The 50,158-nt window shown below is 64.4% G+C and carries 43 protein-coding genes; 20 read left to right on the top strand and 23 right to left on the bottom strand.

What is annotated here, in order from left to right:
* Window positions 1–228: 228 nt before the first annotated feature.
* Window positions 229–1,218, top strand: a complete 990-nt coding sequence (locus O0J73_RS04510; RefSeq protein ID WP_308308104.1) for a fumarylacetoacetate hydrolase family protein — start codon at window positions 229–231, stop codon at window positions 1,216–1,218.
* A 14-nt stretch (window positions 1,219–1,232) separates the two neighbouring features.
* Window positions 1,233–1,901, top strand: a complete 669-nt coding sequence (gene maiA, locus O0J73_RS04515) for a maleylacetoacetate isomerase (RefSeq protein ID WP_308308105.1) — start codon at window positions 1,233–1,235, stop codon at window positions 1,899–1,901.
* Between the two features lie 46 nt (window positions 1,902–1,947).
* Here maiA and O0J73_RS04520 read toward each other — a convergent pair whose 3' ends face one another.
* The 3 genes from O0J73_RS04520 to O0J73_RS04530 form a co-directional block, all read right to left on the bottom strand.
* The gene (locus O0J73_RS04520) at window positions 1,948–3,408 is read right to left on the bottom strand and encodes a UdgX family uracil-DNA binding protein (RefSeq protein WP_308308106.1); all 1,461 of its coding nucleotides are present in this window, start codon (window positions 3,406–3,408) and stop codon (window positions 1,948–1,950) included.
* The gene (locus O0J73_RS04525) at window positions 3,389–4,672 is read right to left on the bottom strand and encodes a putative DNA modification/repair radical SAM protein (RefSeq protein ID WP_308308107.1); all 1,284 of its coding nucleotides are present in this window, start codon (window positions 4,670–4,672) and stop codon (window positions 3,389–3,391) included. The genes O0J73_RS04520 and O0J73_RS04525 overlap by 20 nt, the downstream gene beginning before the upstream one ends.
* Before the next feature lie 124 nt (window positions 4,673–4,796).
* Complete coding sequence (locus O0J73_RS04530) at window positions 4,797–5,924, bottom strand: PilT/PilU family type 4a pilus ATPase (RefSeq protein WP_004154068.1); 1,128 nt, start codon at window positions 5,922–5,924, stop codon at window positions 4,797–4,799.
* Window positions 5,925–6,045: 121 nt separating this feature from the next.
* On the opposite strand from O0J73_RS04530, the gene O0J73_RS04535 reads away from it, so the two are divergent.
* From O0J73_RS04535 to O0J73_RS04580, 10 genes are all read left to right on the top strand, one after another.
* The gene (locus O0J73_RS04535; RefSeq protein ID WP_005415160.1) at window positions 6,046–6,411 is read left to right on the top strand and encodes a DUF4398 domain-containing protein; all 366 of its coding nucleotides are present in this window, start codon (window positions 6,046–6,048) and stop codon (window positions 6,409–6,411) included.
* On the top strand, window positions 6,408–7,292 hold the full coding sequence (locus tag O0J73_RS04540) for an OmpA family protein (protein ID WP_133933728.1): 885 nt from the start codon (window positions 6,408–6,410) through the stop codon (window positions 7,290–7,292). The genes O0J73_RS04535 and O0J73_RS04540 overlap by 4 nt, the downstream gene beginning before the upstream one ends.
* A gap of 323 nt (window positions 7,293–7,615) precedes the next feature.
* The gene (locus O0J73_RS04545; RefSeq protein ID WP_004154075.1) at window positions 7,616–7,852 is read left to right on the top strand and encodes a YdcH family protein; all 237 of its coding nucleotides are present in this window, start codon (window positions 7,616–7,618) and stop codon (window positions 7,850–7,852) included.
* A 301-nt stretch (window positions 7,853–8,153) separates the two neighbouring features.
* Window positions 8,154–9,524 carry a pyridoxal-phosphate dependent enzyme gene (locus O0J73_RS04550; protein WP_004154078.1) on the top strand — a complete coding sequence of 457 codons (1,371 nt, stop codon included), beginning with the start codon at window positions 8,154–8,156 and terminating at the stop codon, window positions 9,522–9,524.
* A gap of 133 nt (window positions 9,525–9,657) precedes the next feature.
* A complete protein-coding gene (locus O0J73_RS04555) occupies window positions 9,658–10,839 on the top strand; it encodes a cystathionine gamma-synthase (RefSeq protein WP_308308108.1) in 1,182 nt (393 codons plus the stop codon).
* 116 nt (window positions 10,840–10,955) lie between these two features.
* Entirely contained in the window at window positions 10,956–11,780 is an 825-nt protein-coding gene (locus tag O0J73_RS04560) for an ABC transporter permease (RefSeq protein WP_004154081.1), read from the top strand.
* Window positions 11,770–13,203 carry an ABC transporter ATP-binding protein gene (locus tag O0J73_RS04565; RefSeq protein ID WP_004154082.1) on the top strand — a complete coding sequence of 478 codons (1,434 nt, stop codon included), beginning with the start codon at window positions 11,770–11,772 and terminating at the stop codon, window positions 13,201–13,203. The genes O0J73_RS04560 and O0J73_RS04565 overlap by 11 nt, the downstream gene beginning before the upstream one ends.
* On the top strand, window positions 13,197–15,461 hold the full coding sequence (locus O0J73_RS04570; RefSeq protein ID WP_197563774.1) for a class I SAM-dependent methyltransferase: 2,265 nt from the start codon (window positions 13,197–13,199) through the stop codon (window positions 15,459–15,461). The genes O0J73_RS04565 and O0J73_RS04570 overlap by 7 nt, the downstream gene beginning before the upstream one ends.
* A 121-nt stretch (window positions 15,462–15,582) precedes the next feature.
* Window positions 15,583–19,149: a glycosyltransferase gene (locus O0J73_RS04575; protein ID WP_308308109.1), complete on the top strand. Its 3,567-nt coding sequence runs from the start codon at window positions 15,583–15,585 to the stop codon at window positions 19,147–19,149.
* A 22-nt stretch (window positions 19,150–19,171) separates the two neighbouring features.
* Window positions 19,172–19,798, top strand: a complete 627-nt coding sequence (locus O0J73_RS04580; protein WP_004154087.1) for a tetratricopeptide repeat protein — start codon at window positions 19,172–19,174, stop codon at window positions 19,796–19,798.
* Between the two features lie 85 nt (window positions 19,799–19,883).
* Here O0J73_RS04580 and wecB read toward each other — a convergent pair whose 3' ends face one another.
* The 11 genes from wecB to O0J73_RS04635 form a co-directional block, all read right to left on the bottom strand.
* Window positions 19,884–21,011 (bottom strand): UDP-N-acetylglucosamine 2-epimerase (non-hydrolyzing), encoded by a 1,128-nt coding sequence (gene wecB, locus O0J73_RS04585; protein ID WP_308308110.1) that lies wholly within the window; start codon window positions 21,009–21,011, stop codon window positions 19,884–19,886.
* Between the two features lie 203 nt (window positions 21,012–21,214).
* Window positions 21,215–22,864, bottom strand: coding sequence for a hypothetical protein (locus O0J73_RS04590; RefSeq protein WP_308308111.1), 1,650 nt, complete (start codon window positions 22,862–22,864; stop codon window positions 21,215–21,217).
* A gap of 49 nt (window positions 22,865–22,913) precedes the next feature.
* Window positions 22,914–23,321, bottom strand: a complete 408-nt coding sequence (locus O0J73_RS04595) for a GtrA family protein (RefSeq protein ID WP_004154092.1) — start codon at window positions 23,319–23,321, stop codon at window positions 22,914–22,916.
* Window positions 23,318–24,625 (bottom strand): NAD(P)/FAD-dependent oxidoreductase, encoded by a 1,308-nt coding sequence (locus tag O0J73_RS04600; protein ID WP_308308117.1) that lies wholly within the window; start codon window positions 24,623–24,625, stop codon window positions 23,318–23,320. The genes O0J73_RS04595 and O0J73_RS04600 overlap by 4 nt, the downstream gene beginning before the upstream one ends.
* A 28-nt stretch (window positions 24,626–24,653) precedes the next feature.
* Complete coding sequence (locus O0J73_RS04605; protein ID WP_004154094.1) at window positions 24,654–25,598, bottom strand: NAD-dependent epimerase/dehydratase family protein; 945 nt, start codon at window positions 25,596–25,598, stop codon at window positions 24,654–24,656.
* Window position 25,599: 1 nt separating this feature from the next.
* Window positions 25,600–26,331, bottom strand: a complete 732-nt coding sequence (locus O0J73_RS04610) for an SDR family oxidoreductase (RefSeq protein ID WP_004154095.1) — start codon at window positions 26,329–26,331, stop codon at window positions 25,600–25,602.
* Between the two features lie 2 nt (window positions 26,332–26,333).
* Window positions 26,334–27,647, bottom strand: coding sequence for an FAD-binding oxidoreductase (locus O0J73_RS04615; protein WP_308308112.1), 1,314 nt, complete (start codon window positions 27,645–27,647; stop codon window positions 26,334–26,336).
* Window positions 27,644–29,065 carry a UbiA family prenyltransferase gene (locus tag O0J73_RS04620; protein ID WP_004154098.1) on the bottom strand — a complete coding sequence of 474 codons (1,422 nt, stop codon included), beginning with the start codon at window positions 29,063–29,065 and terminating at the stop codon, window positions 27,644–27,646. The genes O0J73_RS04615 and O0J73_RS04620 overlap by 4 nt, the downstream gene beginning before the upstream one ends.
* A gap of 123 nt (window positions 29,066–29,188) precedes the next feature.
* Window positions 29,189–30,157, bottom strand: coding sequence for a lysylphosphatidylglycerol synthase transmembrane domain-containing protein (locus O0J73_RS04625; protein ID WP_308308118.1), 969 nt, complete (start codon window positions 30,155–30,157; stop codon window positions 29,189–29,191).
* A 1-nt stretch (window position 30,158) separates the two neighbouring features.
* On the bottom strand, window positions 30,159–31,097 hold the full coding sequence (locus tag O0J73_RS04630) for an electron transfer flavoprotein subunit alpha/FixB family protein (protein ID WP_004154100.1): 939 nt from the start codon (window positions 31,095–31,097) through the stop codon (window positions 30,159–30,161).
* Window positions 31,097–31,843 carry an electron transfer flavoprotein subunit beta/FixA family protein gene (locus O0J73_RS04635; RefSeq protein ID WP_049458171.1) on the bottom strand — a complete coding sequence of 249 codons (747 nt, stop codon included), beginning with the start codon at window positions 31,841–31,843 and terminating at the stop codon, window positions 31,097–31,099. Before O0J73_RS04635 ends, O0J73_RS04630 begins: the two co-directional genes overlap by 1 nt.
* A 297-nt stretch (window positions 31,844–32,140) precedes the next feature.
* On the opposite strand from O0J73_RS04635, the gene rfbB reads away from it, so the two are divergent.
* Genes rfbB through rfbD form a run of 4 tightly spaced genes read left to right on the top strand, consistent with a single transcriptional unit; the run spans window position 32,141 to window position 35,542 of the window.
* Entirely contained in the window at window positions 32,141–33,196 is a 1,056-nt protein-coding gene (gene rfbB, locus O0J73_RS04640) for a dTDP-glucose 4,6-dehydratase (RefSeq protein WP_133933742.1), read from the top strand.
* Between the two features lie 14 nt (window positions 33,197–33,210).
* On the top strand, window positions 33,211–34,098 hold the full coding sequence (gene rfbA / locus O0J73_RS04645; RefSeq protein WP_197563769.1) for a glucose-1-phosphate thymidylyltransferase RfbA: 888 nt from the start codon (window positions 33,211–33,213) through the stop codon (window positions 34,096–34,098).
* The gene (gene rfbC, locus O0J73_RS04650; RefSeq protein ID WP_004154103.1) at window positions 34,095–34,652 is read left to right on the top strand and encodes a dTDP-4-dehydrorhamnose 3,5-epimerase; all 558 of its coding nucleotides are present in this window, start codon (window positions 34,095–34,097) and stop codon (window positions 34,650–34,652) included. The genes rfbA and rfbC overlap by 4 nt, the downstream gene beginning before the upstream one ends.
* A complete protein-coding gene (gene rfbD, locus O0J73_RS04655) occupies window positions 34,649–35,542 on the top strand; it encodes a dTDP-4-dehydrorhamnose reductase (RefSeq protein WP_004154104.1) in 894 nt (297 codons plus the stop codon). Before rfbC ends, rfbD begins: the two co-directional genes overlap by 4 nt.
* A gap of 52 nt (window positions 35,543–35,594) precedes the next feature.
* Here the strand turns inward: rfbD and O0J73_RS04660 are convergent, their stop codons facing one another.
* A complete protein-coding gene (locus O0J73_RS04660; RefSeq protein ID WP_004154105.1) occupies window positions 35,595–36,998 on the bottom strand; it encodes a mannose-1-phosphate guanylyltransferase/mannose-6-phosphate isomerase in 1,404 nt (467 codons plus the stop codon).
* Window positions 36,999–37,009: 11 nt separating this feature from the next.
* The gene (locus O0J73_RS04665) at window positions 37,010–38,356 is read right to left on the bottom strand and encodes a phosphomannomutase (protein ID WP_308308113.1); all 1,347 of its coding nucleotides are present in this window, start codon (window positions 38,354–38,356) and stop codon (window positions 37,010–37,012) included.
* A 139-nt stretch (window positions 38,357–38,495) separates the two neighbouring features.
* Here O0J73_RS04665 and O0J73_RS04670 point away from each other — a divergent pair, with 139 nt between their 5' ends.
* The gene (locus O0J73_RS04670; RefSeq protein WP_004154108.1) at window positions 38,496–39,230 is read left to right on the top strand and encodes a CoA transferase subunit A; all 735 of its coding nucleotides are present in this window, start codon (window positions 38,496–38,498) and stop codon (window positions 39,228–39,230) included.
* A 1-nt stretch (window position 39,231) separates the two neighbouring features.
* Window positions 39,232–39,864, top strand: a complete 633-nt coding sequence (locus O0J73_RS04675) for a CoA transferase subunit B (RefSeq protein WP_004154109.1) — start codon at window positions 39,232–39,234, stop codon at window positions 39,862–39,864.
* Window positions 39,865–39,905: 41 nt separating this feature from the next.
* Here the strand turns inward: O0J73_RS04675 and O0J73_RS04680 are convergent, their stop codons facing one another.
* Window positions 39,906–41,954, bottom strand: coding sequence for a glycoside hydrolase family 99-like domain-containing protein (locus O0J73_RS04680; protein ID WP_308308114.1), 2,049 nt, complete (start codon window positions 41,952–41,954; stop codon window positions 39,906–39,908).
* Window positions 41,955–42,072: 118 nt separating this feature from the next.
* Between O0J73_RS04680 and O0J73_RS04685 the strand changes: the two genes are divergently transcribed.
* Window positions 42,073–42,660 (top strand): alpha-ketoglutarate-dependent dioxygenase AlkB, encoded by a 588-nt coding sequence (locus O0J73_RS04685; protein ID WP_197563766.1) that lies wholly within the window; start codon window positions 42,073–42,075, stop codon window positions 42,658–42,660.
* A gap of 37 nt (window positions 42,661–42,697) precedes the next feature.
* On the opposite strand, the gene O0J73_RS04690 is transcribed toward O0J73_RS04685, so the two are convergent.
* Genes O0J73_RS04690 through O0J73_RS04705 form a run of 4 tightly spaced genes read right to left on the bottom strand, consistent with a single transcriptional unit; the run spans window position 42,698 to window position 46,216 of the window.
* Entirely contained in the window at window positions 42,698–43,339 is a 642-nt protein-coding gene (locus O0J73_RS04690) for an ABC-type transport auxiliary lipoprotein family protein (protein ID WP_197563765.1), read from the bottom strand.
* On the bottom strand, window positions 43,336–44,262 hold the full coding sequence (locus O0J73_RS04695) for an MlaD family protein (protein WP_004154114.1): 927 nt from the start codon (window positions 44,260–44,262) through the stop codon (window positions 43,336–43,338). Before O0J73_RS04695 ends, O0J73_RS04690 begins: the two co-directional genes overlap by 4 nt.
* Before the next feature lie 3 nt (window positions 44,263–44,265).
* The gene (locus tag O0J73_RS04700) at window positions 44,266–45,093 is read right to left on the bottom strand and encodes an ABC transporter ATP-binding protein (RefSeq protein ID WP_004154115.1); all 828 of its coding nucleotides are present in this window, start codon (window positions 45,091–45,093) and stop codon (window positions 44,266–44,268) included.
* A gap of 1 nt (window position 45,094) precedes the next feature.
* Complete coding sequence (locus tag O0J73_RS04705; protein WP_004154116.1) at window positions 45,095–46,216, bottom strand: ABC transporter permease; 1,122 nt, start codon at window positions 46,214–46,216, stop codon at window positions 45,095–45,097.
* Window positions 46,217–46,308: 92 nt separating this feature from the next.
* On the opposite strand from O0J73_RS04705, the gene O0J73_RS04710 reads away from it, so the two are divergent.
* A complete protein-coding gene (locus O0J73_RS04710; protein WP_308308115.1) occupies window positions 46,309–47,568 on the top strand; it encodes a threonine/serine exporter family protein in 1,260 nt (419 codons plus the stop codon).
* A 110-nt stretch (window positions 47,569–47,678) separates the two neighbouring features.
* On the opposite strand, the gene O0J73_RS04715 is transcribed toward O0J73_RS04710, so the two are convergent.
* Together O0J73_RS04715 and O0J73_RS04720 are read right to left on the bottom strand one after the other, a co-directional pair.
* Complete coding sequence (locus O0J73_RS04715; RefSeq protein WP_004154120.1) at window positions 47,679–48,062, bottom strand: H-NS histone family protein; 384 nt, start codon at window positions 48,060–48,062, stop codon at window positions 47,679–47,681.
* Between the two features lie 225 nt (window positions 48,063–48,287).
* Window positions 48,288–49,991, bottom strand: coding sequence for a proline--tRNA ligase (locus O0J73_RS04720; RefSeq protein ID WP_308308116.1), 1,704 nt, complete (start codon window positions 49,989–49,991; stop codon window positions 48,288–48,290).
* Window positions 49,992–50,158: the final 167 nt, after the last annotated feature.

The following is a 50,158-nucleotide window of genomic DNA, read 5'->3' on the forward strand; positions in this document are numbered from 1 at the left end:
GCCCCCATGGACGGGTTTACGGCGTCCCCGCAATCCGACACCGCCCCGCCCAGCCCACAGACAACCCAGAGCCGCTCTGGCATTTGACGTTGCTTCGGCGGGTGCAGGGCGCAGCCCTGCCGAACCCCCTCCTGCGGTAGGGTGGGCCGATGCCGCGCTGCAGCTTGGCGCCGCTGCATATTTGATTACACTTGAAACTTGTTTGCCCACGACTCCGGACACCCACCCATGAAGCTTGGTTCTTTGAAGGAAGGCGGCCGCGACGGCACCCTGATCGTCGTCTCGCGTGACCTGCGCCACGGCGTGCGCGCCACCGGCATTGCCGCCACCCTGCAGCAGGCCCTGGAGGACTGGAGCCGCATCGCGCCGCGCCTGAACGCCCTGTACGAATCGCTCAACGCCGGCGATGCCGACGGTGTGTTCGACCTTGACCCGCAGGCGCTGGCCGCGCCGATGCCGCGCGCCTATGAATTCGTCGACGGCAGCGCCTACCTGCCGCATGTCGAGCGCGTGCGCCGTGCCCGTGGCGCCGAGGTGCCGGAGAGCTTCTACACCGATCCGCTGATGTACCAGGCCACCAGCGCAGGCTTCTACGGCCCGCGTGATGCGGTCAAGGTGGTCAGCGAGGACTACGGCATCGACCTGGAAGCGGAGATCGTGGTCATCACCGACGACGTGCCGATGGCTGCAACGCCGGAACAGGCGGCGGGCCACATCCAGCTGGTCGGACTGGTCAACGACGTCTCGCTGCGCAACCTGATTCCGGGCGAACTGGCCAAGGGCTTCGGCTTCCTGCAATCCAAGCCGCGCTCGGCGCTGTCGCCGGTGTTTGTCACCCCCGACGAGCTGGGCGCTGCCTGGCAGGACAGCAAGGTGCACCTGCCATTGCTGACCCATATCAACGGGACGTGGTTCGGCGCGCCGGAAGCGGGCGTGGACATGCAGTTCAACTTCGCCCAGCTGGTCGCGCATGCGGCCAAGACCCGTCCGCTCGGCGCCGGCACCATCGTCGGCTCCGGCACCATCGCCAACGAGGACACCAGCAAGGGCGCCTCGTGCTTTGCCGAGCAGCGCGTGGTCGAGACCCTGCGCGATGGCAAGCCGAGCACGCCGTTCATGTCCTTCGGTGACGTGGTCCGTATCGAGATGCTCGATGCCGCTGGCAACAGCATCTTCGGTGCGATCGAGCAGCGCATCGAGCCGGCGGCCAAGCCCTGAGCATGGAGGCGGCAATGGAGATCCCGGTCGACGACGGCATCGCGCTGTACACCTACTGGCGATCCAGCGCCGCCTACCGCGTGCGCATCGCGCTCGAGCTGAAGGGCCTGGCCTGGGACGCACGGCCGGTGCACCTGGTGCGCGAGGGCGGCGAGCAGCACCTCGACGCCTATCGCGCGCTGAATCCGCAGCAGCTGGTGCCCACCCTGCTGCATGACGGGCACACGCTGACCCAGTCGTTGGCGATCGTCGAGTATCTGGACGAGCGCTTCCCGCAGGTGCCGCTGCTGCCGGCCGACGCCGCCGGCCGCGCGCGGGTGCGTGCGCTGGCCCAGCTGGTGGCCTGCGATATCCATCCGATCAACAACCTGCGGGTGATGCAGTACCTGGAGCGCAGCCTGCAGCTGCCAGCCGATGCCCGCACGCAGTGGACCCTGCACTGGATCGCCGAAGGCTTCGATGCCATGGAAGCGATGCTGGCCAGCAGTCGCGACACCGGCACCTTCTGCCACGGCGACCGCCCCGGCCTGGCCGACCTCTGCCTGCTGCCGCAGCTGTACAACGCCCACCGCTTCGGCCTGGACCTGACGCCGTACCCGACCCTGCGCCGCATCGAAGCCGCCTGCCAGGCGCTGGACGCCTTCGACCGCGCCCGCCCGGAAAACCAGCCCGACGCCGCCTGAAAGTAGAGGGGACCGGGGCGACTAAGTCGTCTGTGGCACAAACGACTTAATCCCCTCCGTCCCCTTTCTGCAGCAGCCGGGCCAGGTCATCGCGGAACAGGCGATAGGCCTTCTCGCGGCGTACGTCATCGCCTTGCCGCAGCACCCACGCCGGGTGCACGGTGGCGTAGCCGCGGGTGCCATCCTCCAGTGTGTGCCAGCGTCCACGGTCGCGCGACAGGTTGAAATCGCGGCCGAACACGGAGGCTGCCGCGGTTGCGCCCAGGCAGACGATGACCCGTGGCCGCACCCGCGCGATCTCGCCCATCAGCCACGGCCGGCAGGCCTGGATGTGGCGGCTTTCCGGACGCTTGTGCAGCCGGATCTTGCCGCGGCGCTCATGGTGGAAGTGCTTCACCGCGTTGGTCAGGTACAGCGTGGCGCGATCGATGCCCAGCTCGGCCAGGGCGCGGTCCAGCAGCTGCCCGGCCGGACCGGCGAACGGCAGGCCACGCAGATCCTCGGTATCACCAGGCTGTTCCCCCACCAGCATCACGCCGGCATCGGCCGGCCCCTGGCCGAACACGGTCTGCGTGGCGTTCTCCCACAGTGGGCATTGGCGGCAGGCGCTGGCCTGTTGCCGCAGATTCTGCAGGCTGCGGGTATCGGTGGCCGATATCGCCGCGTCTTCACGCAGGGGAATCCTGCGCTGCGGAGGCTGCGCGGGGCGATCATGCATTTCCTGCACGCGATCGCCTGCGTCGCGCACCAGGCGCGGCAGCAACTGCGCCTCCGGCAGGTGCCGCCAGTACTTGGCCGGCATCTCCTGCATCATCATCCGCGTATTGAGCCGGGCCGGATTGAAGATGCTGGCGTAGTAGGTCTGCCACAGGGCCTCGCGGGCGTCCTCGGCCGGGGCGTCCTCACGCCGTGCCCCTCGGCCAAAGGCAAGCGCCTGCCCATCCCACGCGACGCTGCGCGAGGGCGTCAGGATGGCCCAGCGCATGCCGGTGAAACGGCGCGCGAAGAACGGTGCCACCCGATCGACAATGTGGTGCTGGGGTTCGAACCACGCGATGAACGCCTCGGGCTGGCCGGGTACCTCGCGGAAACGAACGAACGCCTTCATCTTGTGCGTGTCGCGGCGGACGGCCTGGGCCAGTGCCATCGCACGCAGCACATCGGCATCGGCGGGGTTGGTCAGTACCGCACGTTCGCCATGGGTGATCCGCCACAGCAGCCGATACAGCAGTGACAGGCGCTGCGGCTCGCTATGGCACAGGCAGGTTGCGGCCAGGTCGAGGAATTCGCGCGGGACGTTGGGAGCGGTTGCACCTGCCGGCACCACTGCCTGCTGCACCGGCGGCGCATCCAGCAGCGACGCTTCGCTGCCTTCGAGCCAGTCCAGCTGCTCGGGTGGCACGCCGCGCAGCAATGCATCACGCGCGCCGTCGCGCCAGGCCTGCAGTGACCAGGCCGGGTCCACCCGCTGCGACCAGCGCTGCGCGTCAGGCTGCCGGCGGTGCATCGAACAGCGATCCCTGGCGCGGAGGCGGGGCCAGCTGCGCGCGCAGCGCGGCCGGGTCATCCAGCGCCTTGCGCGGATGGTGGTCGGCCAGCAGCACGAACGGCAGCAACTTGCTCATCGGAGCCTTCAGGCGGGCGATGTCGGCTACGCGCAGGCGCCCATGACGGCGCGCCATCAGCACGCGCTTTGCATTGCGCACGCCCAGGCCGGGCACCCGCAGCAGCATTTCCTTCGGCGCACGGTTCAGATCGACCGGAAAGCGTTCGGGATGGCGGATCGCCCAGGCCATCTTCGGATCGATATCCAGATCGAGCATTCCGCCCTGCGTGGTGTCGGTGATCTCGTCCACACCGTAGCCATAGAAGCGCAACAGCCAGTCGGCCTGGTACAGCCGGTGCTCGCGCTGCAGCGGCGGAGGCTGCAATGGCAGCTGGCGGCTGGCATCGGGAATCGGGCTGAACGCGGAGTAGTAGACCCGGCGCATGCGGTAGTTGCCGTACAGGCTGTCGGCGCTGGTCAGGATCTGCTGGTCACTGGCGCCATCGGCACCCACGATCATCTGTGTGCTCTGGCCTGCCGGCGCGAAACGGGGCGGCTTCGGCCGCGTGCTGCGGGTGACTGCCGGTGCCAGCCCGGCCGGTGCCTTGCGTGCCTCCTGCGCTTCCTCGATGCGCCAGCGCAGTTCGCCCATCGCGCCGCGGATCGAATGAACGGTCTTTTCCGGCGCCAGTGTGGTCAGGCCGGCCTCGGTAGGCAGCTCCACGTTGATGGACAGGCGATCGGCGTGGCGCCCGGCACTGGCCAGCAGCTCGGGCGAGGCTTCGGGAATCGTCTTGAGGTGGATGTAGCCAGCAAAGCGGTGCTCCTCGCGCAGCCGCCGGGCGACCTCCACCATCTGCTCCATCGTGTAGTCCGCATTGCGGATGATGCCGCTGGAGAGGAACAGCCCTTCGATGTAGTTGCGCTTGTAGAAATCCAGGGTGAGCGTGACCACCTCGTCCACGCTGAAACGCGCGCGGGCCACGTTGCTGGAAACGCGGTTCACGCAATAGGCGCAGTCGTAGACGCAGAAGTTGGTCAGCAGGATCTTCAGCAGCGATACGCAGCGGCCATCAGGTGTATAGCTGTGGCAGATGCCCATGCCTTCGGTGCTGCCGATGCCGCCGCTGGCACGCGAGTCGCGCTTCCCCGAGCCGCTGGAGGCGCAGGACGCATCGTATTTGGCGGCATCGGCCAGGATGGCCAGCTTGCGGATGGTTTCCATTGAGGAAACCTACGGACAGGGGGTCTCATCGGATGAGACACCTCCTGAACTCTTCAGAAAAAGGGGACGGAGGGAATCAAGTCGTAAGTGCATTTGCGACTTGATTCCCTCCGTCCCCTTTTTTCTAGAAGCCGTGGGTGATGCTGGGTGCGCCGGCCGAGAAATCCGCGTACGGGTCGTGCTCGCCGCTGCTGCCCTCGGACAGGCGGAACTTCAGGGCAAGGCCATCGCGCGAGTCGGCCGCGCGCAGCGCTTCCTCCTGATCGATGACCCCCGCCTTGGCCAGCCGGAACAGGCACTGGTCGAAGCTCTCCATGCCTTCTTCCAGCGAGCCTTCCATCGCCGCCTTGATCTCGTGCACCTGGCCGCGACGCAGCAGGTCGCGGATCATCGGCGTGTTGATCAGCACCTCGGTGGCCGGCAGGCGACGGCCCTCCTTGTTCTTCACCAGGCGCTGGCTGATCACCGCACGCAGGTTCAGCGCCAGGTTCATCAGCACGTTCTTGTGCGCGCTTTCCGGGAAGAAGTTGAGGATGCGCTCGATGGTCTGGTCGGCGTTGTTGGAGTGCAGGGTGGCCAGGCACAGGTGGCCGGTCTCGGCGAAGGCGATCGCCGCCTCCATGGTTTCCGCGTCCAGGATCTCGCCGATCAGGATCACGTCCGGCGCTTCACGCATGGCGTTCTTCAACGCGTTGTGGAAGGCATGGGTGTCCAGCCCGACCTCGCGCTGGTTGACGATCGACATCTTGTGCTTGTGCAGGTACTCGATCGGGTCCTCGATGGTGAGGATATGCCCGGTGGTGGTGCTGTTGCGGTGGTCGATCATCGATGCCAGCGAGGTGGACTTGCCCGAGCCGGTGGACCCCACCACCAGCACCAGCCCGCGCGGGGTCATGATGACGTCCTTCAGCACCTGAGGCAGGTTCAGCTCCTCGATGCTCGGGATGCGGCTGCGGATGGCGCGGATGACCATGCCGACCTCGCCCCGCTGCTTGAACACGTTGACGCGGAAGCGCCCGGCATCGGGCAGGGCGATGGCCATGTTGAGCTCCAGCTCGCGCTCGAACTGCGGCACCTGGCCTTCGTCCATCAGCGAGTAGGCGATCTTCTTGACCATGCCCGGCGGCAGGCCGGTATTGCCCAGCGGATAGAGCTTCCCCTCGATCTTGATGTAGACCGGTGCCCCGGTGGTCAGGAACATGTCCGAAGCGTTCTTTTCGGTCATCAGCTTCAGGAAGTAGCCGATATCCATTGCGAATTTTCCCCAACGAAACGGCCGACGCCCGTTGCCAGCACGGTGTCGGCTTGACGACAATGGCCGTGAACCGACAACCGGTACGGCCTCCCCAATGAAACGACTTAGCTTCGCACGAATGCGCCATGGCCTGTATGTGATGGCGTTTGCATTCGCACTGTCTGCCCCCGCCTGGGCGCAGGACGCCGCGCTGGAACTGGCGCAGGCCCGGCAGGCGGTGGACAAGGCCACCCAGGCCGATGCGGACCAATACGCCCCGGACCTGATCGGGCTGGCCCGCCAGGGACTGGAGCAGGCCCAGCGTGCCGCCGGCGACCGCCGCGAACGCAAGAACGCCCCGGCGATGGCCCTGCGTGCCGCCGCCGACGCCGACCTGGCGCGCGTCCGCAGCGAGGAAGCTACCGTCACCGCGCAGCTGCAGCTGCGCCGCAACGAGGTCAACCAGCTGCAACGCCAGCTGTCGACCGGGGAGGACCGCCGGTGAAGCCGATGACCGCCGCAACCCTGGCCGCGCTGCTGGCGCTGCCGACCCTGGCCGTGGCCGCCGACAACCCGATGGTGGCGCAGCTGAGCCAGCGCCTGATGGCCATCCAGGCCAATCCCGACACCGCTGAGCTGGGCGCCTTCGAGCGCATGCAGGCCCAGCAGGCGATCGCCACCCTGGACAAGGCCAAGCGCCGCGACCAGGAACTGGCCACCTATCTGGCCGAGCGCCGGGTGGAGATCGCCGAGACCGCCGTGCGTACTGCGATGGCCGCGCGTGAGGTCGACCGCCTGGAACGTACCCGCAGCGATCTGCTGATCGAGGCCAGCCGCCGCGATGCGGCCCGCGCCCGCCAGGAAGCGGAGCAGCTGCGCATGCAGGCGCAGATGCAGGCCGAGGAGGCCGAGCGCCTGCGCCAGGCGGCCGAGGCCGAGACCCTGGCCCGTCAGGACGCCGAGAACGCTCTGACCAGCGTGGCCGGCAAGCAGCAGCAGCGCCTCAGCGCCGCCCAGCAGAACGCCGCCAAGCTGGCCCGCGAGGAAGCCGAGCTGGTGTCCGGACAGAAACTGCCGGGCTCGAAGTTCGATGGCCGCGGCGAGGTCTTCACCTTCAATGGTGATGCGTTCGCGGCAGGTGCCTCCAGCCTGTCCGGCGGCGCCCGCAACCAGGCCAAGGCACTGGCCGAGTACCTGAACATCGGCAAGAAGGGCCGCCTGCGCATCGAGGCCTACGACAGCGCCAATGGCGTGGGCCAGAAGCGGGCCGAAGCACTGCGTGATGCCCTGGTCGCGGCCGGTGTTGCCAGCAACCGGATCCAGGTCAGCGGCAAGAAGGCGGCCTCCACCCGGGCGCGCTCGGCCGAGGTCATCATCGCCCCGTAATTGATTGATATTGTTTGTTTTTCGTTGCGATGAGCATTCAGCCTGAACCCCGCCCCGGCGGGGTTCGGTCTTTTTGACGCAGGGGCTTGAACCCCGCCCGGAGCAGGCGTAGGGTCAATCGTCCGGGACGCAATGCCGCGGACCGGACGATGGGAGGGCCGGGCCGATGCAAGCAGGGCGCGAACCGCAGCAGATCGACGTGCGCAGGCCAGTGCCGCAGGTCGTTGCAGGCGTCCAGGTGGCCATCGACCGGCACTCCTCCATGAACAACGCCCCGTGCCTTGCGGCCGGGGCGTTCGTGTATCTGTCGAAGGAGGTCCATCATGTTTGAAGATCAGCCCCAGAGCGAGATCGACGCACGTCGCGCGCGTGATCCGGAGTTCAGGGCACTCCATGACCAGCACCGCAAGTTGAACAAGAAGTGCATGGACGCGGAGTTGGGCGTACTCCCGATCGATGATGTCACCCTGGGTCGCATGAAGCGCGAGAAGCTGCTGGCCAAGCAACGACTTCTGCGAATGTACGAAACACCGCTCCCGATGACGTCCCCCACGCTTTGACGCACTCCGTCGCGCCTGGAACGGCGTGACCCGGCCAGTGATGGCCCCGCCGGGCGCTCCTGCCCCGGCATCGCGGCACCGCCGATGAGGCGGCCGCGCCAAGGCACCACAGGCGGTGGTGCCTTGGCCTGCAGGCACAACTCACCGATGCGGGCGGTACCGGTCTCCTCGTCGATCCGGGGCCGCCCGCATCTCTTTCGGGGTGGGCGGCCGGGTAGGCCGATTCCGACCTGACATTTCAACGTCATCCAGCGGATAATCATCGGTCCTGCCCCGTGCGGCGCGAACCGACAGCCCCCGAATGCCCATCCATTCTTCCGTCCTCGAACTCATCGGCCAGACCCCGATCGTCAAGGCCCAGCGCCTGGACACCGGCGTCTGCGAGCTCTATCTGAAGCTCGAGAGCGCCAACCCGGGCGGATCGATCAAGGATCGCATCGGCCTGTCGATGATCGAGGCAGCGGAACAGCGGGGAGATCTGAAGCCGGGCGCGACCCTGGTCGAGGGCACCGCCGGCAACACTGGCCTGGGCCTGGCGCTGGTCGCCCAGCAGAAGGGCTACAAGCTGATCCTGGTCGTTCCCGACAAGATGAGCCGCGAGAAGATCTTCAACCTGAAGGCGATGGGCGCCGAAGTGCGCCTGACCCGCTCGGACGTGGCCAAGGGCCACCCCGAGTACTACCAGGACCTGGCCAAGACCATCGCCGAGCAGACCCCAGGCGCCTACTTCATCAACCAGTTCGGCAACCCGGACAACCCGGCCGCGCACGAGTTCGGCACCGGCCCGGAGATCCTCGAGCAGATGGGCGGCGATCTGGACGCCATCGTGTTCGGCTGCGGCAGCTCCGGCACCATGACCGGCCTGTCGCGCGCGTTCGCCAAGCTGTCGCCGAAGACCGAACTGGTGCTGGCCGATCCGGTCGGCTCGATCCTGGCCGAGTACATCAATGAGGGCAACCTCAACGACAAGTCGGGCAGCTGGCTGGTCGAAGGCATCGGCGAGGACTTCCTGCCGTCGATCTCCGATTTCAGCCGTGTCACCAAGGCCTATGCCATCAGCGACGCCGAGAGCTTCCACACCGCGCGCGAGCTGCTGGGCAAGGAAGGCATCCTGGGTGGCTCGTCCACCGGCACCCTGCTGGCCGCCGGCCTGAAGTACTGCCGCGAGCAGACCACGCCGAAGAAGGTGCTGGTGCTGGTGCCGGACACCGGCAACAAGTACCTGTCGAAGATGTACAACGACTACTGGATGCTGGACAACGGCTTCCTGCAGCGCCCGCAGCACGGCGACCTGCGTGACCTGATCCTGCGCCCCTACGGCCAGCGCGACACCGTGGTGATCGGCCCGAACGACCTGCTGACCACCGCCTACCAGCGCATGAAGCTGTACGACGTCTCCCAGCTGCCGGTGATGGACGGCGATCAGCTGGTCGGCATCGTCGACGAAAGCGACGTGCTGCTGCACGTCTATGGCGATGAAGCGCGCTTCCGCGACACCGTCGCCACCGCGATGGTCAGCAAGCTGGACCGGTTGGACGTGAAGTCGCCGATCGAGGCCCTGCTGCCGGTGTTCGACCGTGGCCAGGTGGCGATCGTGATGGACGGAAACAGCTTCCTGGGCCTGATCACCCGCATCGACCTGCTGAACTATCTGCGCCGTCGCGTGCAGTAAGCCGAAGATCCCTGTAGATCGTCACAGATCGCCACTGAATTCCGGTTTATCTGCGTCAAAGGTCGTTAAGGCCTCGCTGGTAGACTCCCGATCCTTTGACGGCGCCGCAGGTCGGCGCCATTCAGGAAACGACATGTCCCACCCTTCTTCGCCCGACCGGGCACTGGCCTTGGCCACCCTGGCCATCCACGGCGGCCAGTCGCCGGACCCGAGCACCGGCGCGGTAATGCCGCCGATCTACGCCACCTCGACCTATGCCCAGTCCAGCCCGGGCGAGCACCAGGGCTTCGAGTACTCGCGTACCCACAACCCGACCCGATTCGCCTACGAGCGTTGCGTGGCGTCGCTGGAAGGCGGCACCCGCGGCTTCGCCTTCGCCTCGGGCATGGCGGCCAGCTCCACCGTGATCGAGCTGCTGGATGCCGGCAGCCACGTGGTGGCGATGGATGACATCTACGGGGGCAGCTTCCGCCTGTTCGAGCGCGTGCGTCGGCGCACCGCCGGGCTGGATTTCAGCTTTGTCGACCTGACCGATCTGGCTGCGTTCGAGGCATCGATCACGTCGAAGACGAAGATGGTCTGGATCGAGACCCCGACCAACCCGATGCTGAAGATCGTCGACATCGCCGCGGTCGCCGCCATCGCCAAGCGCCATGGCCTGATCGTGGTGGTGGACAATACCTTTGCTTCGCCGATGCTGCAGCGTCCGCTGGAACTGGGTGCCGATCTGGTCCTGCATTCGGCCACCAAGTACCTCAATGGCCATTCGGACATAGTCGGTGGCATGGTCGTGGTGGGCGACAACGCCGAACTGGCCGAGCAGATGGCCTTCCTGCAGAACTCGGTGGGGGGCGTGCAGGGTCCGTTCGACAGCTTCCTGGCCCTGCGTGGCCTGAAAACCCTGCCGCTGCGCATGAAGGCGCACTGTGCCAACGCGCTGGCGCTGGCGCAGTGGCTGGAGAAGCACCCGGCGGTGGAGAAGGTGATCTACCCGGGCCTGCCGTCGCATCCGCAGCACGGACTCGCCGGCAAGCAGATGGCCGGCTACGGCGGTATCGTCTCGATCGTGCTCAAGGGCGGTTTCGAGGCGGCCAAGCGTTTCTGCGAGAAGACCGAGCTGTTCACCCTGGCCGAGTCGCTGGGCGGCGTGGAGAGCCTGGTCAACCACCCGGCGGTGATGACGCATGCCTCGATCCCGGTGGCGCGCCGCGAACAGCTGGGCATCAGTGATGCGCTGGTGCGGTTGAGCGTGGGTGTTGAAGAGCTGGGGGATCTGCAGCTGGATCTGGAAAGGGCACTGGTTGCAGCGCACTAGTACTGCCGGCGCAGAGAGGGCGCATGCGCTTTGCTTCATGCGCCCCGCCTGGACAGGGCGCTGCATCCAGGCACCGATGCCTGTCTGCAATTGATTGGAACTTTGGAGTTGGCTTGATGGCACAACAATTTAGTGGGTCTCTGCTGAAGCTCGGCCGGACCCTGGTTGACAATCGCGATCTGATTGTCGGCCTGTCACGGCGCGAGATCGAAATCCGCTATAGAGGCGCGACCATGGGCGTCCTTTGGGCGCTGTTCAATCCCATGATCATGCTGGGCGTGTACACCTTCTTCTTCACTGAAGTACTTCGTTCGAAGTGGCAGGGTATCGCGCAGCAGTCGAGCATCGATTTCTCCCTGGTGCTGTTCCCGGGCCTGCTGGTGTTCACGTTCTTTTCCGAATGCGTGGCCAAGGCGCCAACGCTGATCCTCACCAATCAGAGCTACGTCAAGAAGATCGTGTTCCCTCTGGAGCTGCTGCCGATCATCAATCTGATCAGTGCCCTGTTCCATGCATTGATCGGATTTGTGATCTGGGTTGTGTTCTATCTCGTCATCAAGGGCGGATTGCACGCGACTGTACCTCTGGTGGTTCTGCCGCTGATTCCGCTTGGCATTCTCACCCTCGGGATCTGCTGGAGCCTTGCAGCCCTCGGCACCTACGTTCGCGATATCACCCACATCGTAACGGGGCTTCTGGCTGCATTGATGTTCCTTGCCCCCATTTTCTATCCCATCACCGCCCTGCCCGAAAAGTACCGCGGGGCCATCATGCTCAACCCCATCAGTGTTGCCGTTGAGCAGGTGCGTGCACTGCTTTACCACGGCGTGATGATCGACTGGAAACAGTGGTTCATCTACCTGGGTGTGTCCGTTGTGGTGGCATCTTTCGGACTTTGGGTCTTCCAGCGTTCACGAGCCGGGTTTGCCGATGTCCTCTGATACCAATATTTCCATTCGAGTCGAGGATCTGGGCAAGTGCTACCAGATCTATCCCAATCCCGCCACGCGAATGAAGCAGGCGCTCGCCAACCGCGTCCATGGCGCACTGGGAAGGACGCCGCCCAAGTATTTCTCCGAGTTCTGGGCTCTCAGGGACATCGGTTTTGAAGTGCCCCGCGGTGAGGCCTTTGGCGTCATTGGCCGTAACGGTAGCGGCAAGAGCACACTTCTGCAGCTGATCACCGGCGTTCTGACGCCTACGCAGGGCTCGGTGCAGACGCGTGGACGCATTGCGGCGCTGCTCGAGCTGGGGTCGGGGTTCAATCCCGAATTCTCCGGTCGCGAGAATGTCTATCTCAACGGCATGCTGTTGGGTCTGTCGCGCGCGGAGATCGATGCGCGCTTCGACGGAATTGCTGCTTTCGCCGATATCGGTGAGCATCTCGAGCGGCCGATCAAAACCTACTCCAGTGGCATGCTGGTACGCCTGGCCTTCGCAGTGCAGGTGCAGATCGATCCGGATATTCTCATCATCGATGAGGCTCTGGCGGTAGGTGATGCGCTGTTCCAGAAGCGCTGCTTTGCCCGTATCAACCGGCTGGCCGATGATGGGGTGACCATCCTGTTCGTGTCCCATGATCAGGAAACAGTGCGGACGGTTACCCGGCGCTCGCTGCTTCTGCACCAGGGGCGCGCCATTGCGATGGGCACGTCTTCGGAGACGCTGCGTGCGTACCGGCGCCTGATCAACAACGAAGAGTCCAAGTACTTCGCCTCGTTGGCGGAGCGGCATATCGTGGTTGAAGGTATCGACCCCTCGGCTGACGGCAACGAGGTGGCGCTGCCGGCAAGCGTCATGCCGTCCGAGGATGTGCCCGTGGCACCTGACTCGGTGACCGAAGATGTCACCGCATTGGAGGTTCCGGAGATCGATGAAACGTCGACCGGAACCGGGCACGCACTGGTGCAGCGGGTGGTCACCCTTGATGAAACGGGTGAGCCGTGTGCCGTGTTCTATCCGGGCGAGAAGGTCAGGATCCAGATTCAGTTCAAGGCGCAGGTCGATCTCAAGAACCTGAACGTATCGCTACGGATCCGCAATCGCGAAGGCCTGAAGATCTACTCGTGGGGAACACTCAACCAGGACATGCAGGTCGCGGCCGGGGTGAGTCAGGCGCCTGTGTTCTGGGAGCGGAAATTCGACAAGGGTGAAGAAGCCTCGGCCTTGTTCGACTTCGTGTGCCCGCTGGGTCCAGGGTTCTATGAGATCCAGGCCATCATTTCGCATGAAGGACAGCCGGATTACTCTGATCAGACCATCCTTCACTGGAAGGATGAAGCGGCATTTTTCCAGGTGTTCCTGGACCAGAAGGCCTACCATTTTGGCGGAAGTTTCGACCTGAGGATGAGTGCTACATGGTGACCGAGCGTACCTTTGACATCGGCAGGTTCTCCAATGACGTGCGCGATGCGTTTGGATTTGGCTATTACCTCTGCATCGGTAGGGATGCAAAGGAAATCGCCGCAGCCCTGCGCGGGAACCTGCTGGATGCGATCGATGAGCCTGTCGAAGGGAAGGTGCCACATGCTGTAGTTCTCGATCTTCGGGGGGCAATGGATGAGGTACTTGCGAACCTTCCAGAGCTTTATGCCGATCGCGTCCGCTACATTCTGGTCATCCACGATATCCAGGAGCAGGCTGAGGCCGCACTGAGAGAGCGGGAGGCGCTGGAACGACGGGTGATCACTGTCGGTTACCGTAAAGCGGCGGCCTACTACGATGTCAATCCATATGCATCGCTCAATGTCGCCCAGGGGTGCTTCGTGGCGCCCTTCGAGCGTGTACCCGATGATGCGCTGAAGAGCTTCAATCTCGAGGTTCTGGACGAAGAGCGCCTGCTGCACACCGATATGCTCCGCGAGACGGGCCGGCGCAGTGATGCGCACTGTGTCCGGTATCGATACGCCGCCGAGTACATCCGGCCCGGTGATCGCGTGCTCGACGTCGCCTGTGGCCTGGGTTATGGCTCCCGCATGCTGTTCGAAACCACGCTGGCCGGTTCGGTTCTTGGTGTGGATCTGAGCGATTTCGGTATCGAGTATGCTCGTGCCCATTATGCGCTTCCAGGCAAGGTCCAGTATGCGGTTGGAGATGCGGAATCGCTGACCGGCATCGCTGATGCGAGCATTGATTTCATTGCAGCGTTCGAAACCATCGAACACGTCCCCCATCCTGATCGCTATCTCCGCGAGCTGAAGCGTGTGTTGGCACCCGGCGGCAGGGTCATGCTCTGCGCTCCCAACGATTGGACCGATGAGACGGGGCGTGACCCGAATCCCTTCCATCTGCATGTCTATACCTGGGACAAGCTGAGGGCTGAAGTTTCTTCGACGTTCCTTCTGGAGAAGGCTTTCATCCAGGTAGCTGGCGGTGCGATGAAATGCCATTTCTCGCCCCGGTCGTGGCGCGAGGTGGATGTCAATAAGCCGGAATATGAAGAGGCCGAATGGGTGGTGTTTCTCGGGATGAAGGATCCTACCGAGCCGGGTGGGGCGGTTTTCAAGGAAACCGCATGGGAGATACCGAGTTCGTCGCGCTTCAATGTGTCTGCGTTCGCGCGTGACTATCTCAACCCGTGGCTGGTCAAGGCGATGGTGGCTATTGGCCAGCGTTCGACCAATCCGAACCTGCTTGCCCGTTTCCGTCGCAAGGTGTTCGCCAGCGCTCCGCCCCAGTCCGTTGATTCTGGTGCCGCGCTGTGCGGGTTGGTCTATGAGCAGATTGAAAGTGGCAAGCGTGATGAGCGCGAGGCGCTGAAGCGGGCGGTTGACCGCTATCTTGAAGGCAAGTTGACCAATCCTCACCAGCGTCGCTGGAGAGTATCGATCGCCTATGCATGGGGCTTCTCGGAATTTCTCCAGAGCAATATGGCCGAGGCTGAGCACTATCTCACCGTCTGCTCGGAAATTGACCCCGTTCCCTATAGCCCCATCCTCGGCAACAAAACGCTGGATGCGCTGTTCCTGCGCGCGGTGATCCATGCCGGGCGCAATGAATTCGATCAGGTCCGTGGTCTGCTGTACCGATCCATCAGTCTGGTCCGGCGCCTTTCAACAGGTGGCCCGAAGAACAGTTGGCTGGCTGCATGGCTGAACGTCATAGGTGCCGAGCACGCGCCGCTGCCTTTCGGGCTCGCCGAAATGGCCTTGCTGTTCGACAAGAGTGCGCGTGCCGCCTACATGCTGGCTGTGGTGGGAACGGCTGCCGAACGTCCTGGCGCGTTCGCGCGGGAGTCCCGCGGATTCCTCGAGCGCCAGATTGATCACCTCAAGGCTGAATTGAGAGCGGTCCATTCCGGTAACAGTGCCAAGACGCTCGAGGCCATGGATCTGAACGCGGGCATGCAGAGGCTCCAGGCCCACGCCGATGCCCTCGCTTCGCAGGTGATCGAGCGCAACCAGCGTAATGACGAGCTGGCTGCCGAGATAATGCGCCAGAATGCCCGCGCCGAGGAACTGGCTGGTGAAGTAATCAGGGAGCACAGCCGGGTCGAGGAGCTTGCTGGAAAGATCGTTGAGCTCGATTCGCACTCGCAGAATCTGGCCCGGGAGATGCAGTCGGAAATTGCATCCCGCGACAGGATTATCGCGATGCTTGAGACGCAGTTGCGGAAGCGATGATGCTTCTCTCGGTGGCGGGTAGCCAGTGGGGCGGTATGTGTGATAAAATTCACAGAAATGGATGTGGTGCCGTAATGAGCGCAATGGAATCAGGGGCAGTGAAGTGATAGGGATCGTGATGGTGACGTACAACGCTGCGGACGCTGCGATTGTTACGTTGCGGAGTGTTTCAAGGGCGAAGAATGATGCAACCTACAAGTTGATCATTGTCGACAATGCCTCTTCCGCCGAAGAGCGCCAGAGGATCCAGGCGTACGTCACGTCAGCTCCGGAGTTCGCCAGCGGACAGTGGACCTACATTCAGAACGAGAAGAATCTGGGGTTCAGTGGCGGTAACAACGTCGGGATCAAAGCGCTGCTCGAGGACTCGACGATCAGCCAGATCTGTCTGCTGAACAGCGATGTCATCGTCACCAATGGCTGGATGGACCGCCAGCTGGCGCATGGGTATCCGGTGGTAAGCGCGGTTACCAATCGGGCCGACAGCGAACAATGCGTTCCAGATCTCAATGCGTTGGACCTGCAGCAGGTTGCCGCATCTGCAAAGGCCTTCGACAAGGCGTACCAGCAGGTAGCCGACCAGGCGGAGCAGCGTTACAGGGAGTTCCGTGGTTGCGTACAGGAATGTGACGTCACGTTCTTCTGCGTTTTCATTGAACGTGGAGCGCTTGAGGATGTTGGCCTGCTCGATGAGACATTCTTCCCCGGTGGATTCGAGGACGACGACTACTGCCTGCGCCTGAGCGAGAAGGGCTACGCCATTGCACTTGCCCGCGACGTGTACATCCATCATTTTGGATCTGCATCATTCGGGAAGCTTGACTACAGCTATTTCGCAGGCCGCGCGAAGGAGAATCTGCGTTATCTGGAATCGAAGCATGGGGTTTCATGGCGACGCCGACCTGAGAAGCCGCTGGCCTCTTTCCTGGCGGACTTCAGGCATGTGGTTCGCGAAGCCAATGACGCCAGCGCGGATCAGGTTCATCTGCTGCAGCTGCACCTTGGCACGGTCGATAGGCTGGTTGCCCACCATGCCGTCGAATTCGTCAATCTGAAGGGTGAATTCCTCCATTCCGCCAAGCGTTCCACGCGCGTGCGTACGGCGATTGAACGTGCGGATGCGTTCGCTCCTCTTGCCGTTGAGTGGAATGGCTTCAATGCTGACGTGAAGCAATGGCTGTCGTCACCTGGCCATGCGGCCGTTGACCCCGCCGAACTTGTCACCCGTGGCGAACGTTTGCTGGAACATATCTGGTCTGTGGTGGATGCAAACTTCAGCATCAATGCCTCGCTGCGTGGGGGCGCGGCTGGTGGCGCACAGGCCGCCGCGGCCAGTACCGAATGGGTGAAGCAGGAGTGGGCCCAGCGCTCCGGAGTTGGCAAGCTGCTCTGGGGAGTCAGGAAAGGGCTGCAGACGCTGCTGAACTTCCGGGGCACCGTGTTCTTCGGGGGCTACTTCTATCCCGAGCGGGAGAAGGACGGCTACTTCCAGCGGATTCAGATGGTGGACCGGCTGGTGTCGGACCAGTGGCGCTTGTATGTCGAGACCGCAGACCTGGTGGGCCGTACGTCGGTAATCGATCGTCCGCAACCCAGGGTCATCGTTATTCGTCCGATCGGCAGCCGCCTGAAGAAGGCGGTGCTCTGGGCAACCGTGCTGGCATTCGTGCTCCGCTCCCGCAAGATCTATTTCCATAGCGTGCTGCGGATGAGTGGCCTGGGCGTTTCCAGGCTGCTGCGGCTGCCGTTCGTTAAATCGGTGGTCGATATCCATGGCGTGGTTCCGGAAGAATTCCGGATGCATCACGACTATTTCAATGCGGTCAAGTACGAGCGTCTGGAAGAGTACGCGTTTGCCCACGCGGGTCGGGTGGTGGTCGTTTCCGGTGTGATGCAGAAGTACCTGCAGGGAAAGTACCGGAATCACCCGTCTCCGGAATTCGTGCATTTCCCGATGTTCCCCAGCTTCGTGCCCTTCCTCGGCGAGAAGAACAACGCGAAGCCGATTGCGGTCTATGCCGGCGGTCTGCACAAGTGGCAGCAGCCGGAGAAGACCCTGCGCAGCATGATTGCTGTACAGGAGCACTGCACGAGCTACTTCCTTTCCCCTGATCCGGAAACCGCAAGTGAGATCGCTGCGGATATCGACCCGGACAACAAGGTCGTGTTCGACTCGATGAGTCACGACGCACTGATGCGTTTCTATCGCAAGTGCGACTTTGGCTTCATCCTTCGTGAGGATTCAGTCGTCAACAACGTCGCGTGCCCGACCAAGATTGTTGAATATCTTGCCAACGGCATCGTGCCCATCATCGACTCGGACCAGATCGGTGACTTCTCCGATCTGGGCATGCTCTCGATTCCGGTTGACGAGTTCAACGCCGGCCGCGTTCCCGACCGCGCCAGGATCTCCGAGATGGCTCAGTTCAATTTCGGCGTCTACCAGCGGATCAAGTCGGCGCGGGATCGTGGAGCACTGGCGCTGGCGGATTATCTGCTGGGCGATTCCGGTAGGCCGATCGGCCAGGATGTGCCGGAGCACTCGGAGGTGGACGTGCTGGTGCAGGTGGGCAACTTTGAAGCCGGCGGCCTGGAAAACGTTGTGGTTGAACTCAACGAGTTCCTCCGTGGCTGCGGAATGCGCTTGACCCTGCTGGTGCTGGGAACGCAGGGGCCCGCTGCTGAGCGCGCCCGCCGGCTCGGCCAGCAACTGGTTGCCATTGAGTACTCGGCGTCGGCCTATCGCGAGGTGCTGCAGAGGCTCAAGCCCAAAGTGCTGCTCTCGCACTACTCGATCGAGGGGATCGACGTTTGCCGTGAGCTGGATGTGCCTGTCGTCCAGGTCATCCACAACATCTACATGTGGCTGGCGGGCGAAGAGCTGCGGCGCTTCCAGGATGCGGCTGCGCTCACTACCCGGTTCGTTGCAGTGTCGGAGACGGTCAAGGAATACTCGGTGCGCCGTATTGGTGTCGAGGCAGATCGCTGCAGCGTGATCAACAACGGCATCGATGTTGACCGCTTCACCTCCATCGACCGCATGGCGGTCCGCAACCGGCTGCGTCGCCAGCACAACATCGGAGTCAATGACTTCATCTTCCTTGATATGGCGGCAGTCAATCATCAGAAGAACCACATTGATGTTGTCCGGGCTTTCAGTCACGCCGTGCACGGCTGTGACAATGCGAAGCTGGTTGTAGTGGGCCCGGTCTACGAAAAGGGCCTGCATGCTGAGCTGCAGGCGCTGGTGAAGCAGGCCGGGCTCGGATCAAGGGTGTTGCTCATTGAGCCGACCAGTGCGCCATGGGAGCTGTATGCGATGGCAGATGCATTTGTTGGTGCCAGCTTCTTCGAAGGTGGGCCGTTGACGTTCCTCGAAGCCTTGGCCAGTGATCTGCCTGTGATCTTCCCGAGGGTGGGAGTTGCCGGTGAGTACGACGGCCTGCCCGGTGTGCATCTGGTCGAGCCAGCGGTTGATATCCTGGATTATCAGGGCTCAATAGATGGACTGGTTTCCCGTGCCGGCTTCGTGTCCGATCTGACGGAAAAAATGATCGAGGTATGGTGTAATCCTGTCCGTCCAGGCTTTGATCGCAAGCAGCTTGCATCGCTGCAGAAGGATTCTGCCTACATGAAGTATGCGCGCCTGCTGTCGGCGCTGAAAGAACATCCCGTCGCTCTCCAATAATCCAACGAGTCGGTACTCCGTCATGAAGAAAGTAACTATTGCCGCTGCTTCGCTGTTGCTGGTTTCCGTGGTCGCTGGCTGCTCCAAGCCGTCCCCGGAGGGCGCTGCGGCGGCTCCGGAATCGCAGGGCGCTGACGCTGCAGGTGCAGCCGCTACTGCACCTGCCCCGGTCAGCGAAGCGGACAAGAACTACCAGGAAGCCCTTGCCCTGATCGCATCCAATGCCCCGGGCAGCGCTGAGAATGCCGCCAACCTGCTGCTGAAGGCATCAGCAGAGGGCAACGCCGCGGCAAAGTTCGAACTCGCCAAGCTGTACCAGGCGGGCAAGGGCGTTGCGCAGAACTCGGGTGAGGCCGTCAACCTGCTGCTGGCATCGGCCGGCGCCGGAAACGCTGACGCCGCGTACAAGCTGGCGACGATGTACGGTGAGGGCGAAGGCATCGAGAAGAACGAAGGTGAGGCGCTGAACCTGTATCTCAAGGCGGGTCAGGCCGGCAATGGCGATGCAGCCCTGAAGCTGGGCGAGATCTACCAGGAAGGCAAGGGCGTGCCTGCCAACGCCGGTGAGGCGCGTTCGTGGTACCAGAAGGCGGCAGATGCGGGTAACGCGCAGGCCGCCGAGAAGCTGAAGGCCCTGGAGGCCAAGTAAGCCAACGGAGCATCGGCAGAACGATCCCGTTGCTGATCAGGAAAAGGCCAGCCCTTTACCGGGCTGGCCTTTTCATTGCGCGGATTCAGCTGTTGGCGACGATTGCCGCGATTCGTTCCGAAGCCTTGCCGTCACCATAGGGGTTATGGGCCTTGCTCATCGTTTCGTAAGCGTCCGGGTCATCGAGCAGTCGCGAGACCTCGGCCGTAATACGGGTGCTGTCGGTGCCAACCAGGCGCACGGTGCCGGCGGCCACGGCTTCTGGACGCTCCGTGGTGTCGCGCATGACCAGGACGGGTTTACCAAGCGAAGGGGCTTCTTCCTGGATGCCGCCCGAGTCCGTGACGATGATATGTGCGCGACTCATCAGGTAGACGAACGGCAGGTACTCCTGCGGTTCAATCAGGTGTACCGAAGGCGCATCCCGAAGAATGCGGTTGACGGGCTCCTGGACGTTGGGATTGAGGTGTACCGGATACACCACCTGGGTATCGCCCCGCGAGGCAACGTTCTTCAGGGCGTGGCAGATCTGCTCAAAGCCATCGCCGAAGTTCTCGCGCCGATGGCCTGTGACCAGAATCAGGCGCTTGGACGAATCAAGGTACGGGAAGCGGGCGGCCAGCTCAGACTCCAGGCTGGCCGTGCCTCTGATCTTGTCCACAACCGTCAACAGCGCGTCGATCACGGTATTGCCGGTGATGTGGATGCTCGCGGCGGGCACCTGTTCTGCCAGCAGGTTGTCGGCAGATGTCCGAGTGGGCGAGAAATGCAGATTGGCCAGCACGCCGGTCAGCTTGCGATTGGCCTCCTCGGGCCAAGGCGAATAGAGGTTGCCGGTGCGCAGCCCGGCCTCGACGTGGCCAATGGCAGTCCGCTGGTAGAAGGCGGCCAAGGACGTAGCGAAGGTCGTCGTCGTATCGCCGTGCACCATCACGATGTCTGGGGCGTGCTTTTCGATCACCCTCCCCATGTCCTGCAGGATACGCGAGGTCAGATCGGGCAGGGTCTGGCCAGGCCGCATGACGTTGAGATCCTCATCCGGGGTGATCTCAAACAGTTCCAGGACCTGGTCAAGCATCTGGCGGTGCTGCGCAGTCACGGCAACAATGGTGTCCAGGTCCGGACGCTTCTTCAGGGCGGCGACCAGCGGAGCCATTTTGATGGCCTCCGGGCGGGTGCCGAAAACCATCATTACCTTCTTGCGACGCGTCATTTTGCCTTCGATCCCATGTCTGCGCTCGGCCAGCGGTCAGACGGACGACTGCTGGCGAGCTGGTAGATTCAGTTGGTATATCCCTAACATTCTACGTCAACTGGCCCAGGCCCAGGCCCAGGCCCAGGCCCAGGCCCGGCGATTCCGGCCGAAGGCGCGCTGCGGCCCGGGCGGTTCAGCTCCTGCCAGCAGCCATGTGGAGATCAGAGACAAATCATTCTGACCTGATGGATCTCGGCCTTTCCAGGGGCGAATACCGGGCGAATCCTGACCTTGTCCTGGTCCAGCGTGCGGTCGAAGGCGAACATGCCCGTGAAGTCTCCTGCAGGGTAGAACCGCAGTACGCCATCCCGATCACTGAACCCCTCACCTGCGGCCCAAAGGACCTGGATCCATCCGCCAGCCTCGCGTCGACCCTTGACTTCCAGTGCAATGCTGGTGCTGCTGGGGCAGGGGCGGGCAGACAGTGTGAGCAGAAGACTGTCGGACGTTGATCTGATGACCAGCTTTCCGTCGGTACTGGCGACCTCGCCATTGCTGACCTCCATGGCCGTCAGCGGGATGAGGGCCTCGCCCTTTGGCTTGGCGCCCTGCTGATAGGCCTGGCTTGCGTCTACCGACCAGCCGGGAATGCTCTCGGTACGGGGAGCGATGGGAATGATCGAACCGGGCATCACCCGTGCGAGTTGGGCGTAAGCGTGCCATTGGTGGTCGATGCGATCAGGCCTTACAAGGTTGGCGGCACAGATGATCGAGAAGGCCGCCAGGGCGACGATCGCGCGCGGGTAATCCCGATGGTTCGATACTGCCGCAGCCAGGATCAACAGGCTGTAGGGAATGAGATAGTAGCGACTGCCTCCTGCAGCACCCGTCGGCAGGATCACCGGTCCCATCGTGGCGGGATCATCGCGCAGGAAACCGACCAGTATCAGCCCGAACGCAGTCAGGATCAGGATCAAGGCGGTCAACTGCGCCACCGCATGGGTATCCAGTGCAGACCGGTTCCTGACATGGGACACCGTTGCATTGAAGATGCGTCGCCAGGGCAGGCTCGCCCAGAACACGAACGCAAACAGGGTCGCCAGTGGATATACGCCGCCGAAGCTGACGAACTTGACCATGGCGGCGAGGAGGTGAGCCGGATCGAAGCTGGAAGGGTTGGACGCAATCGGTCGCGGAGAAAACACGATGAAGCCGATTTGAATGGCGGCACAGATCGCGACCGTAACGTAGACCCGGCGATTGGTGAGCAGGTCCCGGAACAGAACGGCCCGCAGCGCGAGCACCGGCAGTGCGAGCACGCTGAACGGCCCGGTGAGGCCTGCAATGGTCAGCAATGCCAGCTGTCCGATGCTCACGCGCGATGTGATCGGGAAAGCCAGATACGTGATCAACGCCAGCCCCGTGAACCACTGGATGTTGGTCAGGGTGAAGAACACCTCGCCGGCCTGCGGTTGCAGCGTTACCAGCACCAATGCCCAGACACAGAGCGCGGCGGGTACACCAATGGAGGACAGTCGCGATTGCAGGATGTAGATTGTCGTGAGGAACGCAGCAATCCATGCAAGGTGGAAAGCGAGCGGCACATACTCCAGCGGCAGGAATGAGGCGGGGTACGAGATGGCTCGCGGTATCAGGTGCATGTACCCGGCATAAGGCTTGAACAGGAAGCCCAATCCGGCATCACGGGCTTCATTGACGAAGATGCTGCCATCCTCGCCCCAAAGGCCGGGATGGAACAGATCGATGCCGACCGCTTGGGTCGACCTGAAGCTGAGTGCGACGAATACCGCCGCCAGGGTGAGCGCGCACAGGACGAGCGTCGCATTTCTGGAGCTGGATGGACTGTTCAAGCATTTCCCCATGAGTTCTTCACCGACGCTGCATGAATTGCATGCTCCGTTAGCGCTTGCCGGAGGAGGATGAAAAAGAAAGGTATTTGTGGCCGAAGTAGCTGGTCACCACCGGAATCGCAACGCCGATGCCGTGAGCAATGGTCTCGTTGTGGAAATCCACGCCGATGCCAGGTAGAAGCCATCTGGCCAGGAGCAGGCTGATCGCAATGGTCTGGAGCACCGCGGCCAGGTTGACTATCACGAACCAGGTGATCTGGTGCTTCAGTGCATTGGCGGCTTGCTGGAACACCAGCACCCTGTTGAGCACAAACGCTGTGACCATGCCCAGGCAGTAGGCGATCACGATGGCAGGCACGTAGTGCAGCCATTCGCTGAGCATGATGCGCGAGCCAAAGTTGACGGCGGCGGCAACACCACCGGCAACAAGAAACATCAGGAACTGACGTGTGATCACGCCGACGCCTTCACGCCTGACGCAAGGTGGGCAAGCTTGGCGCCAACATCGATGCTCTCGTTGATCGATCGATCTTCCGGGTAGTAGTACGCCGTATCGGCCATGTAGAAGCCCTCGACCGGCGACTTCATCGGCGGCAGCATGTCCTGGAAGCCTGGCGGGCAGATGGTCTGGGCAAATTCATAGCGATGGCAATGTGTAGCCCGGATCCACTCAGGCTTGAATGCAGGGTTGATCATTGGCAGGTAGCTGACGACTTCGTCGATCAACTGTTGATTGCTCCATTGCCACTTGGGGTGCGTCTTGGGCATGTAGTACGGCGCATACACGATATGTTCGCCGGGGCCCTTGCCCGGATTGAGATTGCTGTACTCGATAAGACCGGGAATGGAGATACGTTCATCGCTGATGTTCATCCAGAAGTTCTCGCTGACCGGCTTCGACAGCTTCAGGATCACGCAGGCGACGGGTATGTTCTCGATCGCGCCCACCTGATCAGCAAAGGCCTTCGGAAGCCCCGGGACCATCTTCGGCACATACTGGATCGGAGCGGTGGATACCACTGCGTCATACGCCTGATGGCCATCGGCGGTGCGGATGCCGGTCACCTTGCCGTTCACCGACACCACCTCCTCGATCGGCTGGGACAGCAGGATGCGCCCGCCCAGGCGCTCGACCTCGGTGGCCATCTTCTGCAGCAGTGCAGCCGAGCCGCCTTCCAGGTAGCCCATGCTTTCATTGAACAGGTTGCGGCGGGACAGCGCCACGCGCTTGATGCGGGTGCCGATCCAGGAAGCCGACAGCTTGTCCTGGTACTCGAAGAACTTCAGCGCGAATGCCTTCTCCCACATCACCTTGTACGCCTTGGGGCCGATCCAGCGGGTGATCCAATCGCGCGCATTCTCCCTGTCCAGGTCAGTCCAGTCCTGGATGCCCTTGGTGTGCATGACATGCAGGGCGTAGCGGATCTTGTCGATGATCCCCAGGTGCGGGAACCCCAGCAGCGCAAACGGCGTGCCCCACTTGTGCAGTTTGCCCTGGTAGTAGTAACCCATCTTGGTATCCGTCCAGTGCAGGCGATCGGACATCTTCAACTGTTCGAGCAGCCTGAAGAGGGGATAGTCGGTCTTGCAGATGAAGTGGTAGTAGCGCTCGATGCGCAGGCCGTCGAAATCGAAATCCGCCGACATCCCGCCAATGCGATCATCGCGCTCGTAGATGTCGACCTTATGCCCCTGCTTGAGCAGTTCCATGGCTGCCATAAGGCCCATGGGGCCGCTGCCGATGATCGCAAAGTTTCGCATGTGAGAAGTCTTCTTCAGTTCCAGGGAATCAGCGCTGCAGAACGATCTTGCAATAGCGCGGGTCGGTATAGCTTTCGCGGATGGCTTCTTCAAACGGTGTCTGCTTGACGCCGAACACGGCCTCCGTGTCGATGCCCTTGAAGTCATCGCCCGCACTCAGCGCCTTGAGCTGGTCTGCAGTGAAGGGCGGCTTGCTGCTGAACAGGCTGTAGACTTTCAGCAGGAAGGCGAAAAATCCGATCGGGATGTGCACGATGACGGTGTTCAGCTGTTTCACCCGCTTGATGGTGCGGATGATATCCACGTAGTCCACCCGGGTGTCTCCGACGATGTCGAACACCTCTCCGTTGGGCTCGGTGCCGATGCATTTTGCGATGCAGCGGCAGAAATCACGTTCATACAGTGGCTGTCGCATGAATTTCCCATCGCCGGGGATCGGGAATACCGGCGTACGTGCCATGAAGCGGGACAGCCAACCGAGGTGCTTGGGGTCGAACCAGCCGAACATCAGCGTCGGGCGCAGCACGCAGTGGCGTTGGCCGCTTGCGACCACCATCTCCTCCTGCTCGCGCTTGGTGTTGGTGTAGTCATCCTTGGCCACCGAATTCACGACCGACGAACTGATGTGGACCATGTAGGGCACGGCAGCATCCCGGGTTGCCTTCAGTACATGGCTGGTGGCTGTGATGTTGTTGCGCACGAACAGGTCGGTGGTCTTGCCGGTGATCTGTGCATGCAGCTGCACCACGCAGGCAGCGCCGTTGAACTCATTGGCCCAGGCACCCGGCTCGGCCAGGTCGGCCAGCACCACGCGGACATCCGGGTGCAGTTTCTGCAGGATGTCCAGGTTGTGCGCGTGCTTGTCAATGGCCACCAGCTGGGTATAGCCCTGCTGCTTGAGTTCGACGATCAGGTTCTGCCCGACCAGCCCGGCAGCTCCGGTGATGACGATCTTGGCGTGCTTGTCGGCCATGTCAGAGCTTGATCCTGCGGAAGACGAATTCGGGGATGTTCTTGATGATCATCATGATCGCCCACCAGAAGGCAGGCAGGTAGGCGACAGCCTGGCGCTTGCCGATGGCCTTGAGAATACCGGCGGCCACCTTGTCCGGGGTCGCCCACAGCGCGCCCTTCTTGAACGCTGCAGTCATCGGGGTATCGACGAAACCTGGCTTGATCACCAGGACGTTGACACCGGCCGGACGCAATCGCTGGCCCAGGCCGCTGAGGAAGGCAGTGACTGCCGCCTTGGCACTGCCGTACAGGTAGTTGCTGGCGCGGCCGCGGTCACCGGCTACCGAGGAAATGACGGCCAGGGTGGCGCCGGACCGCAGGCGCTGGGCCAAGGCTGCTGCCAGAGCGATGGTGGAGGTGCCGTTGGTGGCGAACTCGCGCAGCGACAGCTCTACCGAAGCATCACAGGCTGCCTGGTCAGGCAGCGTGCCGTGGGCGATGAGCACCGTATCCACGCCGCCCAGCGCCGACCAGGCCTCGTCCAGCAGCGTGCCGTGTGCGGACAGGTCGTTCACGTCCAGCACGCCGGTATGCACGTGCTGGGCGCCACGCACGCGCAGGTCGGCGGCGATGGCGTCCAGCTTCCCGGCACTGCGACCCACCAGGTAGAGCGCTGCGGCACGCGTGGCGTACAGGCGCGCGACGGATTCGGCGATGGCCGAGGTGGCGCCGATGATCAGGATCTTCTGCATGCTTACTCCATCACCCGGCGCCAGAAGCCGGATGAGAATCGGGGGTCGATGAAGCGGGAGAATGCTTCCCAGGCCGGGTAGGCCTGGCGGAACAGTGCGCCGGACATGCGTGCGTCCTTGGCCGGATAGACCGCGCCGCCGGCCTCGCTGACGATGCGGTCCAAGCGGTCGAGCATCTTCAGCAGATCCGGTCCGTCATTGGGGAAATCCAGGGCCAGTGTGGTACCGGGTCGCGGGAACGACAGCAGCCCCGGCGAAGGGCGTTCGCCGAATTCCTTCAGCACCGCCAGGAACGAGCCGCGTCCGCTGCGCGCGATCTCCGCCAGCAGGGCGGCGGTGGCGTCGCGGGCGACATCGGGCGGCAGGACGCACTGGTGCTGCAGGAAGCCGTGTGGGCCATACATGCGGTTCCAGTGATTGATGCCGTCCAGAGGATAGAAATAGCTCTGGTAGTGCGACAGGTGGCGGGCGCGACGTGCTGGCTGGCGCCAGTAGTACAGGGTATTGAATGGACGCAGGGTGAGCTGATTGACCAGTGACACCGGCGGCACGATGGGCATGCTGCGGCGAGGGGACGAGCCGGGCGCGGCCGCCTGTGCGTCGCCTGGTGCGTGGTCGCCACGCAGGAAGTGACCGCGGCCGAGTCTTGCTCCACTGGCCAGGCAGTCGATCCAGGCAACGGTGTATTCAAAGTCGCTGGCAGATTCGCGTGAGAGCTCGAAAAAGGCATCCAGGTTGTCGAAGCGGATCGATTCGGTTTCGATCCAGGGCCCTGGCACACGCCGCAGCTGCAGCTCAACCCAGGTAATGAACCCGGTCAGGCCGAGCCCCCCCAACGTTGCGGCGAACAGTCCGCTGTCATCGGCAGGCGTGAGCTGCTGGCGTGAACCGTCGCTGCGCAGCAGCTCCAGGCAGCGCACGTGATGACCAAAGGTGCCTGCGCGATGGTGGTTCTTGCCGTGTACGTCGTTGCCGATGGCCCCGCCAACGGTGGCATATCGGGTACCGGGCGTGACCGGCAGGAACCAGCCGCGGGGCAGGGCGATGCCGAGGATGTCGGCCAGGGTCACACCGGCCTCGCAGCGCACGATGCCGGTGGCCGGATCGAAGCCGATGAACCGGTCCAGTGCGCGGCTGATCAGCAGCGAGGCATCCGGATTGAGGCAGCTGTCGCCATAGCTGCGGCCATTGCCATGCGGAAGCACCGTGCCGCCGCCCGGCGGCAACGGCAGCACCGACGCGCGGTCGAGCACCGGAATGATCTGCTGCTCGACGCGCGGGTAGCGGCCCCAGGATTGGCCGGACGCTGCACTCATATTGCAATCAGCACGATCAGTACGCACAGCCCGATTACGATCTGGCTGACACGGTCCGTGGCAGCGAACACGATTGGATCGTCATGCATGTCGCCACGGTGGGAGACAATCCACATGCGGCTGATCCAATACAGCAGAATCGGGCACAGCAGCCACAGCAGCTTGGGGTTGCCGTATAGCGCCAGGCTTTCCGGGCTGTTGATATACAGAGCAAACACCAGCACGCCGATGTAACCGGCGGCCGCCCCCAGCGACTGTACCAGCGGCAGGTCGGCGACCGAGTAGCCACGGCCGATCGCCATTTCCTTGCCGCTGGCCAGCGCCGACGCCAGTTCGGTATAGCGCTTGAGCATGGCCAGGCTGAGGAACACGAACATCGAGAACGCCAGCAGCCAGAACGACAGTTCGGAGTTGATGGCCACCGCGCCACCGATGATGCGTACGGTGTAGAGCGCAGCCAGCAGCACGACGTCGATCATCACAATGCGCTTGAGTTTGAGCGAATAACTCAGCGTCATCACGTAGTAGCACAGCAGCACGCCCGCGAAGGCCGGGCTGCAGGCCAGGGCGAGGGCGAAGCCCGCCAGGGTGATCAGCGGAGCCACCAGCAGGCCATGCAGCAGTGGCAACCTGCCGGCCGCGAAGGGCCGCTTGCGCTTGCGTGGATGCATGCGATCCGGGGTCAGGTCGAGCAGATCGTTGAGCAGGTACACGCCGGACGCACACAGGCTGAAGGCGAGGAACGCCGCGCCTGCATCGATGATTGAATCGAGATCGAAGAAGCGGTGCGCCGTCAGCAACGGGACCAGCACCAACAGGTTCTTCAGCCACTGGTAAATGCGAAGCGCCTTGATCCACGTGATCAGGCCACCGTTCTGCGAGGGCAGGTGAGCCAGTACTTCGGTGTGCCTGGCTGCGGCGTTGGCCAGCCCTGCACCGTTGTTGACCACGATGGCGCCGCCGGCATGCGCCCACACCTGCAGGTCGACGCGGCCATTGCCCATGTAATCGAACCCGCGCTCGCCGAACCTTGCCGCCAGAGTCCTGCCCTTGTTGTGGCCGGAGAGGTTGGTATGGCCATCGCTGGCGATGACCTCATCGAACAGACCCAGGTAGTCGGCGATGGGTTGGACCAGAAGCTGGTCCGAGGCTGTGCAAAGCACGCGTGGCCGCTGCGTGGTATTGCGCAGCATGTCCAGCACCCTTTCGTCATAGGGCAGTGTCTCGGCGGGCAGTTGAACGCGCAGGGCCAGCTGGCGCTTGACCGAGGCCTTTCCGCCCAGCAGCCAGAACGGCAGCAGGAACACATAGAGCGGATTGCGCGCCAGTAGTGCAAGCAGTGATTCATACAGAATGTCGGAACGGAGCAGGGTGCCGTCCAGATCAACACAGAGCGCGCGGCGATTCTGAGCGTTCAAGACGAAGCAACTCCTGCAAACGTGCCGGGGCAATACATGGCGATGGGCGCCTCGCGCGTGGGATTCGACCAATCAGTATACGGATACATGTTGCAAGATCATGCGAAGGAAGGGGGGCCTGCTTCAATCCGGTCGCCGCGCTTCCAGGCCAGCCATGGCGGTCATTCCCAGCAGGATCGCCAGCCAGAGGCTGGCGAGCCGGATACCGATCGCCGCCGTCAGTGCCACGTCCAGATCGGCACCGGTATGGGTGAGCATCACGACGATCGCCGCTTCGGTAGTGCCCACGCCACCGGGGATGAAGGACAGGGCGCCTACCAGCATCGCCAGGGGGTAGATGGCTACAGCGTGCTGCCAGGCGAGCGTGATGCCCAGGGCGTGGCACAGCCAGGCGAAAGCAGCGGCAGTCAGCAGCCATGCTGCGGTGCCATGGGCCGCAGCTTTCAGGGTCAGGCCGGGGCGAAGCAGGGGACGCAGTGCGTGGATTCCGCCGAGCAGGAACATGCATAGCTGGCGTAGCCTCCGGCTGGGCAGTCGCACGACCACACCCTGTGCAAGCTGCTGGAGTGCGGAGCACCCCGCAGCCAGCCACAACCCCAGAGTGACGGTCAGCACCACTGCGGTCAGGACGCCGAACAGGGGCACCAGGCCGGCAGCGCCGGTCGCCAGCAGGGTGATGACCAGAAGATCCAATGCGCGCTCATGGATGAACGTCGCAAGCGTGGTCTGCGGCGGTACGCCCCATCGAGAAAAATAGCGTATCCGGAGCAGCTCACCGGCCTTGCCGGGTGAAGCGGTGAAGGCGAATCCAGCCAGATAGGCCGCCAGGCCTGGCCACCATGCGAACGTGCAGTGGCCCTGCGCGTGCAGCAGCATGCGCCAGCGCTGGTAACGGACCCCGTAGCTGGCCAGCTGCGCAGTTGCGCACAACATGAGAGGCGCGGCCAGGTCGCTCAGTCGTGAAAGCACATTCTTGTCGCGATCCAGGTACCACAAGGCCACCAGGTACACGACGGCAACGCCTGCCAACCATCCCAGTGCCCGGCCCCGTCGTGACGGGGCGGGCGCAGTGGTGGAGCCGCCTTCGCCCAACTTAAAGGGCTGCTTCCAGTTCCGGCAGGATCGCAAACAGATCCCCGACCAGGCCGATATCCGCGATCTCGAAGATCGGCGCATCGCCGTCCTTGTTGATGGCGACGATGGTACCGGCGTCCTTGATGCCGGTCAGGTGCTGGATCGCACCGCTGATGCCGACGGCCACGTACAGCTCCGGCGCGATGATCTTGCCGGTCTGGCCGACCTGCAGGTCGCTGGGAACATAGCCGGCATCGACGGCGGCGCGCGAGGCACCGACGGCGGCGCCGAGCTTGTCGGCCAGCTGGAAGATGACCTTGAAGTTCTCTTCCGAGCCGACGCCGCGTCCACCGGAAACCACGCGCTTGGCGCTCTGCAGGTCCGGGCGGTCGCTGGCACCGGCGGCTAGGCCGATGAAGCGGGTATGGGTCGGCAGCGCGGCATCGACGCTGGCCGCTTCAACGGCGGCACTGCCGCCCTGGGCGGCTTCCGGCCACGAAGCGGCGCGCACGGTGGCGACCACGATCTGGTCGGCCGGGGCCTCGACGGTGATGATCGCGTTGCCGGCGTAGATCGGGCGCTTGAAGGTGTGGCTGCCTTCGACGCTCATCAGGTCGGAGACCTGGTTGACGCCGAGCAGGGCGGCCACGCACGGCATCAGGTCCTTGCCGAAGGTGGTCGACGGGCCGAACACGTGGCTGTAGCCCGTGGCCAGCTGCGCGATCTGCGGTGCCAGCACCTGGGCGATGGCCTGTGCATTGGCGGCGTTGGCCACGGTCAGGACCTTGGCGACGCCGGCGATCTTGGCCGCTTCCGCAGCGACGGCGGCCGGATCGGCGGCCAGCACCAGCACGTCGATGCTGGCACCGCTGATGGCGGCGGCGGCGCTGACGGTCTTGGCGGTGGCGGCATTGAGCTTGCCGTCGTGGTGCTCGGCGATGACGAGAATCTTGCTCATTACAGCAGCCCCTTCTGCTTGAGTGCGGCAACCAGTTCGGCTGCGTCCTTGACCATCACACCCTTGCTGCGCTTGGACGGCGCGGCGTAGTGGGTGGTCTTGAAGGTATCGGCGGCTTCAACGCCGAGGTCGGCCAGCTGCAGGGTCTCCAGCGGCTTGGCCTTGGCCTTCATGATGTCCGGCAGCTTGATGAAGCGCGGTTCGTTCAGGCGCAGGTCGGTGGTGACCACCGCCGGCAGGTCCACTTCGAGCGTTTCCAGGCCGGCATCGACCTCGCGGGTGACCGTGGCCTTGCCGTCGGCGATGTCCAGCTTGCTGGCGAAGGTCGCCTGCGGACGGCCCCACAGCGTGGCCAGCATCTGCCCGGTCTGGTTGGCGTCGTCGTCGATCGCCTGCTTGCCCAGGATCACCAGGTCCGGCTGTTCCTTCTCGATCAGCTTGAGCAGGGTGCGGGCGGCGGTCAGCGGCTGGATGGCCTGGTCGGTGACCACATGGATGGCACGGTTGGCGCCCATGGCCAGGCCGTTGCGCAGGTGCGCCTGGGCGTCGCCCGGTGCGATGGTCGCAACCACGACTTCGCTGGCGATGCCCTTGTCGCGCAGGCGCAGGGCTTCTTCCAGGGCGATTTCATCGAAGGGATTGGGGGACAGCTTGACGCCGTCGGTGACCACGCCGGAACCGTCCGGCTTGACCTGAATGCGGACGTTGTAGTCCACCACGCGCTTGTACGCGACGAGGATTTTCATCTGGTACGGGGTCCTTGTAGTGCCGGCCGCCGGCCGGCTCACATTTGCTGGGGGAACATCCGGTCCTGCAACAGCAACCGGTTCGGGGGTGGGATCCCGATTCTAGCTGGCCCGGCGCGACCATGCGAATGCGTATGGTGTGCTGCGGCGCAGCATGCTGGCCGACAGGAGGCGTTCCTGAACCTGTCACGTTCACGTCATCCGGGCAGTCTGGAGCAGGCCTGCGATGTATCCTGTGTCGCTCTATCGGGCGCAGTGTGCGCTCCGGTAATGGAATATCGAACAGGAGAATGGGTAGTGCCCACATGGCTTGTCACCGGCGGCGCCGGGTTCATTGGCGGAAATTTCGTTCTCGAGGCGGTTGCTCGCGGCATCAAGGTCATCAATCTCGACGTATTGACCTACGCGGGCAACCTGAAGACCTTGGCCAGCCTGGACGGCAATCCCAACCATGTGTTCGTGCAGGGCGATATCGGTGACACCGCGCTGGTGACCCGGCTGCTGGCCGATCACACGCCGGACGCGGTGCTGAACTTCGCCGCCGAAAGCCATGTCGACCGTTCCATCGACGGCCCGGGCGCCTTCATCCAGACCAACGTGGTGGGCACGCTTGGCCTGCTGGAAGCGGTCCGTGACTACTGGAAGGCGCTGCCGGCAGAACAGGCCTCGGCGTTCCGCTTCCTGCACGTGTCCACCGACGAGGTGTATGGCACGCTGGGTGAAACCGGCAAGTTCAGCGAAACCACGCCATATGCCCCGAACTCTCCGTACTCGGCGTCCAAGGCGGCCTCGGACCACCTGGTGCGTGCGTTCCACCATACCTACGGGCTGCCGGTGCTGACCACCAACTGCTCGAACAACTATGGCCCGTACCACTTCCCGGAGAAGCTCATCCCGCTGGTGATCGCCAAGGCGCTGGCCGGCGAGCCGCTGCCGGTGTACGGCGATGGCAAGCAGGTACGCGACTGGTTGTTCGTGTCCGACCACTGCGAAGCGATCCGCACCGTGCTGGCCAAGGGCCAGGTCGGCGAAACCTACAATGTGGGCGGGAACTCGGAGAAGCAGAACATCGAGGTGGTGCAGGCCATCTGTGCATTGCTGGACCAGCGCCGCCCGCGCGAGGACGGCCAGCCGCGCAGCAGCCAGATCACCTACGTGGCCGATCGCCCGGGCCACGACCGCCGCTACGCGATCGACGCGTCCAAGCTGAAGAACGACCTGGGCTGGGAGCCGGCCTATACCTTCGAGCAGGGCATTGCCTTCACCGTCGACTGGTACCTTGACAACCAGGAATGGGTCAACGGCGTGCTCGACGGCAGCTACCGCCTGCAGCGCATCGGCACTGCGGCCTGAATCCGGAAGAGAAAATGACGCAGCGTAAAGGCATCATCCTGGCCGGCGGCTCCGGCACCCGGCTGTATCCGATCACCAAGGGCGTCAGCAAGCAGCTGCTGCCGGTGTACGACAAGCCGATGATCTACTACCCGCTGAGCGTATTGATGCTGGCGGGCATCCGCGAGGTGTTGATCATCAACACCCCGCACGAGCAGGCGCTGTTCCAGCAGCTGCTGGGCGACGGCTCACAGTGGGGCATGGACATCCAGTACGCGGTACAGCCGAGCCCCGATGGACTGGCCCAGGCCTATCTGATCGGCCGCGACTTCGTGGCCGGCAAGCCGAGCTGCCTGGTGCTGGGCGACAACATCTTCCACGGCCACGGTCTGCGCGAAGTGCTGGATAGTGCCGATCAGCGTAGCCATGGGGCCACCGTGTTCGGCTATTGGGTCAACGACCCGGAACGCTATGGCGTGGCCGAGTTCGATAAGAACGGCAAGGTCATCGATCTGGTCGAGAAGCCGGAGAATCCGCGGTCGAACTATGCGGTCACCGGCCTGTACTTCTATGACGGCAATGCCAGCGACTACGCCGCCGAGCTCAAGCCGTCGCCGCGCGGCGAGCTGGAGATCACCGACCTTAACCAGCGCTACCTGCACGAGGGAAGTCTGCACCTGGAAGCGCTCGGTCGAGGGTACGCCTGGCTCGATACCGGCACCCACCAGTCGCTGCTGGAGGCATCCAACTTCATCGAGACCATCCAGACCCGCCAGGGCCTGCAGGTGTGTTGCCCTGAAGAAATTGCTTTCGGCAAGGGTTGGATCAGCGCAGAACAGCTGGAAGCATTGGCCGCGCCGTTGATCAAGAACAGCTACGGCCAGTACCTGCACAAACTCGCATTGCGTGGAGTCGTTCCGTGAAAGTGATTGAAACCAAGTTGCCGGGCTGCGTGGTGATCGAACCGGCCGTGTTCGGCGATGCACGCGGCTATTTCTTCGAAACCTGGAATGCCGAGCGCTTTGCTGCTCTGGGCCTGCCGGACCGCTTCGTGCAGAGCAACGTGTCGACCTCGGCGCAGGGGGTTTTGCGTGGCCTGCATTACCAGTGGCCGCGCCCGCAGGGCAAGCTGGTCAGCGTCCTGGAAGGTGAGGTCTACGACGTGGCCGTGGACATCCGTCGCGGCTCGCCAACCTTCGGGCAGTGGGAAGCGGTGGTGTTGAGCGCGGAGAACAAGAAGCAGTTCTGGATCCCGGAGGGCTTTGCCCATGGCTTTGCCGTGTTGTCCGAGCGTGCGGTGTTCAGTTACCTGTGCACCGAGATTTATCTGAAGGATTTCGATGCTGGTGTCCGCTGGAACGACGCTGACATCGCGGTGGACTGGCCGGTGAGCGCACCAACGCTTTCGGCCAAGGACGAGAACGCGCCGTTCCTGAAGGACATCGCCGAAGACCGACTGCCGGTATACATCGCATGACGGTGATGGTGTTCGGTGGTAACGGCCAGGTTGGCCAGGAACTGCTGCGCGCGCTGGCGCCGCTGGGTGCGGTGGTGGCGACCACCCGCAGCGGCCAGTTGCCCGACGGCAGCCCCTGCGAAGTGGCGGATTTTGCGCAGCCTGACAGCCTGACGGCACTGCTGGACCGCCTGCAGCCGACAGTGGTGGTCAATGCCGCCGCCTATACCGCCGTTGATCGTGCCGAGCAGGAGGTCGAAGCTGCCTTCGCTGCCAATGCGCAGGCGCCGGGCGTGATCGCGCGCTGGTGCGCGGCACATGATGTGCCGTTCGTGCATTACTCCACCGACTATGTGTTCGATGGCCAGGGCAGCGCGGCCTACCGCGAGGACGAGCCGACCGCGCCCTTGGGCGTGTACGGCACCAGCAAGCGCGATGGCGAGGATGCGGTGCGCGCGGCCGGCGGCCGTCATCTGATCTTCCGCACGGCGTGGGTGTATGCCTCGCATGGCGCGAATTTCCTGCGCACCATGCTGCGGGTGGGCGCCGAGCGCGACGCGTTGCGGGTGGTGGCCGACCAGATCGGTACGCCGACGCCTGCCGCGCTGATCGCTGATGTCACCGTGCAGGCGCTGCAGCATCCGGGGCAGCTGTCCGGGACCTGGCACCTGACCGCCAGCGGCCAGACCAGCTGGCACGGGTTCGCCGAGGCGATCTTCGCCGAAGCGTTGGCGGCTGGCGTGTTGGCCAAGGTGCCGACGGTCGAGGCGATTGCCAGTTCCGAGTACCCGACCCCGGCCAAGCGCCCGGCCTGGTCGGTGCTGGACAACCGCAAGCTGCAGCAGGACTTCGGCATCGCGTTGCCTGCATGGCAGGACGGCCTGAAGCGGGTGATGGCGGAGATTGCCTGACCCGGTAGGCGACGTGCCGACCAACGGTCGGCAGCCACCAGCGGGCGCCGGGTCAACTGCGCCCGTAGGTATCCTCGAAACGCACGATGTCGTCTTCGCCGAGGTAGCTGCCGGATTGCACTTCGATCAGTTCCAGCGGCAGCTTGCCGGGGTTGCGCAGGCGGTGGGTCACGCCCAGCGGAATGTAGGTGCTCTGGTTCTCGCTGAGCAGGATGACCTCATTGCCCCGAGTTACTTCGGCGGTGCCGCTGACCACGATCCAGTGTTCGGCACGATGGTGGTGCATCTGCAGGCTGAGCGTGCCGCCGGGCTTGACCGTGATCCGCTTCACCTGGAACCGCTCGCCGTTGTCGATCGAGTCGTAGGCGCCCCACGGGCGATAGACCTTGCGATGCCAGGTGGCTTCGCTGCGACCCTCGGCCTTCAGCTGTGCCACTACGGTCTTGACCTCCTGCATGCGGTCAGCCTTGCCGACCAGCACCGCGTCATCGGTCTCGACCACGATCACATCGTCCAGACCGACCAGGGCCACCAACCGCTGGGCGTAGGCGTAGGTGTTGCGGCAGTCGATGGCGATAACGTCGCCCTGGTGGGCGTTGCCATCGCCGTCCTGCTGCGAGACATCGCGCAGCGCGGTCCATGAGCCGACATCGTTCCAGCCGGCATCCAGTGGAATCACCACCGCATCGGCGGTCTTCTCCATCACTGCATAGTCGATCGAATCGGACGCAACCGCAGTGAAGGCGTCCTTGTCCAGGCGGGTGAAGTCGGCATCGCGGCGCGCCTGCTGCCAGGCCTGGCGGCTGCCGGCCAGCATGGCGGGATGGAAGCGCTCAAGCTCCTGCAGGTAGCGCGAGGCCTTGAACAGGAACATGCCACTGTTCCAGTAGTACTGGCCGCTGCTGACGTAACCGGAGGCGGTCTGCAGGTCAGGCTTTTCGACGAAGCGCTCGACCGCGCGCAGGCCCCGGCCTTCGGCGGCCTTGATATAGCCGTAGCCGGTTTCCGGTCCGGTCGGCACGATGCCGAAGGTCACCAGCTTGCCCGCCTCGGCGGCACCGGCTGCGGCCTGCACCGCGCTGCGGAAGGCGGCCTCGTTGGTGATCACATGGTCGGACGGCAGTACCAGCAGCAGTGCGTCGCCACCGTCGCGGGTGGCTTCCAGCGCGGCAACGGCGATGGCCGGGGCCGTGTTGCGGCCGACCGGTTCAAGGATGATCGCGGCCGGCTCGGCGCCGACCTGCTGCAGTTGCTCGGCGGCGACGAAACGGTGTTCTTCGTTGGCGATGACCAGTGGCCCACGCGCGGCGATCGGCGCCACGCGCTTCCAGGTGGCCTGCAGCATCGTCAGCTCGCCCGCCAAAGGCAGGAACTGCTTCGGGTACGCCTCGCGCGAAAGCGGCCACAGGCGGGTACCGGATCCACCGGACAGGATGACGGGCTGGATGCTGCTCATGTGTTCCTCGGCTACTGCTGGATGAGGCGGGAAATATCGTCGGTGCGCGCCTGCATCAGCGCAGCATCGCCCCGGGCTTCAACGTTCAGGCGCAGCAATGGCTCGGTGTTGGAGCTGCGCAGGTTGAAGCGCCAGTCACCGAAATCTGCGCTGATGCCATCGGTGTGGTCCAGCACGGGCGACTGCGCCGCGAAGTGTTCCATCACGCGGGCGACGGCGGCCTTGGCATCGGCGACCTTGAAATTGATTTCGCCGCTGCACGGGTAGGCAGCCATGCGGTCTTCGACCCAGTCGGCCAGCGAGCGGCCGCTTTCGGAGACCAGCTGGGCGATCAGCAGCCACGGAATCATTCCGGAGTCGGCATAGGCAAACTCGCGGAAATAGTGGTGGGCACTCATCTCGCCGCCGTACACCGCGTCTTCGGCGCGCATCTTCTCCTTGATGAAGGCGTGGCCGCTCTTGCACTGCACTGGCACGCCGCCGGCCTGCTCGACCATGTCCACGGTGTTCCAGACCAGGCGCGGGTCATGCACGATCTTGCCGCCCGGGTTGCGCGCCAGGATTGCCTTGGCCAGCAGGCCGACCAGGTAGTAGCCCTCGATGAAGCGGCCGGTGTGGTCGAAGAAGAAGCAGCGATCGAAGTCCCCGTCCCAGGCAATGCCGAAATCAGCACCGTGTTCGCGCACCGCATCGGCGGTGGCGGCGCGGTTTTCCGGCAGCAGCGGGTTGGGAATGCCATTGGGGAAGCTGCCGTCCGGCTCGTGGCAGATGCGGATGAATTCGAACGGCAGGTGCGGTGCCAGCAGATCGACGATGGCACCGGCGCCGCCGTTGCCGGCGTTGACCACCAGCTTCAGCGGGCGCAGCTTGCTGGCATCGACGTAGCTCAGCAGGTGCTGGATGTACGCACGCTTGTCGTGCTGGGCGCTCTGCCCGGCGCGCGGCGCCTGCGCCTCGGAGGTATCGGCGGCAACCGCATCGGAAATCGCGAACAGGCCGGTATCGGAGCTGATCGGACGCGCGTTTTCCTTGACCAGTTTCATCCCGTTGTAGTCCATCGGGTTGTGGCTGGCGGTGACCATCACGCCGCCGGCCGCACCCAGGTGGTCGGTCTGGAAATAGACTTCCTCGGTGCCGCACAGGCCGATATCGATCACTTCGCGCCCGGTACCCCGCAGGCCTGCAGCCAGCGCGTCCTGCAGCACGGGGCTGGTCAGGCGCACGTCGTGGCCCAGTACCACCGGGCCTGGCGCAAGCTGCGCCGCCAGCGCCACGCCGATGCGGCGAGCCAGCGCTTCGTTCAGTTCTTCCGGCACGCGGCCACGGATGTCATAGGCCTTGAAGGCGGGCAGGGGCATTGATCGGATCCTTGGTGAGCTCAGCCTGCGATTGTAGTCCCAGTCCTGTATGGGAATCGTTTCCATGCCGCAACGCCACGTGACCGGTGGCAGTGCTGGCCTAGAATGGGCGGATTACATCAACGAGGTGAGGGCGTAGATGAGCAACCCGGCAACGACCGGCGGAAAGCGCAGCAAGCGCTTCGCCAGTGCGGCGGAGGCCCTGCAGGGGGTGGTCGCCGATGGCCAGACCCTGGCCGTGGGCGGCTTCGGCCTGTGTGGCATTCCCGAGGCGCTGATCGCCGCCCTGCGCGACAGCGGCGCCAAGGGCCTGACCGTGATCTCCAACAATGCCGGCGTCGATGGCTTCGGCCTGGGCCAGCTGCTGGAAACCCGCCAGATCAAGAAGATGATTTCGTCCTACGTGGGCGAGAACAAGGAGTTCGAGCGGCAGTTCCTGGCCGGTGAGCTGGAGCTGGAGTTCAACCCGCAGGGCACCCTGGCCGAGCGCCTGCGTGCCGGTGGCGCGGGTATTCCGGCGTTCTTCACCGCCACCGGTTTTGGCACGGTGGTGGCCGAAGGCAAGGAAACCCGCGAGTTCGACGGCAAGCACTACGTGATGGAGACCGCGCTGCGCGCTGACGTGGCGCTGGTCAAGGCCTGGAAGGCCGATGAGGCCGGCAACCTGGTGTTCCGCAAGACCGCGCGCAACTTCAACCCGGCCTGTGCGATGGCCGGCAAGGTCTGCATCGTGGAAGTGGAAGAAGTGGTGCCGGTCGGTGCCATTGATCCGGACCAGGTGCACCTGCCGGGCATCTACGTGCACCGCATCGTGCACAACGCACACCCTGAAAAACGCATCGAACAGCGCACCATCCGCGCGGAGGGCAACTGACATGGCGTGGACCCGTGATGAGATGGCGGCCCGCGCTGCCCAGGAATTGACCGATGGCGCCTACGTGAACCTGGGCATCGGCCTGCCGACGCTGGTGGCCAACCACATTCCCGAAGGCGTGGATGTGTGGCTGCAGTCGGAAAACGGCCTGCTCGGCATTGGCCCGTTCCCCACCGACGCTGAAGTCGACGCCGATCTGATCAATGCCGGCAAGCAGACCGTCACCGCGCGTGCCGGTGCCAGCTACTTCGGCAGCCACGACAGCTTCGCGATGATCCGCGGTGGTCACGTCAACCTGGCCATCCTCGGCGCCATGCAGGTGACGGCCAAGGGCGACCTGGCCAACTGGATGGTGCCCGGCAAGATGGTCAAGGGCATGGGCGGTGCGATGGACCTGGTGGCCGGCGTGCAGCGCGTGGTGGTGCTGATGGAGCACACCGCCAAGAACGGCGAGCACAAGATCCTGTCCGAATGCACGCTGCCGTTGACCGGCGTCGGTGTGGTCGATCGCATCATCACCGACCTGGCCGTGTTCGACGTGACCGACAACGGCCTGCTGCTGGTGGAAGCGGCACCGGGCGTCAGCGATGGCGAGTTGGCGGAAAAGACCGGCGTACCGTTCCAGCGCGCCTGATTGATGTGAACAGGGGGCGCTTGCGCCCCCTTCGTTTGCCCTCAACTGCGCCGCGCGTAGGCATATTCGCCGTCGTTGTTGTCGGCCTCACCAAGGCACGCTGCCGCCGTTGCGATGCGCAGTCCGGCGTGTTCGCAGCAGGCGCCGAACGCGCGTTCAATAGCATGCGCCAGCGTCCCGTCGACCTGGCCCTGTTCGGAATCGAAGTCGCTGCGATACAGGTGCGCGTCCAGCAGCGGGCGAAGTGCCTGCAGCCGCCACCAGCCCATGCTGCCCGCACCAAATTGGCTGGCGTCTATGGGTTTGCTCAGCCCGAGCCGCGCCTGCAGTCTTGTCAGCGCAGGACCGTTACCACCTACGAAATCGGCAACGGGCAGCAGATGTCCTTCCGCCACCACCATGCCCAGGCCGGGGTCGGCCTGGAACACGGCGTGGATGCGCGCGGCACGTCCATCCTGTATCAGGCGCTGCAGCAGTTCCTGCCGCCACTGGTCCCCATTGCTGCGATGGGTCGAGCGCTTGGTGTGCAGCTTCAGCACAACATCATGATCCGCCTGCATCAGCCGCTCGGCGACCTGCAGGAAGGGAAGAATGTCGCGGCCATGGTTGTCCACGGCAATGACGTCGCCCTGCAACCCGTGATCCAGCAGGGCGCGCCGGACCTGGTCCAGCTGGTGCTCCGGGGTGGTCACCACGATGGTCCAGTCCAGGGCTGCCTCGCGCAGCGCGGACAGTACCTCCGGCAGGGTCTCCAGATACCAGGCGTGGACGTGCACTGCCGGTTGCTGACGCAGTGCCGGGGCCGATATCAACGCATTGCGCGTAGCGTGCAGCCAGGCATGCCCGAGGCGTGCATCCGGTTCCAGTACGGCGCCTTCGGCCCACTCGTTCCAGGCATTGATGAAGACCATTCGCTGCGTCTGCGGCACTGCGGACAGGCGTTCATGGATCGTGGTGCGCAGCCAATCGCGATAGCCACGCGGTGAGGCGTGCAGATACACGCGGCCGCGGCCGGAGCGCCGTGCCTCGTTGTCCCAGCCCGGATTCACGCCGGGATAGAGCGGATAGTCCGGTAGCGGCCGGGCTGCGATCTCTGCGGCCAGTTCGCGCCAGTCGCGGACATCGCCGTTGAACGCCGGATTGAGCAGCCACTGCTGTGCCGACAGGGAACGCGGGTTGCTCATGTTCGGCGGGAATTCCACGGCGGCATCGAAGCCGATGTCGCGGGGATCCGGCCGTTCAAAGCCCTGAACGTAGGCCAGGTGGATCTCACCGACACCGTTGTCGCGGCACCAGCTACGCCAGCGCTCGGCAGTCGCATGGGCGTCGGGCAGCAGGTGCGGGCGATAGACGAGCAGCATCGGCCGCCCCTCCACCTTCAACGCGCGCCGGTCGCGCAGGTAAGGCGCGACATGGGCGATGAAGGCCAGATCGTCCTCTGCGCTGTGCTGCTGGCCGATCAGGATGTCCTCATCGCGGCCATCCCAGCGCCGTGCCCAGTTTTCGTTGGCCCAGCACAGGCAGAACGGCAGATCGATGCGGTCGTCGGCCAGCCACTGACGCAGCGGGTCCTCCATCAGGGTGCGGCCGCTGAACCAGTAGTAGTAGAAGCAGAACGCGCCGATACCGTACTCAGCGGCGAGGCGCGCCTGATCACGCATCACCTGCGGGTTGCGCAGGTCGTAGAACCCGAGGTCGGCAGGCAGACGCGGCTGGATGTGCCCCTCGAACTGCGGCAGGGCGCGGGTCACATTGCGCCACTCGGTAAAGCCCTTGCCCCACCAGGCATCGTTCTCCGGGAACGTGTGGAACTGCGGCAGGTAGAACGCGACCAGGGTTGCCGGCATCGAGGTGGGTAACGCCTGCTGCTGCCATGTGCGATGGCCAATCGCGGGCTCGTCGGCGCGCCAGCGCAGCTGCGCGCTTGCACGCGGGCCAGCGGAATCCTGTTGACCCTTCGGTGGGGGCGGAACCCAGTCGCCATGCCGCGCCAGCAGGCGGGTACGTATCCGGTCACGCTGCGCCTGGGACAGTGGCATGGCCCGGAACATGGCGCGCAGCAACGGGAACAGCGACTGGCGCAAGCTCATCGGGCGAGGCCCCGCGGAGGAGGGCAAGCGGAGTGAATCAGCATAAGGGCGACGGTCATGGGTTCATTTTCGATGCTGGCGGCCGTGACGGCAAACGCCAGCATGCTAGCGTGTAGCCATGCTCTTCCCCCACGACCTGCCCGATGCCGATGTCCATCACCTGCCGGGCTGGCTGGCTTCGGCTGACGCCGACCGGCTGATGGCCGCGCTGCAGGCCGAAGTGCCATGGGAAGTCCATCGCATCCGCATGTTCGGCAACTGGGTGGATTCGCCGCGGCTGAGCTGCTGGATCGGCGACCCACAGGCCCGCTACCGTTACTCCGGTGCCGAGTTCGTGCCACACCCCTGGCCACCTGTGTTGCAGGCCCTGCGTGAGCGCCTGCGGGCCGCGGGCATCGGTTGCTTCAACAGCGTGTTGCTGAACCGCTATCGCGGCGGCACTGACCATATGGGCTGGCACAGCGATGACGAGCCCGAACTGGGCCCGGCGCCGGTGATCGCGTCGCTGAGCCTGGGGACGGCCCGGCGTTTCCTGCTGCGGCGGCGAGACGACACGACGCGCAAGGCAGAGTTCCTGCTTGGCCATGGCGATCTGTTGTTGATGGCCGGACAGACCCAGCGGTTCTACCAGCACGCACTACCGAAGATGGCACGGGTGCAGGGAGAGCGCATCAACCTGACGTTCCGCTGGATTGCGCCGCGCTGATGGGCGGCCGCCGGGCATCGCCCGGCGCTACCTGGGGTCAGCGCGTGATGCCCGGCTGGTCGGCCTGCCCGCTCACCAGCGTCCAGCCGACCACGTCCTGCGCCAGCTGCTGCAGGCCGCGTTCGAACGCGGCAGTGACCGCCGGGACGTCGGTGCTGCCGACCGGCTGCGCCTGGCGGAAGGTGCGGTCGGCGACCACGCGCTGGTCGGCGACGTGGATCAGCTTGGCGTTGACCTCGATGACCACGGTCGGCGTGGCCTGGCCCTGGTAATCCGATTCGAAGCGGCGCACGTCGGTGGACAGCTTGTAGTCGGCACGGATGCCCGCGCTGCTGCGCGCCACGCCGCGGATCCGGCCGGAGTCCTCGAAACCGCGCAGCAGGGTGTCCTCGATCATGTCAGTGGCCGGCTGTGCCCAGCTGGCGCCCTTGTAGATCTCCATCTGCGACGGCGTCGGGCGCACGTTGATGCGCGGGCTGTCGACCATGCGCGCGGCGCTGGGCTTGGCCAGTACCAGCTGCCAGCTGGCCTGTGGCCACGCGGGATCGGCCTTCACCTGCACGGCAGGCGAGTACAGGGTCACTGCGGTTTTCTCGCTGCTGCCAAGGATGGAGCAGCCGCCCAGCAGGGTGACCATCGAGGCGGCCAGCAGCAGGCGCGGAAGGGTGGTCGTGCTCATTTGGGTTCGAACTCCTTCGGTGCGTCGCGGCCCAGCAGGTAGCGCGCGGGGTTGTTCTCGAGGCGGTCGCTGACCCGGCGCAGGTCGCGGATCAGGCCACGCAGCTCGGTCAGCGTCGGGCCAAGCTGGCCGAGGCCGTCGTTGGCGAAGCTGTTGATCGCCGCGCGGTTCTCGCCCAGGATCGAATCGGCATTGCCGGCGGCCGAATCGAGCTTGCCCAGCGTGGCGTCGAGCTTGTCGATGATGCCCGGCAGCTGCTGCACCAGGTTCTTGTCCAGGCGCTCGATGGTGCCGTTGGTGGTCTTCAGCGTGGTGTCCAGGCTGCGTGCGGCATCGCGCGCGCTGAGCAGCAGTGCCTGGGTGCCCTGGTCGCGATCGGCCAGGCCACCACTGATCGTTTCAAGATTGGCCAGCGTTGCATTGATCGAAGCGACGTTGCGGTCGCTGAGGATCTGGTCCATGCGCTCGACGATGCGGTTGGCCACGTCGGTGATGTTCTGCAGCGCCGAGGGCGTGGTCGGGATGATCGGTGCCGGGTCCTTGTTGACCGTGGTCAGCGCTGGCGACTGCGGCGTACCGCCGCTGAGCTGGATGATCGACGGGCCGGTGAGGCTGGTGATCGCCAGCTTGGCGCGGGTATCGGTCTTGACCGGCGTGGTCGAGTTCAGGCGGATGCGTGCGACCACCTGGCGCGGATCGTCCGGCACCAGGTTCAGTTCGGTGATCGAACCGACCGCGATGCCGTTGTACTGCACAGGGCTGCCCACCGACAGGCCGGTCACCGCTTCGCGGAACACCACGCGGTATTCCTGCCAGGTACGGTCGGAGGAGTACTTGGCGGCCCACAGGCCGAAGGCCAGCAGGGCCAGGCCGGTGATCAGGGTGAACGCGCCGATCAGCACGTAGTTGGCTTTGGTTTCCATGGCTCAGGCACTCTCGATCTGTTCGCCGCGCGCGGCACGCGCACGCGGTCCGTGGAAGTATTCCTGGATCCACGGATGATCCAGTTTCTCGATTTCCGGCAACGGTGCATTGGCCACCACCTTGCGGTCGGCCAGCACGGCAACGCGGTCGCAGATGGCGTACAGCGTGTCCAGGTCGTGGGTGATCAGGAACACGGTCAGTCCCAGCGCTTCCTGCAGGGTCTTGATCAGGCGGTCGAACGCGGCCGCGCCGATCGGGTCGAGGCCGGCGGTGGGTTCGTCCAGGAACAGCAGCGGCGGATCCAGCGCCAAGGCGCGCGCCAGGCCGGCGCGCTTGCGCATGCCGCCGGACAGCTGCGACGGCAGCTTGTTGATCGCGTCGGCGGGCAGGCCGGCCAGCTTCACCTTCAGCAGTGCCAGTTCGTAGTGCCAGCGCTCGGGCAGCTCGCGGTGGTGTTCCTTCAGCGGCACCTGCACGTTCTCGCCCACGGTCAGCGAGGAGAACAGGGCGCCGTCCTGGAACAGCACGCCGGTGTTGCGCTCGATGTGCAGGCGGCTTTCGGGATCGTCGGCACGTGCGTCGCGGCCCAGCACTTCGATCTGCCCTTCGTCGGGCGTGCGCAGGCCGAGAATCGAGCGCATCAGCACCGACTTGCCGGTACCGGAGCCGCCGACCACGCCCAGGATCTCGCCGCGGCGCACGTCCAGGTCCAGGTCCTCATGCACGGTCTGGCTGCCGAAGCGATTGACCAGGCCGCGCACGCGGATCGCCAGTTCATGGCCCTGGTCGTCACGCATGTCGAGGATTTCGGGGCGGGCGGATGTGCTCATGTCACCAGTCCATGTGCATGAACCACAACGCCGCGAAGGCGTCGATGATGATCACCAGCGAGATCGTCTGCACCACGCTGGAGGTGGTGCGTTCGCCGACCGACTGCGCGGTGCCTTCCACCTTCAGTCCTTCCAGGCAGCCGATCAGGCCGATGACCAGCGCGAACACCGGTGCCTTCGACAGGCCGACCAGCATGTGCCGCACTTCCATCGTCTCGTGCATGCGCGCGATGTACATCTGTGGCGGGATGTCCAGGTCGAATGCGCCGACGGTGATGCCGCCGGCGAGGCCGGCAACCATTGCGATGAAGGTCAGCAGCGGCAGGGTCACCAGCAGCGCCAGCAAGCGGGGCAGCACCAGCAGGTCGACCGGGTCCAGGCCGAGGGTGCGCATCGCATCGATCTCCTCGCGCGCCTTCATCGCGCCGATCTGCGCGGTGAAGGCGCTGGCGGTGCGGCCGGCCAGCACGATGGCGGTCAGCAGCACGGCGAACTCGCGCAGGAAGGCGATGTTGACCAGCTCGACGACGTAGATCTCGGCGCCGAAATCACGAAGGATGGTCGAGCCGAGGAAGGCGATCACCGCGCCGACCAGATAGGACAGCAGCGCCACCAGTGGTACCGCATCCAGCCCGACCTGCTCCATCTGGTGCACGGTGGCGGTCAGGCGGAAGCGGCGGGGTTCCTTGACCAGGCGCGCCGCCTTGACCAGGTTCTCGCCGAGAAAACTGCACAGCGCCTTGATGTTGTGGCCGGTGGCATGGACGCTGACACCCAGTCGCTCCAGTGCCGCCAGCACGCCGAAGTCGCGCTTGGGCTTGGGCCGGTCGTCGGCGACCTCTTCGATGGTGCAGACCAGCGCCTGATGGTCCTGGCGGAACTGCAGCGCGTCTTCGCCGAGGTCGGCGCGGTGGGCCACGCGAAGTACCTGCAGCACGCCGGCCGAATCCATCTGCTCGATGCCGGTCGCATCGATGCCGGTCAGCTTTTCGGGAACGCCACGCAGGACTTCGGCCGCGGCCAGCGCGGTTTTCAGGGTCCAGGTGCCGGACAGGCGGATCAGGCCCGGGTCATGGGCGTCCTGTTCGAGCTGGGGGGCGAGGTTCGGGGTCACTTGGGCCATTCGGGTCGCAGCATAACCGGTCTGTCTTGGGCATCGCGTCGAACTCGGATGAATTTCTCCGGTAAGGCCCGGCCTAGGTAATACTACGGCGCATGTCCACAGATGCTCACACGATCCCCACGCCCCAGGCCACCTATGCGCAGCGCGTGGCCTTCGTTTCCGAGATCGCCGGACGGCTGCACAGCTACGGCACCACGGCCCAGCGCCTGGAAACGGCAGTCGTGGCACTGGCCCGCCAGCTCGATCTGGATTGTGAACCGTGGTCGAATCCCACCGGTATCATCCTCAGCTTCAGCGACCCGGCGCAGGCGATCGGCTCCAGTGACATCACCCGTGTGATCCGGCTGGCGCCCGGCGAGAACGACCTGCACAAGCTCAGCGTCGCCGACCATATCGCCGAGGAAGTGTCCAACGGGCGGATGAGCATCGCCCAGGGCCACACCGCGCTGCGCCAGCTGGACAAGGATCCGGGCCGGCGCGGCAAGCTGCGCACCATCCTGTCGTTCAGCCTCGGCGCGGCTGGTGTGGCCGGCATGTGGAAGCTGCCGTGGCTGGACATCGCCACCGCCGGTGTCATCGGCCTGATGATTGGCCTGCTCGGCATGGTCACCGACCGCCGCCCGGCCACCCGCGAGGCGGCCGAGGCATTGGCCGCGCTGCTGGCGGGCCTGGTTGCCACTTTGGTCGCGTCGTTCATCGGCGCGCTCAACCTCAACACGGTGATCATCGCCTCGCTGGTGGTGCTGCTGCCGGGCATGTCGCTGACCAATGCGGTCAATGAACTGGCCAGCCAGCACTGGGTGTCGGGTACCGCGCGTTTCGCCGGTGCACTCACCACCATCATGAAGCTCAGCGTCGGCGCGATGATCGCGGTGACCCTGGCAGACGTGCTCGGGCTGGACCCGGTGATCCGTGCGGCGCGGCCCCAGGGGCCGTGGGTGGAGTGGGGCTCGCTGCTGACCGCCGCGTTCGCGTTCGCGATGCTGTTCAAGGCCAACCGCCGCGATTACCCGTGGGTGATCGCCGCCTCGGTGGCCGGTTATGCCATTTCCAAGTTCGGTGGCCATGCCTGGGGGGCACCGGCGGGCATCTTCCTGTCGGCGATGCTGTTGACCGCCGGCGGCAATCTGTTCGGCCGTCTGGTCGGTCGCCCCGGCGCGATCATCCGCCTGCCGGGCATCATCATGATGGTGCCCGGCAGCACCAGCCTGCGTGGCGTGCTGACCCTGGTCCAGCAACAGGACGTGGGTGCCGGCCAGGGCGTGTTCCTCACCGTGCTCAACGTGGTGATGGCACTGGTCGCCGGCCTGCTGTTCGGCAACCTGCTGATGCCCGCGCGCAAAACCCTGTAATTGCCCTTCTGTGCTGCTTCCTGTGGGTGTGGGCGGTTGCTCCACACACCTCCCGGGAAATGAAAAACGCCGGCGTTCGCCGGCGTTCTTCATTGCATCCCGATCTGGCCTCAGGCCTTCTTGATCAGGAAATCTTCCGGCTTCTTGCTGCCCTTGGCGGTCAGCTCGGCCATCCAGCGCGGCTGCTTGCCCCGGCCGGTCCAGGTTTCCTTCGGGTTGGCCGGGTTGCGGTACTTCGGGGCTACCTTGCCCAGCTTGCGGCCTGCCGTCTTGGACGGCGCCTTGGTCGCAGTGGCGACCTTGCGGGCGCGCGGAGCGGGGGCGCCGCCGAACAGTTCCTCGATGGTGTAACCCTCGGTCTTGGCCAGCTTGCTCAGCTGGGCCCGGACCTTGGTGATCGGCCGGCGCTTGGCGACGATGGTCTGCTGCTTCTTCGCGGTGCGGATCAGGGCGCCCAGCTCTCGTGCCGACAGGCCGGTCAGGTCAATGCTCATTTACGGTTACTCCGGAAACTAATGTGTGGACGGGACGAGCCAGTCCATGGCGTCGCGGGACAGAATAAAGATGAATTAATCCAAGCACAAATGCAGGTCGCCCAGGGCTTGGCGGCATGCCGACTGCAGCGCGTCGATTTTGACCGGATTATGTCTGTTGCAGTATCGGGCAGCGGCTCGGGCGGCAAAAAAAAAGGACCGGGGCATGCCCCGGTCCTTTCCTGATCAGCCCTGCAGGCGCTGCAGCAGGGTGGCCTTGTCGAGGCTTTCCGCTTCGCTGGCGCGACGCGAGCGGTACTCGTAGGTGCCAGCGGCCAGGCCGCGTTCGCTCACCACCACACGGTGGGGGATACCGATCAGCTCCATGTCGGCGAACATCGCGCCCGGGCGCAGGCCACGGTCGTCGAGCGCTGCATCCAGGCCCGCATCGCGAAGCTCCTGCAGCAGGCTGGCAGCAGCGTCGGCCACGGCCGCGTCGCCCCTTGGGTTGATCACGCACACCACCACCTGCCACGGCGCCATCGCGTCCGGCCAGATGATGCCGGCCTCGTCATGGTTCTGTTCGATCGCGGCAGCGACCACGCGCGAGATGCCGATGCCATAGCAGCCCATCGCCATCACGGCCGCCTTGCCGTTCTCGTCCAGCACGGTGGCGTCCAGCGCTTTGGCATACGTGCGGCCGAGCTGGAACACGTGGCCGACTTCGAGGCCACGGGCGATCTTCAGTTCACCGCCGTCCAGCGCGCGGTCACCGGCACGCACGTTGCGGATGTCGGCCACTTCCGGCTCCGCCAGGTCACGGCCCCAGTTGACGCCTGCCAGATGGAAGCCGGCTTCGTTGGCGCCGACGACGAAGTCGGACATCGCCGCCACTTCGCGATCGGCCACCACGCGGATCGCCTTGGCCGGCGCGACCGGGCCAAGGAAGCCCGGCACGCTGCCCAGGTGCTCTGCGATTTCCGCCTCGCTGGCGAAACGCTGCTCAGCCAGGCCGGCAACCTTGGCCAGCTTGATCTCGTTGACCTCATGATCGCCGCGCACCAGCGCCAGCACGAACTGCTGTGCTTCGCCTTCGCCGGCGATCAGCGCCACCGACTTCACGGTGCGCTGCAGGTCGATGCCAAGCAGGGCTGCAACGTCCTCGCAGGTCTTCTGGGTGGGCGTATCGACCTTGCGCAGGGCTTCGCCGGCCGCCGCGCGCGGCGCCGGATCGGCAGCGATCGCCGCTTCCATGTTGGCCGCGTAGTCCGAACCGGTGGAGAACACCAGCGCGTCCTCGCCGGAATCGGCGATCACGTGGAATTCCTGCGAGGCATCACCGCCGATGGCGCCGGAGTCGGCCTGCACCATGCGGAAATCCAGGCCGAGGCGGGTGAAGATGCGGCTGTAGGCCGACTTCATGTTCTCGTACTCGCGCACCAGGCACTCATCGTGCAGATGGAACGAGTAGGCGTCCTTCATCAGGAACTCGCGCGAACGCATCACGCCGAAGCGCGGACGGATTTCGTCGCGGAACTTGGTCTGTATCTGGTAGAAGTTGACGGGCAGCTGCTTGTAGCTGGACAGCTCGCTGCGCGCGAAGTCGCAGGCGGCTTCTTCGGCGGTCGGGCTGTAGCAGAACACCTGGTCCTTGCGATCCTTGATCTTCAGCAGCTGCGGGCCGAACTTCTGCCAGCGCCCGGTCTGCTCCCACAGTTCCTTCGGCTGGATGGTCGGGATCTGGAATTCCACGGCGCCGGCGCGGTCCATTTCCTCGCGGACGATGCGTTCAACCTTGCGCAGCACGCGCAGGCCCAGCGGCGACCAGGTGTACAGGCCCGATGCCAGCTTGCGGATCATGCCCGCACGCAGCATCAGCCGGTGGCTGGTCAGCTCGGCGTCGCTGGGGGTTTCCTTGGTGGTGTGCAGGTGGAACTGGGAGAGGCGCATCGTCGGCTTCGGATAACGGCAGAGACGCCTATTCTGCCAGCCCGGCCGGGGGGAGGGGTATTGGCAGGGCTGCGCCCTGCACCTGCCGTAGTGCCGGCCGCTGGCCGGCAACAGCAACAGCAAAAACAGGTTTCCTGGGGGATGGCGGGGTGGGTCCGGTTGCGGGG

This window comes from Stenotrophomonas sp. Sm6012 (assembly GCF_030985895.1).
GTDB classification, from domain to species: domain Bacteria; phylum Pseudomonadota; class Gammaproteobacteria; order Xanthomonadales; family Xanthomonadaceae; genus Stenotrophomonas; species Stenotrophomonas forensis.

Coding starts and splice junctions, on each gene's coding strand:
- O0J73_RS04715 (WP_004154120.1), bottom strand. CDS start 48,062: ATGAGCATTGACCTGACCGGCCTGTCGGCACGAGAGCTGGGCGCCCTG.
- O0J73_RS04560 (WP_004154081.1), top strand. CDS start 10,956: ATGGCACAACAATTTAGTGGGTCTCTGCTGAAGCTCGGCCGGACCCTG.
- O0J73_RS04710 (WP_308308115.1), top strand. CDS start 46,309: ATGTCCACAGATGCTCACACGATCCCCACGCCCCAGGCCACCTATGCG.
- O0J73_RS04695 (WP_004154114.1), bottom strand. CDS start 44,262: ATGGAAACCAAAGCCAACTACGTGCTGATCGGCGCGTTCACCCTGATC.
- rfbA (WP_197563769.1), top strand. CDS start 33,211: ATGACGCAGCGTAAAGGCATCATCCTGGCCGGCGGCTCCGGCACCCGG.
- O0J73_RS04690 (WP_197563765.1), bottom strand. CDS start 43,339: ATGAGCACGACCACCCTTCCGCGCCTGCTGCTGGCCGCCTCGATGGTC.
- O0J73_RS04615 (WP_308308112.1), bottom strand. CDS start 27,647: ATGAGTGCAGCGTCCGGCCAATCCTGGGGCCGCTACCCGCGCGTCGAG.
- O0J73_RS04570 (WP_197563774.1), top strand. CDS start 13,197: ATGGTGACCGAGCGTACCTTTGACATCGGCAGGTTCTCCAATGACGTG.
- wecB (WP_308308110.1), bottom strand. CDS start 21,011: ATGACGCGTCGCAAGAAGGTAATGATGGTTTTCGGCACCCGCCCGGAG.
- O0J73_RS04660 (WP_004154105.1), bottom strand. CDS start 36,998: ATGAGCAGCATCCAGCCCGTCATCCTGTCCGGTGGATCCGGTACCCGC.
- O0J73_RS04675 (WP_004154109.1), top strand. CDS start 39,232: ATGGCGTGGACCCGTGATGAGATGGCGGCCCGCGCTGCCCAGGAATTG.
- O0J73_RS04550 (WP_004154078.1), top strand. CDS start 8,154: ATGCCCATCCATTCTTCCGTCCTCGAACTCATCGGCCAGACCCCGATC.
- O0J73_RS04680 (WP_308308114.1), bottom strand. CDS start 41,954: ATGAGCTTGCGCCAGTCGCTGTTCCCGTTGCTGCGCGCCATGTTCCGG.
- O0J73_RS04525 (WP_308308107.1), bottom strand. CDS start 4,672: ATGGAAACCATCCGCAAGCTGGCCATCCTGGCCGATGCCGCCAAATAC.
- O0J73_RS04545 (WP_004154075.1), top strand. CDS start 7,616: ATGTTTGAAGATCAGCCCCAGAGCGAGATCGACGCACGTCGCGCGCGT.
- O0J73_RS04705 (WP_004154116.1), bottom strand. CDS start 46,216: ATGGCCCAAGTGACCCCGAACCTCGCCCCCCAGCTCGAACAGGACGCC.
- O0J73_RS04565 (WP_004154082.1), top strand. CDS start 11,770: ATGTCCTCTGATACCAATATTTCCATTCGAGTCGAGGATCTGGGCAAG.
- O0J73_RS04635 (WP_049458171.1), bottom strand. CDS start 31,843: ATGAAAATCCTCGTCGCGTACAAGCGCGTGGTGGACTACAACGTCCGC.
- O0J73_RS04600 (WP_308308117.1), bottom strand. CDS start 24,625: ATGCGAAACTTTGCGATCATCGGCAGCGGCCCCATGGGCCTTATGGCA.
- O0J73_RS04610 (WP_004154095.1), bottom strand. CDS start 26,331: ATGCAGAAGATCCTGATCATCGGCGCCACCTCGGCCATCGCCGAATCC.
- maiA (WP_308308105.1), top strand. CDS start 1,233: ATGGAGATCCCGGTCGACGACGGCATCGCGCTGTACACCTACTGGCGA.
- O0J73_RS04685 (WP_197563766.1), top strand. CDS start 42,073: ATGCTCTTCCCCCACGACCTGCCCGATGCCGATGTCCATCACCTGCCG.
- O0J73_RS04720 (WP_308308116.1), bottom strand. CDS start 49,991: ATGCGCCTCTCCCAGTTCCACCTGCACACCACCAAGGAAACCCCCAGC.
- O0J73_RS04665 (WP_308308113.1), bottom strand. CDS start 38,356: ATGCCCCTGCCCGCCTTCAAGGCCTATGACATCCGTGGCCGCGTGCCG.
- O0J73_RS04580 (WP_004154087.1), top strand. CDS start 19,172: ATGAAGAAAGTAACTATTGCCGCTGCTTCGCTGTTGCTGGTTTCCGTG.
- O0J73_RS04535 (WP_005415160.1), top strand. CDS start 6,046: ATGCGCCATGGCCTGTATGTGATGGCGTTTGCATTCGCACTGTCTGCC.
- O0J73_RS04700 (WP_004154115.1), bottom strand. CDS start 45,093: ATGAGCACATCCGCCCGCCCCGAAATCCTCGACATGCGTGACGACCAG.
- O0J73_RS04520 (WP_308308106.1), bottom strand. CDS start 3,408: ATGCACCGCCGGCAGCCTGACGCGCAGCGCTGGTCGCAGCGGGTGGAC.
- O0J73_RS04605 (WP_004154094.1), bottom strand. CDS start 25,598: ATGGCCGACAAGCACGCCAAGATCGTCATCACCGGAGCTGCCGGGCTG.
- O0J73_RS04530 (WP_004154068.1), bottom strand. CDS start 5,924: ATGGATATCGGCTACTTCCTGAAGCTGATGACCGAAAAGAACGCTTCG.
- rfbD (WP_004154104.1), top strand. CDS start 34,649: ATGACGGTGATGGTGTTCGGTGGTAACGGCCAGGTTGGCCAGGAACTG.
- O0J73_RS04630 (WP_004154100.1), bottom strand. CDS start 31,097: ATGAGCAAGATTCTCGTCATCGCCGAGCACCACGACGGCAAGCTCAAT.
- O0J73_RS04670 (WP_004154108.1), top strand. CDS start 38,496: ATGAGCAACCCGGCAACGACCGGCGGAAAGCGCAGCAAGCGCTTCGCC.
- O0J73_RS04555 (WP_308308108.1), top strand. CDS start 9,658: ATGTCCCACCCTTCTTCGCCCGACCGGGCACTGGCCTTGGCCACCCTG.
- O0J73_RS04510 (WP_308308104.1), top strand. CDS start 229: ATGAAGCTTGGTTCTTTGAAGGAAGGCGGCCGCGACGGCACCCTGATC.